This is a genomic window from Pseudomonas sp. AN-B15 (genome assembly GCF_019056475.1).
GTDB lineage: Bacteria > Pseudomonadota > Gammaproteobacteria > Pseudomonadales > Pseudomonadaceae > Aquipseudomonas > Aquipseudomonas parakoreensis.
In genome coordinates this window covers 2,235,330-2,291,572 of record NZ_CP049737.1, presented here as the reverse complement: position 1 = coordinate 2,291,572, position 56,243 = coordinate 2,235,330, and the positions used below count along the sequence as shown (strand labels likewise).

Genomic DNA, 56,243 nt, shown 5'->3' with positions numbered 1-56,243 from the left:
GCCAGCGATGCCAGCCTGCGTTTCCTGCTGGTGCGCGGGCGTGGCAGGCACTTCAGCGCCGGCGCCGATCTGGCGTGGATGCAGCAATCAGCCGAGCTCGATTACCACACCAACCTCGACGACGCCCGCGAGCTGGCGGAACTGATGTACAACCTCGCCAAGCTGAAAATCCCGACCCTGGCCGTGGTGCAAGGGGCGGCGTTCGGCGGCGCGCTGGGTCTGATCAGTTGCTGCGACATGGCGATTGGCAGCGATGACGCGCAGTTCTGTCTGTCGGAAGTGCGCATCGGCCTGGCCCCGGCGGTGATCAGTCCGTTCGTGGTGCAGGCCATCGGCGAACGGGCTGCGCGTCGCTACGCCCTGACCGCTGAACGTTTCGGCGGACAGCGTGCGCGGGAAATCGGTTTGTTGTCCGAGAGCTACCCGGCCGCCGAGCTTGATCAAGCGGTCGAACAATGGATCGACAACCTGCTGCTCAACAGTCCCGCCGCGATGCGCGCCAGCAAGGATCTGCTGCGCGAAGTCGGTAACGGTGCGCTGACCCCGGCGTTGCGCCGTTACACCGAAAACGCCATCGCACGTATCCGCGTCAGCCCTGAAGGCCAGGAAGGCTTGCGCGCCTTTCTGCAAAAACGTCCGCCAAGCTGGCAGGCTGCAACCACCCCCAAGGAGCCGCGTTGATGAGCGCACCTGTTCTCACCACCCTGTTGGTGGCCAACCGTGGCGAAATCGCTTGCCGGGTCATGCGTACCGCCAAGGCGCTGGGCCTGACCACCGTCGCCGTGCACAGCGCCACCGACCGCGAAGCGCGGCACACCCGGGAAGCAGATATCCGCGTTGATCTCGGCGGCAGCAAAGCCGCTGACAGCTATCTGCAAATCGACAAACTGATCGCAGCAGCCAAAGCCAGCGGCGCGCAGGCGATTCATCCGGGTTATGGCTTTCTGTCGGAGAACGCTGGTTTCGCCCGTGCCATTGAACAGGCCGGGCTGATCTTCCTTGGCCCGCCCGCCTCGGCCATCGACGCGATGGGCAGCAAATCGGCGGCCAAGGCGTTGATGGAAACCGCCGGTGTGCCGCTGGTGCCGGGCTATCACGGCGAGGCGCAGGATCTCGATACCTTCCGCGATGCCTGCGCACGTATTGGCTATCCGGTGCTGCTCAAGGCCACGGCCGGTGGCGGTGGCAAAGGCATGAAAGTGGTCGAGGACGTCAGCCAATTGGCCGAAGCCCTGGCCTCGGCGCAGCGTGAGGCGCAGTCGTCATTCGGCGATTCGCGGATGCTGGTGGAGAAATACCTGCTCAAACCACGCCATGTGGAAATTCAGGTGTTCGCCGATCAGCATGGTCATTGCCTGTACCTCAACGAGCGTGATTGCTCGATTCAGCGCCGGCACCAAAAAGTCGTCGAAGAAGCCCCGGCTCCGGGCCTGACCCCGGAGCTGCGCCGCGCCATGGGCGAAGCGGCGGTGCGTTCGGCGCAGGCGATTGGTTACGTCGGCGCGGGGACCGTGGAGTTCCTGCTGGATGCGCGCGGCGAATTCTTCTTCATGGAGATGAACACGCGTTTGCAGGTCGAGCACCCGGTCACCGAAGCGATCACCGGACTCGATCTGGTAGCGTGGCAGATCCGTGTGGCTCGCGGCGAAGCGTTACCGATCACGCAGGATCAAGTGCCGCTCAATGGCCATGCGCTTGAAGTGCGCCTGTATGCCGAAGACCCGTCGAATGATTTCCTGCCCGCCACCGGTCGCCTGGATTTGTATCGTGAATCGGCTGCGGGACCAGGGCGTCGGGTCGATAGCGGTGTTGAGCAAGGCGATGAAATTTCGCCGTTCTACGACCCGATGCTCGGCAAGCTGATCGCCTGGGGCGAAGATCGCGAGCAGGCGCGGTTGCGGCTGTTGAGCATGCTCGACGAGTTCGCGATCGGCGGTTTGAAGACCAACATCAACTTCCTGCGGCGGATCATCGCGCATCCGGCATTTGCTGCTGCGGAGCTGGATACCGGGTTTATTCCGCGGTATCAGGAAACGCTGCTGCCTGCTGCGGGTGAACTGAGCGATGAATTCTGGCAGACCGCAGCACGGGCTTTCGCACAGGGTTTGCCGAGCGCTGTTCGGGAAGATGATCCGGGGTCGCCGTGGGCCTTGAACCGAGGTTTGCGTGCGGGTCTGCCGGCGGAAATCACTCTGCACTTGAGCTGCGAGGGTCAGAATCGGGCACTGACGCTGAATAGCGCCAGCAACGCTACGCTGTCCGATGAAGCGCTGGTGGTCGAGCGCGACGGCGTGCGCCGCACCTTGCGTGCCATTCGCCAGGGCGATTCGCTGTACCTGCAATGGGACGGCGAGTTACGGCGTATTCAGACGTATGACCCGATCAGCGCCGTCGACGCCAGCCACAGCCATCAGGGCGGTCTGACTGCGCCCATGAACGGCAGCATCGTGCGGGTGTTGGTGGAGGCCGGGCAATCGGTCGAGGCCGGCGCGCAACTGGTGGTGCTGGAGGCGATGAAGATGGAGCACAGCATTCGCGCGCCCCATGCTGGCGTGATCAAAGCGCTGTATTGCCAGGAAGGCGAAATGGTCAGTGAAGGCAGCGCTTTGGTTGAACTGGAAGCCGTGTAGCCAGAGGATCGATCCTGCGCCGAGCGAGGATCGATCTGGCTAGAACCGCGCTGTGGCCTGAACCACCACGCCAATGATTCGACACTCATCGGTGAACAAGGCTTTGGGCCAGGTCGGATTGAGCGGTACCAGATAACGCTGGCCGCCCTCTTCGTCCAGCTTGCGAAAGATCGCTTCAGCGCAGCCTTGCCACTGGGCGATCACCAGTTTGCCTGGCAGCGCTTCCACCTCCGGATCAACCAGAATCAGCATGCCCTCGGCAATGCTCTGGCCGGTCGGTGCGGTCATGGAATCCCCCGCCACCGTCAGCCAGAACGCCGCACCACGGGCGTGATAATCCGTCAGTTCGAAGCGCTGCTTGTCCTGCGTCGGAGCATAGGTTGTGGCTGCACTCTCGCGGATTTCGCACGAGGTGGACCAGTCACTGACCGGGTAGCGGAAGTACGGGTTGTACTTCTGTGCCAATGGCATTTCGTCATCCGCCGCTTCCTGCGGTTCACGGATCACCAGCACGACTTCGAGGAAGTCCATGCCCAGCGCCTGCAACACGCGGTTCATTTGGGTGATGCCCGGTTCGCGGCGTTTGTTCAGCCAATGGCCGATGCCGCCCTGGGACATGCCGACGCGCTCTCCGAGCTCTGTTTGAGTGATTTTGAGTTCACTCATCTTGGCCTTGACCAACTCAATCCATTTATCCATGTGCGGCACCTTACTTGCCCCGCCTTCGGCCGGCAAAACACATATTGTAGTATTTAAATTCTGGTCACAACTACGCATCGTACTATCCTGAAAGCACGGACTTTCAATCGAACAAGGAGTGACCCTTCACCATGAATATCAGCAGCAAAGACTTGCCCGATCTGCAAATGGACACCACGTTCACCTCCCCTCAAGGCAACGCGGCAGCGCAGCGAGCGCTGGACTATTACTTGAAACCAGCTGTGTCAGAACCCGAGGTCGATGAGCGTTTTTTTGATGTGAAACGCCATCTCAGCGGCGAGGAGGCGCTGGTGCATGCGTCGGATCTGCTGCGTTGCGCAGCGGCCACCGCCTTCAAGGCAGCCGAGAACCTGCAGGGCGCGAGCCGTGACCTGGCCTTTTCGGTGGTGCATATGGTGGATATGGCGCGAGCGATGGTCGACCATTCGATTGATGGCGAGCAGCTCTGACGAACACGGGAAGTGAGCGGACAGGAAAGAATTTTCCAATCGCGCAGATAAAAACGTTTGACTTGCAAATGATAATGATTATTATTGCAAGCAGCTGATCGCGAGATCAGTCGATGGACCAGAGACCTTAGGTCGGTCTTCTGGACTATCTCCTCATCAGGCTAATCACGGTTTTTGACCCGGCTTTTTGCCGGGTCTTTTTTTGCCCGTTTTTCGGGCTTATGGCTTCAGGCTAATGAAGTCGTTGGGTGCTGCAAATTCGATGGCGCGGATAATATCAAAAGAATATCGCTTGGCAAGCTTGGCCCGGCCAGATTGGCGCAAACCAATGACAATTAGCACTTGAGAATCAATCGCACAGTCTCTAAGCTGCTTGCGCGTCACGGAAGACGCCCCCCTACCGCAAGCCGCAATTTCCCTCGGTCTCAGCTCAGTCTTGCGTGTAAAGTAGCCGCCATAAAAATCATATTCAGGAATCGATTATGACCGTGGCCAAATCTTCGTTCGACATCAGCGCCAACTTCGACAGCGGCAACATCCAAGTCATCGACATCTCCAATCCGCTCAACCCGGTTCTGGCCATCCGCCCGGATACCCGCAGCGCGCATTTTCAGTGGTTCCACTTCAAGGCCAGCGGCCTGCATGTTCATCAAGAGCACTGGTTTCGCCTGGTCAACGCCAGCCAATCCTCCTACAACAAGGCCTGGACCGGCTATCAGGCTGTCGCTTCCTACGACCACGTCAACTGGTTCCGCATTCCCACCAGTTTCGAGGGTGACAGCCTGCGTTTTTGCCTTGAAGCCGAACAAACCCACGCCTGGTTCGCCTACTTCGAACCCTACAGCCGCGGTCGTCATGACTGGTTGATCGAGCAGGCGCTGACCAAGGCCGGCACCGAACTGCTGGCCACCGGCAAGAGCGTCGAAGGGCGTGACATTCAGTTGCTGCGCAAGGGCAGCGGCGCCGAGAGCCAGCGCAAAATCTGGATCATCGCGCAACAGCACCCGGGCGAGCACATGGCCGAATGGTTCATGGAAGGCGTGATCGAGCGCCTGGAACCCCACGACGATCCGGTGCTGAACAGATTGCTGGCCAGCGCCGATTTGTATCTGGTGCCGAACATGAACCCGGACGGCGCCTTCCACGGTCACCTGCGCACCAACGCCATGGGCCAGGATTTAAATCGCGCCTGGCAGAGCGCCAGTCAGGACGTCAGCCCCGAGGTACTTTTCGTACAACAGCAGATGGAAAAGTATGGCGTCGATCTGTTCCTGGACGTACACGGTGACGAGGAAATCCCCCACGTGTTCACTGCCGGTTGTGAAGGCAACCCGGGTTACACACCGCGCATCGAGAAGCTCGAAGAGCATTTCCGCACGCACCTCAAGCACACCACCAAGGACTTCCAGACCCAGTACGGCTACACCCGCGACGAACCGGGCCAGGCCAACATGACGTTGGCCTGCAACGCGGTCGGTCAGAAATACGACTGCCTGTCGCTGACCCTGGAAATGCCGTTCAAGGATCACGACGATCATCCGAACAAAGAAACGGGCTGGTCGGGCAAACGCTCGAAACAATTGGGCAAAGACGTGCTGACCACCATCGCCGATATGGTCGACACCCTGCGCTGATCCCTCCCCGCTCCACCCGAAGATCGCAGCATTGTCTGCGATCTTTTTTTTGCGCGATCAAATGCCATGACCGACAAGGTTGCAAATTAAAACCAGAATGCTTACTTTGATTCTGGTTTTAATTTGAAACCCAAAAAGGAATCAGGGCATGCAACCTCAACCGCTCAAAAGCAGCGTGGTGCTGCTGTTCGCCATTGCCTGTGGTCTGGCCGTGGGCAACGTGTATTACGCGCAACCGCTACTGGACGCCATGGCCGAGGCCTTCGCCATGTCACCGGCAAGCATCGGCATCGTCATTACCCTGACGCAGATCGGTTACGGCATCGGTCTGGTATTGCTGGTGCCCCTCGGCGATCTGCTCAACCGACGCCGACTGATCGTCACCCAGACCCTGCTCTCGGCAGTCGCCCTGCTGATGATTGCGCTGGCACCCAACAGTCTGTGGTTGCTGCTCGGCATGACGTTGACCGGTTTGCTCGCCGTGGTGACGCAAGTGCTGGTGGCCTACGCCGCGACATTGGCCATCCCGGCGCAACGCGGTCGCGTGGTCGGCGTGGTCACCAGCGGCATCGTCGTCGGTATTCTGCTCGCCCGTACCGTGGCCGGTGCCATGGCTGATCTGGCCGGCTGGCGGGCGATTTATCTGTTGTCGGCGGGGCTGACGCTGCTGATGGCCATTCTACTGTTACGCGTCCTGCCCAGGCATGAGTCCGCGCGACCGTCCAGCGCTTACGGGGCGCTGATCGTCTCGGTGTTCCGCCTGTTCAAACAAGAGCCGGTGCTGCGACAACGGGCAATCCTCGCCCTGCTGACCTTCGCCAGCGCCATGGTCCTGTGGACGCCGATGGTACTGCCGCTGGCCACCCCGCCGCTGTCGTTGTCCCACAGCGAAATCGGCCTGTTCGGACTGGCCGGCGCCGCCGGGGCACTGGCTGCAGCACGCGCCGGACATCTCGCCGATCGCGGTCTGGGCCAATGGGTCAGTGGTGTGTCGCTGCTGCTGATGCTCGCCTCGTGGCTGCCAATCGCCCTCACCCAGTCCTCGTTATGGGCGCTGTTGCTGGGGGTGATCACTCTGGATCTGGGCTTGCAGGCCGTACACGTCACCAGCCAGAGCATGATCTACAGCGTGCGCCCCGAAGCGCAAAGCCGCCTCACTGCCGGCTACATGCTGTTCTACTCGATTGGCAGCGCCGTGGGTTCAATCCTTTCCACGGCGACATACGCGTGGGCCGGCTGGAGCGGCGTGTGCCTGCTCGGCGCCGCTATCAATGCGCTGGCGCTGGGTTACTGGTGGCTGACCCTGAAAAGTGGCGCGCCGCAGCGGTGCGCCACACAGGCCGGTTAATCGCGCTCGCGACCACGCAACATGCTGTCGAGCACCTCGTCGCGGCGCACCCAACCGTGGAACAGCGCCGCCGCCAGGTGTAACAGCACGGTCAGGAACAACAGGTACGCCAGATAACCATGCGCCTTGCGCAACATGGCAAACACCTGCGCATCGGCCGGCAGGATCGACGGCAATTGCAAGGTATTGCTGAGCATCACCGGCTCCCCCGACGCACTGATCATCGCCCAACCGAGCACCGGTAGCACCAGCATCAAAGCGTACAACAACACATGCGACGCCTTGGCCGCCATCACTTGCCAACCCGGCAGATCCGCGGGCAGCGGGGGCTGTCGGGTGGAAAAGCGCACCAACAGGCGCACCACTACCAGCAGCAGAATCGCAATCCCCAGCGGTTTATGCAGGTGAATCAGCCATTCATGCCGCTGTGAGACCGAAGTGACCATGCCGGCGCCAATGAACAACATGGCGATGATCATGACCGCCATCAGCCAGTGCAGGAGCCGCGCCAACAGCGCGAAATGAGTCGGTTGCGTGCTCATGGGCGAGCCTCCTGTTTGGCGGCGGGCAGTTGGCCGACTTCACTGGTACGCCGCAGGTAGGAATCGGCGTAACCGGCGGAACGCGCAGCGAGCAATGGGTCGTCGGAGCCTTCGATACCGGCGGGCAGCACCAGCGGATCATAATTGATGTCACGGCATTCACCGCTGAGCTGCGGCTGGGTCTTCTCCAGTACCAGCGTGCCGGCGTTGATCACCTTGCGGCCGTCGGGCCAGGTTTTGCTTGCATCGTTCACTGGGTCACCGGGGTTGGCCAAGGTGATGTTCAACTGCCAGCGCAACGGCCCTTCGGCCAGTCGCTGCACCAAATCCTTTTCCAGAAAATCCGCGCCCTCCGGCACTGTTGCTCCGGCGGCATCGCGCGCCAGTGGCGTGACGCTCCAGCGCACCGCCTGCTTCTGCCCACTGGCGCTGACCAGATAGAACGCATTCACGCTGTTGTAGGTTTCGGTGGCATAGCTGGCCGAGGGTTTGGCGGTCTTCACCCACGTCAGGAACGGCACGGCTTCCGGGTGCGCGGCGAAGAATGCCGGCACCTTCGACGGGTCCGGTTTGCCCGTGACCGGATCCGGCGACTGCGCCTGCTGCAATTGATAGAACGCCTCAGGCGTGCCGACCGGGAACACCGGCATGCTGTTCATCCCGGTGCGCCATTGCTGACCGTTGGCCTGACTGAAACGCAATGCCAGACTGCGGATCGGCACGCTGCTGTCCGGGGCGTAGGGATTGCCCGCCGGCAATGCGAAGCGCCCGACCACCGGAGTCCGCGCCTCGTTGAACACCTGCGCGGCAGAAAACGCCCGCGCCTCGCCGCTGCTCTCGAAATGCCCGATCACGCACACGCCTTTGGCGTGGTTGCGACGGAACCCGGGATGCACGCCGTTGTTTTTCTCTAGCACATCGACCAGCGCCTTGGGCGTCAGACGTTGTGGGTCAAGGTTACCGTGGACGTAGGCAAACGCCCCGGCGACAGCCGCGACAACTATCGCGATGCCGCCAAGACGCAGTACCAGGCTTGCGCCACTCAAGGGCGGACGCTGCGGCCCGCCCGGGGGTGAGGTGCGATCAACCATGAAAGACTCCAGGGCCATCGGCCATAGGGAAAGGTGCTATGAGACGTTCGTCTCGCAGGGTTATTCCCTTTGAACTGTAGTTTCTTTCATCTGATCGCGAGCGACGTATTCAAACCACTAGCGGTCCAGCTCAAATCGAGGCGCACGCTTCTCCAGAAATGCCCGCATGCCTTCCCGTTGCCCCGGCGTCGCGAACAAGCCATGGAAGGAACGGCGCTCGAACACAATGCCCTCGCGCAAGCCCGATTCATCAACGCGGTCTACGGCCTCCCGTGCCGCACGCACCGCCGTGCGCGGAAAACCACTGATCTGTTGCGCGACGGCCAATGCTTGCGGCAACACCTCGGCGGAATCGGTCACCCGCGATACCAGACCGGCCTGCTCAGCTTGCGCGGCGCCAAGCGAGCGTCCGGTCAGAATCATGTCCATGGCTTTGGCACGACCAATCAAGCGGGTCAAACGCTGGGTGCCGCCCATTCCAGGCATGACCCCGAGCCTGATTTCCGGCAACCCGAACTGCGCGGTGTCCGCCGCAATGATCACATCACACATCATGGCAAGCTCGCAGCCACCGCCGAATGCGTAACCGCTAACCGCTGCGACTTTCGGTGTGCGTAGCCGCGAAAAGGCCTCCCAATCGGCGAAATAGTCTTCGCGGATCATGTCAGCACAACTCTTGTCGTACATTTCACGAATATCCGCGCCCGCAGCGAAGTAGTCCTTCGTCCCAGTGATGACGAAACAGCCCACCTGCGGATCGCTGTCCAGCGACTGCAACGTCGCCAGCAACTCCTGCATCAGTGACGTGCTCAGCGCATTTCGGGCTTGGGGGCGGTTCAGTCGAATCAGGGCAACTCGCCCATGTCGTTCAATCAACAGGTTCATGACAATCTCTTCAAACAAGGGAAAATTTCAGTACGTCACAGGCGCGGTTGTCAGGAGTCCCAGAGGGCGCCGTAGGCCGCAATGCCTCGCGCCTCCATTTCCTCGACAACACGTTCAGTCAGTGTCTGATTGGAAATGCAGATCACCGCCTCGGCACCGGTTGCCTGGACGGCCGCGTAGGCCAACGCCACCAGATCCGGCTTACCCGATAGGTCGGTATCCCAGATATGCGCACCGGGTTGCGCCCGAAGAATTTCGTCCACCAGTTCATCGCCATAGGTCTTGCGCGGGCTGCGGGTTGACCAGATCAGGTGGATCGGCACTTGTTGTGCCAGCAGGTGCGGCAACACCGGACCGATGCCACTGCCGGTCGCGACATACACCACCGACTTGAACAGCGTTTCAATGTGGGCAACACCTGCGGTAGTGATGCCCTTGACCCAGACATGAGTCGATGGCTGGTCAATCAAGCGCCCCGTCCAGTCGCCCGCGCGGGAAATGATCAAGCGAAAACCAGGCTGGCCCGGCGCAGGAATATTGGCAAATGAATGCCATTCCCACAGCGGATTGAGGCTGATGGCCGTGGACGATCCGGCGAACGGCGTCAGATGCTCGAACCCTGCAATCAGCACATGCGACGACGGCTTTACCTGTGTCATCGGCACCCTGCGCAGGCGCAGCCACGGCAGGACGATGCTGAAAGTCAGTAATAGCAGCATCCAGAACGAGGTCGAGTCGCCGAGCATCTGCAGCAGGCTCGCCTTCGGGTTCTGATCACGGGCGGCGATCAGTGTCATCACCCAGAACAGCCCGAGTGCCGTCCAGCCGCCAAAACGATGGGTTCGTTCAAACGCGTTATGGAACGTCGAGCGAATGCGCGGCAGTGCCATGATCACCATCAACAACAGCACGCCGAGCAGGCTGCCACTGACAGCCAACAGCGTCATCGAGACGGTACCCGGCCCCGCGAATCGATCCTGGAGCATCACCGCCATCAACAGCGCAAACCAGACGATCGCGGCAACCGCACCACCGCTGTGCAGACCACCAAAATGATAAACCTTGGCCAGCGAGCGCCGAATTGCCAGCGGCCAACTCGTGGGGACGCGGGTTGCGAGCCAGAACAGCAGATTGATCAGGTACTGCTGGCGAACCAGAATCGCCAATGACAGATTCGCCGTGACCCAGCCAGACAGCGTCGGCAATGCGAGACTGTCGCCTGTCCACCATTGCCCAGCGGTCAGACCATGGCCCAACGCTGCGACATTGACGATCAGCACCAGCGCAAACAAACGGTTGTAGTGGGAAAACACCGGCAGCGAGCCCAACCGCCGCCAAAGTGCCCGCCGGGGGGGCAAGACCAGGCCCGCATCCAGCCGACTCATTGCCCCGTCTCCTGAGCGTTGCTCTGCTGCAGTTGATGCGCCATGGCCCATTCGAGTAACAGACGCTTGTCGACTTTGCCTCGGGAAGTGAGCGGAATGTTGTCCACCGCCAGAATGAGAGTCGGCACGCAGTAATAGGCCAAGCGCTGTTCGCAGCAATGGCGGGCAGCGACGATGTCCGTGGTGCGCGGATAGACAAACGCCACCAGGTTGCGATTGTCGAGTTTCAACGTAACCGCCCGCTCGCAGCTCGGGGATGCCTCAAGCGCAGTGGAAACCGAGTCAAGTTCCACACGGAAACCGCGAATCTTGACCTGGTCATCGACCCGTCCCAGGTGCTCCAACTCACCGTCCTGCGTCCAGCGGCCCAGGTCTCGGGTGCGGAACATCATGCGGCCTTCACCGAGAAAGGGGTCAGCGCGATAGCGTTCAGCGGTCAATTGCGGATTGCCCAGATAACCTGCCGTCACACAATCCCCGCCCGCCCACATTTCGCCCGGCTCACCGGGCGTGCATAACTGCCCTGCCTCATCCAGCACATACACGGTGTTGTTCGGCGTCGGCTTGCCAATGGTCAAGGCGCCTGGTTGCCGGTAGCGCTGCATGGTGTTGACGATGGTGGTTTCGGTCGGTCCGCAGGCGTTATAGAACTGGCAAAACGATGCCCAGCGATCTGCCAGGGGTTGCGGACAAGGCTCACCCGCCAGCGCCACCACCCTCACGCGGGTGCAACGTTCCGGCTCCAGCGTGGCAAGAATCGACGGCGTGGCGATCAGCACATCACACTGCTCGGCTGTCGCGGCGATGTTCTTGCCGCGAATCAGCAACGTTGCGCCATGGGCCAGACACCCGAAAATCTCCCAAGCCGCCATGTCGAAGGCAATGTTGAGGATTTGTCCGACCTTGCATCCCGGCTCTATACCGAGGTTGCCCGGGGCGGTCAGCAGAATATTGCAGACATTACGTTGCGTGACACGTACGCCATTGGGTACGCCGGTCGTACCCGAGGTGAACAGCACGAAGCACAGCGAATCGGCCGAAATCTGTTGACCGGCGGGGTTGTGCTCATCAGCTTGCGATGACGGCGTCTTGATAAAGGTATCGAGGGGTATGCAGTGCTGCAGTGCCGTCAGCGGGATTGCGCACGCCAGCTCCGAGAGCGTCAGTACGATGCGCGTGCGGGCGACCTTCATGATGTGCTGCAACTGGTGCGTCGGTGTGATCCCCACATGCTGAGGAATGTAGGCAGCGCCGATTTTCAGTGTTGCCAGCATCCCCACCAGCATAGGAATCGAGCGCTCGACAAACAGCGCGACATGATCGCCAGCGGCCACCCCTTGCTCAAGCAGATGCCTGGCGAGGCGATTGGCCTGCCGGTTCAATTCGCCATAGGTGATTGTCTCGCCCCGACAGTGAGCCGCGATGCCCTCGGGCATGCGCACCGCTTGCGCCTCAATGGCGTGGTGAATCAGAGCAAATGCCGGTGTGGCTTTCGGGCCACACCCAAAACGTTGCCATGAACTATCAATTCCCGCACGGGATTGCGGCTGGTTGGAAATTGCGAAAGCTTGCATAAAAAAGGTCCCCCTTTATCTCATCGGGCGACAAAGCGCATTCGGCGAGGTTGCCTGCCTGCGCATGTCGAACCCGTTGAGCCGGGACATGCAACATTATTACGCTGACTACAAAACGCGACGAACTTTCCTACTCAATTAAGAAAAAAAACTTTCACGCAGATTCATGGAATAACCTGCAGCAAGCGGCGTCTTGCTAATCAATACCGCCGTTTCTACCCCAGGCATGCCGCTTTCCATGAACACACTCGACGAACACCTGCGTGAGTTGATTCCCCGTCTGAGGCGCTTCGCCCTGTCTCTGACGCACAATGGCGCCAGCGCCGACGATCTGGTGCAGGCCAGCCTTGAACGGGCCTTGTCCGGCTGGAGCAGCAAACGCGCCGAGGGTGACGTGCGTGCATGGCTGTTCGCAATTCTCTATCGGCAGTTTCTCGACGCCCATCGGCGCTCCCGTCGTTATGCGCGGATGCTCGAATTCTTCACCGGTCGCGATGACGCCGAGCCCTCGACCGAGCGCACGGTGATCGCCCAATCGACCCTGCAAGCCTTCGATCGCCTGCCTGCTGAACAGCGAGCCCTGCTGTTGATGGTTTCGGTGGAAGGCTTGAGCTACAAGGAGGTCGCGCAAATCCTTAACGTCCCCAGCGGCACGGTGATGTCGCGTCTGTCCCGCGCTCGTCAGGCCTTGCGCCAGCTCAGCGAAGGCGAAATCAGCAGCCCTTCCTTGCGGATACTCAAATGATCAGCATGCCCCCCAGCGAACGCGACCTGCACGCGTACGTCGACCATCAACTCAGCGAGGCCGATCGGCGCATCCTCGACACCTGGCTGGCCAATCATCCGGACACCGCCGCACAGGTTCGCGCCTGGCAGCAGGATGCCCAACAATTGCGCGCTGCGCTGGGCGGTGCGTTGCAGCAACCGACGAATCCGCAGTTGGATCCGGCGCAGATTCGCCAGCGTCTCAAGCGTCAATCACGGCGTCATCTGGCCAGCGCGGCAGTGTTGCTGATCGCGGTCGGCCTCGGTGGTTTCAGTGGCTGGCAGGCGCGGGAAATGACCCTCGCGCGCGCCTCTGTGCTGCCAATGACCGATGCCTTGCAGGCCTATCGACTGATTGCACAGCAGGGAATATTGCCGGCGGACTATAAAGTCGACAGTGACGGCGACATGCAGCATTGGCTCGATCGGTATTTCACTCAGGCCAGTCGCTTGCCGGATCTGAAATCCGCCGGCTTCGAACCGGTCAGCGGCCGTCTGCTCAGCACCGACGAAGGTCCGGCGGCGATGGTGATGTATGAGGATCGCAGCGGTCACAAGGTCAGTTTCTACGTGCGGCCACCGGGGCCGAAAAACACCTTCCTGCCACGCGGCAGCCGCAGCGACGGCGATCTGCAGGCCGATTACTGGTCCGGCGGCGGGTACAACTATGCGATGGTCAGCCCGACAGACTCTCCGGCGGCGCAGCAATTGAGACAATCACTACAATTCTGAAAGCCCACAAATCCCCTGTGGGAGCGAGCTTGCTCGCGAATACGGTGTGCCATTCAACAATCATGGTGGCTGATCTACCGCTTTCGCGAGCAAGCTCGCTCCCACAGGGGGTCATCGCATGGGTCAGAAACCCACGTCCAGCACCACATTGTCCAGATACGTCCCCGCCGGCGGCGTGGTCTGGTCGGTGTAGATTTTCGCGTTGTAATTGAAGATCTGGCTCCCGGTGCCCAGACCATTTCCTGGATTGACCTCGGCGTCAGTGCTCGACCGGCGCGCACTGCCGACACTGCCCCAACGAGTAGTCCCGGCGCTTTTGAAGATGTCGTAGGCCAGATAATTGCTCCCGGAAATCATCCGCCGTCGACCGCCGACACTGACCGGGTTCTGCCCGTCGCTCAAACCGACGGTGTAGGCGCTGCCCTTGGTGCAGGCCAGATTGATCGTCTGCCCGGTCACCGGAGTAAAGGCGCTGATCACCGGCGCGCTGCCAAAGGCAATGTTTGGCGCGGTAATCGTGCAGTCGTTGGACACGGTCAGGTTCACCGTCAACGTCGCCGTACCGCTGTTGATGTCGCGCCCCAGGCAAATACTGCCGGCACCGATCCCGGAGCAGTAATTCCAGTTCCAGAAAATACTCAGGGTTTCCGTGTAGACCCCGGCGGCAACGTTGCTGCCAATGGTCGTGCTCAGGTACAGCGGCACGGTTTTCGGGGTGGTGCCGTTGAGCAGCCCCAAGGCGTCGATGATGCCGTTGCGGGCGAAGTCGAAGGCGGTGCCACGGGTCACCGGGTAGCTGGTGCTGTTATTGGCGTAGATCGTGTAGCCGATGACATCGCCGGTTGGCCCGAGCAAGCCGCTCTGGGTCGAGGTAATGGTGGCGTAAAAGTGATCATTGCTGGTCAGCAGGGTCAGCAGCGAACCCGTACAACTCAACCCGGCGTTGAGCGTGGAACTGGGCTGCGTCGTGGTGCGCACGGCAATCGAACTGATCGAACCAAACGCCGCCGCAGTGGTACTGACCACCGAACACACGGCCTGTGCCGCCCCAGGCAGCAACAGCGCCAGACACAGGCAAATCCGCGCCGCGCTCATTGACACACCAACGGGCCGATCAGCGGCACCTGGCTTTGCTGCATATCCACGTCGAATCGCGTCTTGCAGGTCTTGCCGTCTGCCAGCGTCACCAACAACGAGTTCTGTGCCTGCAGGTTTTCCAGGTAGACCAGGCCATCCCAGCCAACCACCGTGCGCGCCCCGCTTTGCTCGTGCAACACGCCCGCGCCCAATGGCAGTTCACGTTGCTGCGCGTCCACCAGCACGATACTCGCAGCGATCACCCGACTCAGTGGAAACTCCAGCAAATACCCGCTGCCCCGGCGCACGGCGATGCGCTGCTCGACGTTGGGGCTGCGCACGTTGGCGGGCAGGTTCAGCGGATCGATTTCATATTTGCCGCGGTAATAGGCGCTGCTCCAAGGCACCAGCAGATGGCCGTTCTTGTCGGTTTGCCCGACCTGCTGGTTTTCGTAGCGCACTGGAATGTCGGCAAAGCCGTCGGTACTGACCACCACAAACGCATCGTCGATACGATTGGCCGCGAACACCTGGCGATCCATCCACACCAGCGAGCCACTGGCATCGGCCCAACGGGTTTCGGCGTCTGAAGTGCCGTAGACCCCGGCCTGCAATTGCACCGATTGCAGGCGCCAGGTCAGGTCGGCCTGACGATAATCGGGGCCATCACCCTCGGCGTAGCCCAGATTGAAACCGACCCCGCCCTCGGTCGGCACCGAACGACTGTAATTGACCCGCTGCTGACTCTGCCCGGTCTTGCTGCGCTCGCTGCTGATTGCCAGGCTGCCGCGCAGATCGAACGGAATCACCAGTTGCGCCTGCACCGCCCAGTGGCTGTCGCCGATCTCGCGGTTGGCCGAAAGGTAGAAACTGCTGTTGCGCCACAACGGCTTGCTCCAGCTCAGGTTGAGCAGGCGCGTGCGCGAATCGTCCGCCGCGCGCACGTCGAAATAGCCGGCACCGAGGCTGCCCCAACGGTCGAGGTTGACACTCAGGGTCGCCTGCTCGCTGCGCCGGCTGAGGCTGATGTAAGGCGTGTCGATCACACTCAGGTCGGCGTATTGGTCGCGGCGTTGCAAGCGTTGCCAGGAAAAACTGTAGCGCTGGCTGCTGTACTGATAACCGAGGCTGAACTGGTTGCCCCCCTCACCTTCGAAACGGCTCTGACTGATGGCGCTGTTGAGCACGCCGAAATTGCCCAGGCGCAGGTTGCCGCCGATGCCGCCGAGGGTCAGCGAATCCGCCGCTTCGGCATGGCTTTCCAGGGTAAAGCTGTCACTGACGCCGTAGCGCAGGCTGCCGGAGGTGACACCGGTGCCGTAGCTGAAGTCCTTCAAACCATAATCGCGGCGCAACGTACCGGCAGCCACGGAAAAATCGCTCAGGCCTTTTTGCAGCAAACTGCTGGTGACATAGAACGGCACCGTCGTCGAGACCTGCCGCCCCAGCGCATCGGTGGTCACCACCACCGCCTCACCGGCGCCGTTGATGAACGGAATGTTGGTCAGGGTATACGGCCCCGGTTGCAGGTCGTTGCTGCTGGACTTGTAGCCGTTGATAAACAGATCTACCGAGGACGGCACCGCCGCTTCCCCAGCGAACTGCGGCAACGGATAGGTGACCAGATCCGGACGCACGGCAAAGTCCCGCGAGAACTGCACACCGCCCAGACGCACGGAGTTGCTCCAGGGCAAGGCGCCGCTGATCACGTCGCCGCCTTCGTAGGTGAGCATTCGCTCGTCATCCGAGTATCGCCAGGTGGTGTCGTAGCGCAGGTAGCCGTTGTCCAGCGTACTGAGCGAATCGCCGGACAAGGTGCGCCGGTACTGCCCGGTGTTGGACAGGGTGCCCCAGCCGTCGAACAGCCGCAGCTCGTTCCAGGCCGCCAGATAGGTGCCGGCGTCATCGGTGTCATTGAGGTACAGGTCATAATTGAACAGCGCACCGAAGCTGCTCAGCGCCGGAGTGCGCGGATAGTTCTCGCGATTGCCAATGAACTGGTCCGGCAGCCACTGCGGCGGAACATCCAGCAGCAGGCGCTGACCGACACTGTCGTACTCGCTGTGCAGTCCCGGCAAGCCGTCAAGATCGACTTCGTCAGCACTACCGTCAGGCAGTTTCATCCCGGCTTCGCGTAATGCGCTGGCCGGCAGAAACAGATGCCCGTCACGCTGCTGTACCGCCACCACCCGCCCGGTGTTCATCTGATTGACCACCAACTCCAGAAACAACTGTGCATCACTGACGGCCTCCATGCCGCTGGGAGGCGGCGGCAATTCGCCGGCCCCGGAGGGTTGCACGACCATCAGGCACCACGCGCCAGTCATCAGCCACAACGGACGCTGAATACGACGAGCCCATCCTGAGCTCATACACGCTTTACGTCCGTCAATGGACTGAGTCCTCCTGATGCCACTATTGCCAAAGCCAGTTATCTTTCTCTGGAATTTTGGCGACACGATGTAATCATTGTGGCGAGGGAGCTTGCTCCCGCTCGGCGGCGCAGCCGTCGTCAGAACTGTTTGAGCGGACTACCTGACACGGCTTGGGGGCTGCTTCGCAACCCAGCGGGAGCAAGCTCCCTCGCCACAAAAGTCCACTCGGCATGGCTCCTTTTTCAGCGCTCCGGCGCAATGCTCTGCACCTGCGCCCCGCCATTGACCCGCACCTGCAGCGCCGACTCGCTCGCCAAGGGGCCCGGTGCCGGCCAGCGCATCACCGCCCCCGGCAGCACGTAACCCAACAGGCCCTCGGCCAACGGCTTGTTTTGCCCGCCCTGTTTGATCGCCACGTCAGTCAGCCGCGCATGCACCGCGCCCTGATTGCGCACTTCGACATACGGCCGGCCGTCCACCGCCACCGTGCGCCAGCTCAATTGCGGCAGCCCCACGCCTTTGGGATCGCGCGGCCGCGTGCTGTCCTCCTTGCTCCACAGCCCCGCGCCGTAGGCAAACAACGGCACCGAATAACGCATCTGGAAGCGAATCGCCGCCGCCGTTTTGCCGCCCTCGGCAGCCGGTGGCTGAGCGCCAGGTATTTCGTCGATGATGATCCGGTAAGCCAGTTCCTGTCCCGGCGGCACATCCTTGGTTCGGGTCAGGCGCACCAGTTGTTTCTGGCCCGGTTCGATCTTCGCCACCGGCGGGCTGCCGATCACGTCGCGCTGGTTCTGGTATTGCTCTTCAAAGCCGCTCTGGCTCCAGCCGAACACTCGGATCTGCAGGTTGGCGGTTTCCGTGCCGCGGTTCTCCAGCCACAACGCACTGGCCTGTTGATCGGCCTCCAGCACCGGATCGATCGGCCAGATCAGCACCGAACTGGCGGCCTGCGCATTGCCAGCCCCAAGCATCACCAGCGCCAGCATCACGCGCTGCGCAACCGAATGCCGTGAAGTCACTGCCCCCATGAACCTGCTCCTTGTCGGCCATTCAAACGTCGCCTCACCACGACAGTTGCACCTGCAACACGTCGCTGTACGTCCCCCCAGGCTGATTGCCCGGCAACTGCACCTGCCCGTAAATCGGCAGGCTGATGTTGTTCGCATCGCTGTAAGCCACCGCCACGCTCTGACTGATGCCCAGGCTCTGGCTGTAAGCCGCATCGCGAAACAGCGCGTACGCCACCCGCGCACTGCCGCTGTTGAGCTGCATATGCCGACCACTGCTGTTGTACTGGCCGCCATCGACGCTCATGTTCAGCGTCACGCCCGGTGTGCATTGCAACTGCACGCCACCGGTCAGCGCCACTTGCACCGTGCCGGTGCCCAGAGCCGAACTGGTACCGAAATTCAGCCCACCGTAATTCGAGACACCGCCCACCACCAGGCACCCCGGGGTGATGGTGGCGCTGACCTGAAAGCTCTGACTGGTGGCGGCCCCCAGCGGCAGCGGCACACTGCCCGCACAGAGCAGGAGCAGCGCAGCACAGCCCTGACGGCGCATGGCATCAGAACGTCAGTTCGACAGCGACGGTGTCGGTGTACGTCCCCGCCGGCAACCCGGCCTTGCCCACCGCCTGACCATAAATATTCACCGTCTGCGCCACGCCGGTGCTGGTCGCCAGGTTGATCGTGCCGTCAATCGGCAGCAGCTGCGAATGCCCGGCATCGGTATAGAAATCGTACGGCACGTAGTTGGCGACACCGTCGTACAACGCACGTGCACCGCCCGGCGATTGACCATCGTGGGCACCGGCGCGCACCTTGACCACCGGCGTGGTGCCGCTGGAGCAAAGAATCGACAGCGCCCCGCCGCCACCGCCCAACACCTGCCCGCTGGCAGTGGTAAACAGGCTGTTGGCAGTACCGAAGTTCAGTGCACCGAAGTTCAGCCCGGTGGAGCCACCGGCGCCATTGACCTGACAACTGCTGATCAGGGTCAGGCTGGCGGTGATCTGGCCGGTGACCGTGGTGGCGGCGTGGGCACTGGAAACCAGCGTCAGGCCGAGCAACGACAAACCTATCCTTGATGCAAACGTGCGCATGGTGTCCGTCCTCTACGGGTTACCAGTCGAGCGTCACCGTCAGCGTGTCGGTATAGACACCTGCCGGTACCGCGCGGGTATTCGCCACCACCGTGCCAAAGACCGGAATCGGTATCTGCGCACCGCTGGTGACAGCGAAATTGTGTTGTTGGCCGATGCTGTAGCGTTGGCTGCCGGAGGCATCCAGGAACAGTTGATAAGGCAGGGTCTGGCGTCCGTTGCTCAGGCGGCGGGTGGTGCCGTCGCCGTGGGTACCGCCATCGATGGTGACCGTGAAACCGGTGACCGAGGGATTGCAGGCCACATTCAGCTTGCCGCTGCTGTCGCCGTCGAGACTGGCCTTGATGGGCGAAGTCCAGGTCGGCCCCTGCTGACCGAAATCAAGGGTGCCCAGATTGCTCACCGGGATCGCCGGCGTGGCGCTGTTGGTGACTTCGCACCCGGCGATCAGGATCAGTCGCGCGTTGATCTGCCCACTGATCGCCGCCTGTGCGTCGTCAGCAAGCAACAGCAGCGTACCCGTGGCGATGACCATCCAGTGCTTGCCTGTCATTGCGTCCGTCCCTACTCCTTCAGGATGCTTGCGTCTCCCGCGTTCAGCATTGAACGCCCCTTCCCTGCGCAGCCCGCCTCCAGCGGATTGCCTGAAATCCTGCACTCACCAGGTCACGGTGACCTTCACCAGATCCGAATAACGCCCGACCTGTGGCACCTGGGCCAGACGCTCGATCCGCGCATACAGCGGCAGCTCCACGGTGCCGCTGTCCGGCACCCGACCGCTGACCGGTACGTCCACCACCAACGGCACACGGCGCGCCGCGTCCTGATACAGGTGGTACGGAATAGGCTTGCTCCCGGCCGCTCCCGCCATGTAGCGAACCTCACCGACGCCGCCGTGCAGGCCACCGTCGACACGCAGCTGATAGGGTGTGTCGGGGTTGCACTCCAGGCGTGGCAACCGGTGGTTGGTCAGCGCCGCACCCAAGGGCCCGGCCGGATCATCAAGGCGCGCGGTGCTGCCGAAATCCAGCACGCCCAGTTGTTCCATACCCGCCTCGCGCTGCTGCCCGATCAATTGGCAACCACGCATCACGTCAACGCGGACTTCAACCTGCAGATCCGCCGCATATACCGCGCTCCCAAGCACCCCGAGCAGGCCCACCACCACACGTGCAATCACGGTCCCATTCCTTGGCAGGGAACATTCGGATGACGTTACTGTGTTTCAGGTTAGCAACAGTCGACGAATCCGCCAGTCGATTGGATCCATGGATCTTCCGGGATATGTTTCGAAAGGTTGGCAATACGACGAATTACATCGCTGCAAATAGCTGTACGTTCCACACAATGTTGTTCAGTAATCGCCCATTGTCGACAAGCCGCCATGGAGCCTGACGCCGCCTCTGGTTACACTACGGCGCCGCGCTCCCGGGCGCCGGCCTGATGACTACGGAGTGACTGCACTGTGCCCTCTCGAGCGCCCAAACGATCGCCAATGACCCAACGCTGGTCGGCGCTGCGCCGCTGGTTCGCCAAGGGCCGGCCAGCCAGTGCCGGGCATGACGCCACTGCCCGCTCGATCCACGAATACTTCCGGCTCAAGGCTCACAGCCAGGGTTACACCCTCAGCCACAGCCAGCAGCGGGTGATCGATTGCATGGCACAACAGGCCAGCCTGTTGTTCGGTGCCAGGCCGCAAACGCCGCCGAGTCTGTACCTGCATGGTGCGGTCGGACGCGGCAAGAGCTGGCTGCTCGAAGGCTTTTTTCAGGCCCTGCCCACCGCGCAGAAACAGCGCGTGCATTTCCATGAATTCTTCGCCCGATTGCATCAGGGCATGTTCGAGCATCGCGAACAGGACGATGCCCTCGGCGTCACCCTCGATGAACTGTTACACGACTGCCGGGTGCTGTGTTTCGACGAATTTCATGTGCATGACATCGGCGATGCCATGCTCATCACCCGGCTGTTCAAGGCCTTGTTTCAGCGCGGCATTGTGTTGCTGGTGACCTCCAATTATCCGCCGGAGGGCTTGCTGCCTAACCCGCTCTATCACGCGCGTTTCAAACCAGTGATCGACTTGATCAACGCACGCATGCACGTGATGGAGGTCGGCGGCCCCCACGATTACCGCAGTCAGGCGAGCAATCATGCGCACCAGATCTTCACTCAAGGCCATTATGTGTGGCCGGCCACAGCGACCCAGCGCCTGGCGCTGAATCTGCCGCCCGAAGATGCGCCAGCCATGGCTCTGCCGGTGGGCAGCCGCCACATTCAGGCGCGCCTGTGCGAGGCTCGCCGGGTGGCTTTCAGTTTCAACGATTTGTGCGAGCAACCGACGGCGGTGATGGATTACCTGGAACTGTGTCGGCGTTTCGACCAGTGGATCATCGACGACCTGCCGGAACTGGACGAACGCTCGATCGCCGCGCAACAGCGCTTCATCAACCTGATCGACGTGCTCTACGACCAGGACAAACACCTGACCCTGCTCAGCCGCCTGCCGCTGCGCGAGACCCTGAGCGGCGACGCCATCGATCTGGCCCGCACCCGCAGCCGTCTGGGGCAGTTGCAGGAAATCCACTGATCCCATTAATCACCACCGATTACCACTGTGGGAGCGAGCTTGCTCGCGAAAGCGGAGTGTCAGTGACGAATCACTGACTGACAGGACGCCTTCGCGAGCAAGCTCGCTCCCACAGTGGATCAGAGTGTTCTTCAGTGCAAATCCCGGCTTTGCCGTTATCATGTCGCCCATTCCGAGCGCCCGGCGCTTCTTCATTTGATAGTGAACCTCCCCATGCACACCCTTGCTCAATTGCGCGCCGGCGAGTTGTCGGGCATTACCCGGCTGGACCTGTCCTGCGGCCTGACCGAGTTCCCCCGGGAAATTTTCGAGCTGGCCGATACGCTGGAGGTGCTCAACCTCAGCGGCAATGCCTTGAGCAGCCTGCCGGACGACCTGCATCGGCTGACCCGCATGCGCATTCTGTTCTGCTCGGACAACCACTTTACCGAGGTGCCGGAGTGCGTCGGCCAGTGTGCAGCGCTGACGATGATCGGCTTCAAGGCCAATCGCATCCGCCACGTGTCGGGCGCTGCATTGCCGCCGCTGCTGCGCTGGTTGATCCTGACCGACAACTGCATCGACACCCTGCCCAGCGAACTGGGCGAGCGCCCGTACCTGCAAAAATTGCTGCTGGCCGGCAATCGCCTGCAAGCGCTGCCGACGTCGATGAGCCAGTGCCACCGTCTGGAGCTGATCCGCATCGCGGCCAACCAGTTGCGTGAACTGCCGCAGTGGCTGCTGACCCTGCCGAGCCTGACCTGGCTGGCGTATGCCGGCAATCCGCTGGAAACCGAAGCCGACGCCGCCGCGCTGGAGGCCACGCCGCTGATCGACTGGTCGACGCTGCGTCTGCAACAGCGTTTGGGCGAAGGCGCTTCCGGGGTTATTTCCCGGGCACAGTGGCAACGTAGCGCAGACTCGTCGGTGCCGGTCGCGGTGAAGCTATACAAAGGCGAGATGACCAGCGACGGTTCGCCGCTGCACGAGATGAACGCCTGCATCACCGCCGGCCTGCACCCGAACCTGATCCGCGTGGAAGGCCGTATTCACGGTCATCCTGACGGGCAACACGGGTTGGTGATGCAACTGATCGACCCGAGCTTTTGCAATCTGGCGGCATTGCCGAGCCTGGTGAGCTGCTCGCGGGATGTGTATGCCGACGATTGCCGCTTCAGTGCCGAAGTGGCGCTGAACATTGCCAAGGGCATCGCTTCGGCAGCCGAACACTTGCATCAACAGGGCATCACCCACGGCGACCTCTACGGCCACAACATTCTGTTGAACGATCAGGGCGATTGCTTGCTGGGGGATTTTGGCGCGGCATCGTTCCATGCCACCACGGACAATCTGGAAACCCGGGCGCTGCAACGCATCGAAGTGCGGGCGTTCGGGGTTTTGCTGGGGGAATTGCTGGCGCGCATCGACTCAGGGCTGAGTGCCGAGCGGCGCGAGGTGTTGCAAGCGCTGGAACAGCGTTGCTGTCAGCCGGATGTGCTGACGCGGCCGGGGTTTGGCGAAGTGATCGAGGTGCTGGAAAAGCTGTGACTGACACAAATCCTGTGGCGAGGGAGCTTGCTCCCGCTGGACGGCAAAGCCGTCCCAAAAACAACGACTGCTGCGCAGCCGAGCGGGAGCAAGCTCCCTCGCCACAGCTTATCTTTGTAACAAATCAGCCCGCCAGACCGACAAACATGTCCTGCACGTCATCGTGGTTGTCGAGACCTTCCAGGAACGCTTCAACTTCGGCCATCTGCTCGGCGCTCAGGCCGCTGACCGGGTTCTTCGGCTGGTAGCCGAGTTTCGCCGACAACACCGTGAAACCTTGCTCAGGCAGGGCTTTCTGGACGGCATCGAGGTCAGTCGGATCGGTCAGGAACAGGGTCGCGCCCTCTTCACCCGGCTCGAAGTCCTGGGCACCGGCCTCGATCGCGGCCATTTCCGGGTCGGCGTCCGGGGTGTCCGGCGAAGCTTCGATCATGCCGACGTGGTTGAAGTCCCAGGCCACCGAACCGGATGCGCCCAGTTGGCCCTTGCGGAACGCCACGCGGATTTCCGCGACGGTGCGGTTGATGTTGTCGGTCACGCACTCGACGATCAACGGAACCTGATGCGGTGCGAAACCTTCGTACGTCACACGGTGGTATTGCACGGTTTCGCCCAGCAAGCCAGCGCCTTTCTTGATGGCACGGTCCAGGGTTTCCTTGGGCATCGAGGCTTTCTTGGCCTGTTCGACCACCAGACGCAGGTGTGCGTTGGTGGCGGTATCGGCACCGTTGCGGGCAGCGATGGTGATTTCTTTCACCAGTTTGCCGAAGATCTTGCCCTTGGCGTTGGCTGCCGCTTCTTTGTGTTTAACCTTCCACTGTGCGCCCATTACTCACTCTCTTGATCTGTGGCGCCGAGACATCTATTGGCCGACGCGTGGCGCCAAGTTTATACGGCCTAAAGTCGGCAATCGACCAAAAAAATTCTTTGTTGAATCGACATCTTCACCGCGACTTGTAGGGCGATTCTGAAAAGCCCACCAGCCACGACCATTGATGCTCGGGTTTTCGTACCCTCTGCCGTCCGTATTGCCCCACAGAGCCCGTATGAATGCTCAATGACCAGCAAAGCCCGTTCACCCTGACCCTGACCGATGGCCCACTGTGCCTGCCGGTCCTGCGTTTCAGTGGCAAGGAAGCACTCAATCAGCCGTTTCGTTTCGAGATTGAAGTGATCGCCCTGGCCCCGGCCTTGGCGCCGGGCAGCCTGCTGCGGCAACCGGCGTTCCTGCGTCTGGGCGACGCTCACGGCATTCACGGCCTGATCCACAGTGTCAGTTGTGAGCATCGCGCCAGCCACCGCATTGGCTACCGATTGACGCTGGTGCCGCACCTGCAACGTCTGGCACAGTCGCCGCAGCGTCGGGTCTTCGTGCAAGCGAGCGTGCCGGCGATCCTTGCGCAACTGCTCGAAGAGCATGAACTGCCAGCCGACAGTTACCGGATCGAAATGAGCGTCGGCCACTACCCACCACGGGAATTTTGCCTGCAATACGAGGAGAGCGACCTGGCCTTCCTTCACCGTCTGTGTGAGCAGGAAGGCATTCACTATCACTTCGAACATCGCCCGGACGGGCATGTGGTGGTATTTGCCGATGACAACCTGAGCCTGCCGCAAGAACCGCTGGCAGTGCCGTTTGCCGTGACCGACGACACGCCATCACCGCGCATCAGCACGCTGTTACAGCGCCATGACGCAACACCGGTCATGGCCGCGCCCGGCATTCGAAACCGGGGCCAGGCAGTCATCAGCGCCGACGCGGCCAACCACCCCGTACCTGCGCTCACACCGCTGAACCTGTCGAGCGAGCAGCGTCACACCGAACAACGCAGCCGGCGCCATCTGCAGCGTCAGCGCTGCCAGTCGCGCACGATTCGCGGGCGCAGCGATTGCAGCGCACTGCGCAGCGGACATCTGCTGCAGATCAGCGAGCATCCGATCAACGCGTTCAACGAGCAATGGCTGATCACCGAATTGCAGCATCAAGGCCAGCACCCCTCGATCCTCGATCCGACAACGGACGCGCATCGCTATCAAAACGATTTCACCGCCCTGCCCTGGTCGACCGATTTTCGCCCGCCCTTGGCGCAGCCGCGCCTGAACATCGGCGGCTATCACCTGGCACGAGTGCTGGGTTCGCCTGGCCAGCCAGCGCCACTGGATGATCGCGGGCGCATCGGCGTCAGCCTGTGGCCGACGCAGACAGCCGAGTCTGCATGCCTGTGGCTGCCGATCGCGCTGACCGGCGCCGGCCGCCTCGCCCCCCACCAACTGCCCCGCGCCGACAGTGAGGTGTGGGTGAGCTTCCTCGACAGCGACCCTGATCGACCGATCCTCTGCCTCGCCCATCCACGCCCGGCGCCACCGAACGAAACGCCACCCCCGCGCGACGACAGCCTGTTGCTCGACTGGCTGCTCCACGGGGCCGATCCGTAAGCACCGCAGACATTGGAATTGAGTACAGCTGCCGGAAAGTGGTTGGCCGGGAGGTTGCTATCACGAGCAGGCTAACTCCTGCAGTTGGATTGGGTGTGAGCAGTGGGAGGTTGGTCGGCTGTCAGGCCGCCATCGCTGGCAAGCCAGCTCCCACAGGTGGATTGGGTGTGTTCAGTTGGAGATTTGGTCGCTGTCAGGCCGTCTTCGCGAGCAGGCTCGCTCCCACAGTGGGAATGGGTGTTGGCAGCTGGAGACTGGTCGGCTGTCAGGCCGCCATCGCTGGCAAGCCAGCTCCCACAGGTGGATTGGGTGTGTTCAGTTGGAGATTTGGTCGGCTGTCAGGCCGTCTTCGCTGGCAAGCCAGCTCCCACAGGTGGATTGGGTGCGGTCTGTTGGAAACTGGTCGGCCCATAGGCCGCCTTCGCTGGCAGGCTCGTTTCCACAGAAAAGCAAAGCAGTCCAGGCAGACCGCATGCTTTTCACCACTCAACAGGATGAGCGTTAGCTCGGCTGTAGCTCTTGATCTTGCCGTGCCGGCCCCATCGGCAGGCTGAGTGGAGGGGTTTATCCGGGGGTGGGAGCGCAGCGACCGTTTGGCGTAGCCAAACGCATCGAGAGGAGGTGCAGCGAAGCAAACCGTAGGCGATGCCCCCGGATGAACCCCGTAACGAAGGAACCCGAGCCTAAGCGAGGGCCGTACGCCGGGGCCAAGCCTTTTGCTTACTTTTCGGCGTCTGGAAAAGTGAGTCGCTGTAAGAGCGAAACCATAAGAAGCCGTTACCGCAGAAACGGATATGTACTCGGTAACCCAAAAGAACGCAGCGCTCGCCAGCCCCCAATCACCCCTTGTCAGCCTTCCCCGCCGCCGCCGCAAACTTCGCCAACCGCACATCCAGATGCCGCGGCCGCCGCCCATGGTCCTCAGCCCGCTCCTTGCGCCGAATCGCATTACGCACCATCAACGACCCCAGATACCGAATCGGCTCCGGCGGAAAATACCCCAACGGCCCGTTCACCAAGGGCGAACGGGTCCACGGGTTATCGAGCCCCTGCACCAACGAGGCAAGAATCTGCCCGCCCATGTGACACGGCCCGACGCCACTGCCGGAATAACCAAAGCCATAGAACACATTGCCACTAGCGCTCATCTGCCCAAAAAACGGCAACCCGGTCACCGAACGATCCGACGGCCCGTTCCAGGTCGCTTCCACCTTGACCTCGGCAAACGTCGGAAAAAACGCCCCAAGGCTGCGCCTGAGCAAATCCGCATAGGGCGATGGCTGATCGAACACCGGCAGCATCCGCCCGCCAAACGCAAACGTGTTGCCACCCTTGCCAAGCATGATCCGGCCATCCGGGGTGTTGTGGTAGTAGTGCACGAAAATCCGCGAGTCGAGCACAGTGACGCCGCTGGTCAAACCGATTTCCTGCAACAGATCCGGGCGCGGTTCGGTGATCAGCATGTCGCTGGAAACGATCGCCACGCTGCGTTCGAATTGTGGGAACGCGCGGGCCATCCACGCGTTCATCGCCAGCACCACGCGGTCGGCAATCACGCGCCCATGGGCGGTGTGGATTCGCGCCGGGCGGCCCTCTTCCAGACCGGTCATCGCGGTGTTTTCGTGGATCTTCACGCCCAGCTGCAACGCCACCCGGCGCAAGCCGCGCACCAGTTTGCCCGGTTGCACACTGGCGGCTGCTGGCGAGAACCAGCCTTCCAGATGTTGGCTGGAACCGGCCATGCGCTGTACGTCGGCCACGGGACGCTGGGTGAACGAGTTGATGCCGTTACGCTCCAGCGCCGCGATCACGGCGTCGGTCGAACCGACCTGCGCCTTGTTGGTGGCGGTGTACAACGTGCCGTCGAGGCGGTAATCGGCATCGACGCCGTACTGTTCGCAGAATTCGCCGATGGCGTGGATGCTGCGCTCGGATTCCTTGACCAGGCGCACCGCCTCCTCGACACCGAACAGGCGCTCGAGGGTGAAATACTTGGCCGACCACGACAACGCGCAACCACCGTTGCGCCCACTGGCACCGGCGCCGCAGATGTCGGCTTCGATCATCAACACGTCGAGCTCAGGGTTCTGCTGCTTGAGCATGATCGCCGTCCACAACCCGGTGTAGCCACCGCCGACGATGCACACGTCGGTGCGCACTTCGCCTTGCAGCGGCGGGCACGTCGGGGATGGGTCGGCCTGCAAGGCTTGTTCGAGCCAAAAAGGTCGCATGGGATTCTCCAGTCAGATGGCCACGACACAGCCTGCCGCGAGTACCGCAGCAGGCCGCGAGGCGAGGGTTTTCAGTTACGCAGGGGTTTGATGGTCAGCGGGCAATTGGGCACAGACGCGCGCGGTTCCATCACTCCGACCGGGCGGCTATTCCAGTGCGGAATCAGCACCAGCGCCGAAAACAGGGCGCAGCCGGCGAAGACAATGAACACCGTCACCGAATCGAAGTAACCCGGCAGCAATCCGCCGAGCACCGCGCCAACCGAGCCACAACCGTTGACGAAACCGGCCGCGGTGGCACCGGCCTTGGCCTTGCCGAAGTCAATCGCCGCCGCGCCGCTGATCATCGAATCCGGTCCGTACAGGGTAAGTCCCATGACAAACAGCAGCGCCACCACCAGCATCACGCTGCCGGTGTGCAACGCGCCCATGAACAACGCCAGGGTCACGGTCAGCGCCAGCAGGCTGAGGACACAGGCCGGCATGCGCCGGGCGCCGAACAGCTTGTCCGAGGCCAGGCCGATCATGATCGGCCCGAGCAGACCGGCCAGTTCAAACGAGGTGGGAATGATCGCCGCGCCGACCTTGCCGACACTCGGCATCTGCTCGAAGACAATCACTGGCCCCCACAACAGAATCGCGTAACGCGCCGGTTTCAACATGAAGTACGCCAGACCCAGCACCAGCACCGTGCGGTTGCGCAGGATTTCCTTCAACGGCTCCCAGACGCTGAGCTTGCTGTTGGCCTCGGTTTCTTCAGCGCTCAGTTCCGGCTCCGGCTCCACGGCCGGCAGGCCGACGTCTTCCGGTTTGTTGCGCTGAAAAATGAAGAACAGCAGCGCCACCGCCGCGACTACCGCGGCGCTGGATATGAACGCCGCGTGCCAGGTGCCGATCAGCGTATACGCCCACCAGCCGGCAAACGGCGAGGCCACCAGACCGCCAAACGCATAGCAGGAGCTCCACAATCCGAGCACCCGCCCGCGCTGCTGCGCCGGGAAGAAACTGCCGAGGTTCTTGCACAATCCCGACCAGCCGGTGGACTGCGCCAGGCCCTGAATCAGCATGCAAGTGGCGAAGATCGGTAGCGTGGCAAAACTGCCCATCACTAACGCCGCCGCAGCGGAAATCAACAGCCCGCCGAGCACCACGACCCTTGGGCCGAAGCGGTCGGCGAGCATGCCCCAGGTGAATTGGCCGATGGCGTAGGCCGCCAGATAGATCGCATCAAGGTTGGCCATGGCCATCTTGTCGAGCATGAAGGTCGGGTCTTCCGCGATGCCCAGTTTGGCCACGGAAAACGCTTTGCGGGTGAAGTAGAAAGCGGCGTACGCGAGCCAGGTGATAGCGAAAATCTGCATGCGCCAACGCGCAAGGGTGCCGATGTGCTTGTTCATTGTGGTTCTGACCTCAGGGTGTGAGTGTGCCGGCAGAATCGTTAAGTAAACGCCTGTGTTTTTTATTGTTGAGCACTGCGCCAGCGCCCCGTCCCTATGGCGATAGCGGTCAGATGAGTCCTGTTATTGCACGCACAGGCTCATCGCCAGCGTTGCTGCCCGAGCGGGCAGTCAGCGCTGGCGTGAGCGGATCAAAGCAATTACTGTTTAATAAATAAAATCGATTTATCGTATTTCACACATAAGCTCAGCTTTTTTATGGAGGCTATATGTCGGTGTCCCACGCCCAGCTCAAAGCCTTTCACGCCGTGGCTGTACACGGAAGCTTTACTAAAGCGGCCGAACGGCTTTTTCTCACGCAACCGGCGATTTCCGACCAAGTGCGCAAACTGGAGGAGCGCTTCGGTGTGTTGCTGTTTCATCGCAACAAGCGTTCGGTGCGCCTGACCGATCTGGGCGAGCGCCTGCTGGCGATCACCCAGCGGCTGTTTGTGATTGAGGCTGAAGCCCAGGAGCTGCTGCAGGAATCCCAGGCGTTGCAGACCGGCAGCCTGATTCTCGCAGTGGATGCCCCGATACATGTGCTGCCGCTGATTGCGCGGTTCTGCGAGCGCTACCCGGGGATCAGCGTGAAGATCGAGACCGGCAACACCGATGAATCGCTGTTTCGCCTGTTCAACTATCAGGCCGATCTGGCGCTGCTTGGGCGTGATGTCAGCGATGAACGTCTGCTGTGCGTGCCGCTGCGCAATGATCCAATGGTGGCGTTCGTTTCGCGCCATCATCCATGGGCCGAGCGTGAGTCGATCTGCCTGGCGGATCTGGATGACACGCCGCTGGTGCTGCGCGAGCACGGCTCGGTGACCCGCCAGACCCTGGAAGAAGAAATGGCCGGCGCCGGGTTTCGCATCCGTCCGGCGATTCAGGTCGAAGGCCGGGAAGCGGCGCGCGAGGCGGTGGTGGTGGGAATTGGTGTGGGGGTTGTTTCGGCGGCGGAGTTCGGCGCGGATTCGCGGGTGTGTGCGTTGCCGATTACCGACTGCACCCGGCGATTGACCGAGACCCTGGTGTGCTTGCGCGAGCAGAGTTCGCGGCGGGTGGTGGCAACGTTTCTCGATATGGTGCGCGAGAGCCTGACCTGACCCACCTCCTGTAGGAGCTGCCGCAGGCTGCGATCTTTTGATTTTGCTTTTAAAAACAAGATCAAAAGATCGCAGCCTGCGGCAGCTCCTACAGGGAGTTATGGGCATGGCGCAATACCTGCTCGCGAAGGGCCATAACGCGGTGTATCAGGCCGGCGCCAGAGCGAAGAACGCCTGAATCAGGCGCAACTCCCGCCGCCGCTCCATGCAGCCGATCATGTGCCGGTTCACCAGCCCGTCCCCGACAATCGGAATCGCCACCACCCGCGGGTCATGACTGACCTCTACCGACGACACCACGCCCACCCCCAGTTCTGCCGCCACCGCTTCAGTTACCGCCTCACGGCTGTCGAGTTCCAGCAGCACCCTTGGATTGACCGCCGCCTGCGCACACGCCTGATCGAAGGTGCGCCGGGTGATCGAACTCGGCTCGCGCAACACCATGATCACCTGATCCAGCTCCTTGAGCCGCACCTCGCCGCTACGCTGCGCCCACGCATGCCCGGCGGGCACCAGCGCGCAGATCCGCGATTCGCTCAAGGCTTGCAGATGCAGGCCCTTGCGCGGTTCGACCTCGGTCAGCACCGCCACGTCCGCGTGTTCCGATAACAGCGCGGCGAGGGTTTCCTGGGCATTGCCCAGACGCAGATTCACCGTGATCCCCGGATACCGCGCGCGCAGGCTGGCAAGCATCGGCATGACCATGTGCGGACCGTCCGCCGCCACTTCCAGACGCCCGGTGAGCAACTGACGGTTGGCCTCGAGCAGGGTCTGCGCTTCTTCGGCCAGGCCGAACATGGCGCGGGTAATCGCCGCCAGTTTGGTGCCCTCCTCGGTCAGCTCGACCCGGCGCGCGGTACGGCGCAACAAGGTGATCTGGTAATGCTCCTCCAGCGCCTTGATGTGCCCGGTCACCGCTGGCTGGCTGATGAACAGGCGCACGGCGGCGCGGGTGAAGCTGCCTTCCCGGGCCACAGCGTCGAAAGCGCGCAGCTGGAACAGATTCATGGATAACCCTCACTGATGGCTGGCATAACAACAAACAATTTGATTGATGACTCGGCGAATTGCAACGTATGCCCCGTAGCTTCATCCCACAGCGCTATCGCGAGGACACACGAATGAGTACTGCCGCACCCATCCTGCTCACTCCCGGCCCGTTGACCACCTCGGCCCGCACCCGCCAGGCAATGCTGGTCGACTGGGGGTCATGGGATGACCGCTTCAATCAACTGACCGCCAGCCTCTGCGAGCAATTGCTGGCGATCCTCAACGGCGCCGCCACTCACCATTGCGTGCCATTGCAGGGCAGCGGCACCTTTGCCGTCGAAGCCGCCATCGGCACCCTGGTGCCACGTGACGGCAAGGTACTGGTGCTGATCAACGGCGCCTACGGCAAGCGTCTGGCGAAAATCTGCGAAGTGCTCGGCCGCTCGTTCAGCACCTTCGAATCCGCCGAAGACGAACCGACCACCGCAGCCGACGTCGACCGCCTGCTGCGCGCCGATGGCGACATCACCCATGTCGCGCTGATCCACTGCGAAACCAGCACCGGCATCCTCAACCCGCTGCCGGAAATCGCTGACGTCGTGCAGCAGCACGGCAAGCGCCTGATCATCGATGCCATGAGCTCGTTCGGTGCGCTGCCGGTGGACGCGCAAAACGTCCCGTTCGATGCGTTGATCGCCGCTTCTGGCAAGTGCCTGGAAGGCGTGCCGGGGATGGGTTTTGTGTTCGCTCGCAAGGAATCGCTGGCCGCAGCCGCTGGCAACTCGCACTCGCTGGCGATGGACCTGTATGACCAGCACACCTATATGCAGAAGACCGGTCAATGGCGCTTCACCCCGCCGACCCACGTGGTCGCGGCGCTGCACGAAGCGTTGCTGCAATACAACGAAGAAGGTGGCCTGCCCGCTCGCCATGCGCGCTACGCCGCCAACTGTCAGGCACTGATGGACGAGATGGGCAAACTCGGCCTGCGCAGCTTCCTGCCGGCGGCGATCCAGGCGCCGATCATCGCCACCTTCCATGCCCCGCGAGACCCGCGCTACCAGTTCAAGGACTTCTACGAACGGGTCAAGGCCAAGGGTTACATTCTCTACCCCGGCAAACTGACCCAAGTGGAAACCTTCCGCGTCGGCTGCATCGGCCACGTCAGCCCGGATGAAATGCGCCAGGCCGTGGCGGCGGTGGGTGAAGTGCTGCGCGAAATGGAAGTGCTGGAGATCTGAATCACCACGATACCTGTGGGAGCGGGCTTGCCCGCGATAGCGGTCTGACCATCAGCATAGATGTCGACTGAAAGGGCCCCATCGCGGGCAAGCCCGCTCCCACAGGATCGCCGAACCTTTTGAATTGCATTGCCAACACAGGATTCTTATTGCCATGAACTACGTAAACCCAAGCAAGCTGCAAGCCGCGATCCTCGACTGGGCCGGCACCGTGGTCGATTTCGGCTCGTTCGCGCCAACGCAGATCTTCGTCGAAGCCTTCGCCGAGTTCGACGTTCAGGTGTCCATCGACGAAGCCCGTGGCCCGATGGGCATGGGCAAATGGGACCACATTCGCACCCTGTGCGATCAACCGCAGGTCGCCGAGCGCTATCGCAAAGCATTCGGCCGCACCCCGACCGACGATGACGTGACCGCCATCTACAACCGCTTCATGCCGCTGCAGATCGAAAAGATCGCCGAACACTCGGCGCTGATTCCCGGCGCACTGGAAACTATCGCCCACCTGCGTCAGCAAGGGATCAAGATCGGTTCCTGCTCCGGTTACCCGAAACAGGTGATGGACAAGGTCGTGGCGCTGGCCGCCACCAACGGCTACGTTGCCGACCACGTGGTCGCCACCGACGAAGTGCCAAATGGCCGTCCATGGCCGGCTCAGGCGCTGGCCAACGTGATTGCGCTGGGTATCGATGACGTCGCGGCCTGCGTGAAGATCGACGACACCGTGCCGGGCATTCTCGAAGGTCGTCGCGCCGGGATGTGGACTGTCGCGCTGATCTGTTCGGGCAACGCGCTGGGCCTGGACTACGCCGGCTACCGTGCGCTGGGCAGCGACGAACTGGCCAGCGAACGCAAACGCATCCACGCATTGTTCGCCGGTTCCCGTCCGCACTACATGATCGACACCATCAGCGACCTGCCGGAAGTGATTGCCGACATCAACAAGCGCCTGGCCAACGGCGAGATGCCGCAATCGAGCTGATTACGTCTTTTGTCAAAACAACAAAAAACGCCAGGGTCTTCGCGACACTGGCGTTTTTTTTATGGCTGCGGCCTTGAGTCAGCGCTTTGAAACTCCGATCAGCCTCAGGCAAATCCGCCAAAGCGGATTACAGTTAAAGCATGCCGTCGCACAAGAACGGCACGTGGCGACTCTGATCTGTGAGGAAACACCGTATGCCGTGGACAAGTTCCGAATCGCGCTACAGCACCGTGTCCGTGCTGCTGCACTGGCTGATGCTGATCCTGTTGATCCTGGTCTATGCCAGCATGGAATTGCGCGGGATCTTTCCCAAAGGCAGTGGCGGCCGCGCGCTGATTCGCGAAGTGCATTACATGCTCGGCCTGACCGTGTTCGTGCTGGTGTGGTTTCGCCTAGTCGCCCGCAGCATCGGCCCGGCACCAAAAATCTTCCCGGCCTCGCCGCAGTGGCAAACCCTGCTGGCGCGGGTGATGCACTGGCTGTTGTACCTGTTCATGATCAGCATGCCGATCCTCGGCTGGCTGATCACCAGCGCCGAGGGGCACCAGGTGATGTTCTACGGCTTCGATCTGCCGCTGCTGGTCCACGAAGACAAGGCACTGGCCAAACAGGTGGAGCACTGGCACGTACTGATCGGCAACATCGGCTATTGGCTGATCGGCCTGCACGCGCTGGCGGGGCTGTATCACCATTATGTGGTGGGTGATAACACCTTGTTGCGGATGATGCCCAAGCGCGCGCCACGCTGAGGCCCGGTTTTGACCATTGTAGTGAGGGGATTCATCCCCGATGGGCTGCGAAGCGGCCCCAAAACCTGTGCACGCGGTGGATCAGACTCAATGCGTGCTCAATGAGGGGCCGCTGCGCAGCCCATCGGGGATAAATCCCCTCACCACAGGGTTACTCATTCATCCTGTGGTAAATCCTCGCCGCCCTTGCAACCCACCCGTGTGCACGAAGATCAACCGTGTACCTGACGCGAATCCGCCCGCCTCGATCCGCTCCTTGAGCGCCAGCAACGCCTTGCCGGTGTACAGCGGCTCCAGCGCAACGCCGCTACAGCGTTCAATGCTCTCGATGAATGCAAGTAGCTGCGCGTCAACCTTGGCGAAGCCGCCGCGACTGGCGTCGAGCAGCTCGTAGTCGGCAGCAGCGACACCTGCCTCCTGCATAATCGCCGCCACCTGCGGCGCCACGCCATGATCCTCGGGCACCGCCAGTGCGCCATACACGGGATGCGCACCGGCCTCGGCGAGCACCAGCCCTGCCAGCGTCGTCCCGGTGCCGCAGGCCAGCCACCAGCCGTGATAATTGCTCCAGCCCAGGTTGCCCAGTTGCGCGATCACCTGCTCCTTCAACACCTTGCAGCCCAATGCGCCCGCCAATCCGCCACCGCCCTCCGGCACCGCATGAAAATCTGGATACTGCGCCCGCCACGGCTCCCAGAACCCCGGCTCATGCCGCGCCCGATAGCCGCCGAAACCAAGCCAGTGCAGTTGCATGCCGAACGCTTGCAGATCGCTGACCGTCGGCGTTTGCTGTGGATGGCCGCGCAACAGGCCAACCGTTTCGAAGCCAAGACGCTTGCCCGCCGCCGCGAGCGCATGCAGATGATTGGAATGCGCGCCACCGAGGCTGATGACGCCCTGCGCGCCAGCGCGGTCGGCGGCCTTGAGATGCTCGACGAGTTTGAACCATTTGTTGCCGCTGATCAGCGGGTCGATCTGGTCCAGACGCAGGATCGCGACCTCGATTCCGGCGCGGGTGAGCCAGTCGAGTTCAAGCAATTCGAGGGAGGCTTGGGGCAGCCAGTGGGCGGGAGGAAGAAGCATGGGCGACTGATCGTTCTGGGCTGAGGCCCGCATTCTAGTCGCTCATAAGCAGCCATCGCGAGCAGGCTCACGCCTGCATGGGTTCGATGGTGCTCACCGAATCAGTGAACAACACAAACACTGTGGGAGCGAGCTTGCTCGCGAAAGCGGAGTGTCAGCCAATATATATGTCGACTGACACCACGCCTTCGCGAGCAAGCTCGCTCCCACAGGTTAAGCGGCGTAGCTTAGAGCTCAGCGGCCAGACGCGCCCCCTGATTGATCGCGCGCTTGGCATCCAGCTCCGCCGCCACGTCGGCGCCGCCGATCAGGTGCACATTCTGCCCCGCCGCGACCAGACCTTCCTGCAGATCGCGCAGTGGATCCTGGCCGGCGCAGATCACGATGTTGTCCACCGCCAGCACTTGCGGCTCGCCGGTTTCGCCGATGCGGATGTGCAGGCCTTCGTCGTCGATCTTCAGGTATTCGACGCTGTTGAGCATCTGCACCTGCTTGTTCTTCAGACCGGTGCGGTGGATCCAGCCGGTGGTTTTACCCAGACCATCACCAACCTTGGATTTCTTGCGCTGCAACAGGAACACTTCACGAGCCGGAGCGTGCGGCGCCGCCTTGATCCCGGCCACGCCACCGCGCGCTTCCAGGTTCGTGTCGATGCCCCACTCTTTCCAGAACGCGGTGCGATCCAGACTGGTGGCCACGCCTTGGTGCACAAGGAATTCCGAGACATCGAAACCGATGCCGCCCGCGCCGATCACCGCCACGCGCTTGCCCACCGGTTTGCGCTCAAGAATCACGTCCAGGTAACTCAGCACCTTGGCGTTGTCGACGCCAGGAATTGCCGGCACTCGCGGCGCGATGCCGGTGGCGAGGATGATTTCGTCGTAACCGCCTTCAACCAGTTTCGCCACGTCGACGCGGGTGTTCAGGCACACCTCGACATTCGTCGTCTGCAACTTGCGCTTGAAGTAACGCAGGGTTTCGAAGAACTCTTCCTTGCCCGGCACCCGTTTGGCGATGTTGAACTGGCCGCCAATTTCGCTGGCCGAATCGAACAACGTCACCTGATGTCCGCGCTCGGCGGCCACGGTTGCAGCGGACAGACCGGCAGGGCCGGCACCGACCACAGCGATCTTCTTGATCTGCTGTACCGGCAGATAGTTGAGCTCGGTTTCATGGCAGGCACGCGGGTTGACCAGGCAACTGGTGAGCTTGCCGCCAAAGGTGTGGTCGAGGCACGCCTGGTTGCAACCGATGCAGGTGTTGATTTCGTCGGCGCGGCCTTCTGCAGCCTTGTTGACGAAGTCAGGATCGGCGAGGAACGGCCGCGCCATCGAGACCATGTCGGCATCGCCTTCAGCGAGGATCTGCTCGGCGATTTCCGGGGTGTTGATACGGTTGGTGGTGATCAGCGGAATGTTCACCGACCCGCGCAGTTTGGCGGTGACCTTGCTGAACGCCGCGCGCGGCACCTTGGTGGCGATGGTCGGGATCCGCGCTTCGTGCCAGCCGATGCCGGTGTTGATGAGGGTTGCGCCAGCCTGCTCGATGGCTTTGGCCAGGGTCACGATCTCATCCCAGGTGCTGCCGCCCTCGACCAGATCGAGCATCGACAAACGGAAGATGATGATGAAGTTCGGGCCGACCGCTTCACGCACCCGACGGACGATTTCCACCGGCAGGCGCATACGGTTTTCGTAGCTGCCGCCCCAGCGGTCGGTGCGGTGGTTGGTGTGGGCGGCGAGGAACTGGTTAATGAAGTAACCTTCCGAGCCCATGATTTCCACGCCGTCGTACTCGGCGGTTTGCGCCAGTACCGAGCAGGTGACGAAATCGCTGATCTGTTTCTCGATGCCGTCCTCGTCCAGCTCTTTGGGCTTGAACGGGTTGATCGGCGCCTGAATCGCGCTTGGTGCAACCTGTTTCGGACTGTAGGCATAGCGCCCGGCGTGGAGGATCTGCATGCAGATCTTGCCGCCAGCCTCGTGCACCGCGCGGGTGACGATGCGGTGCTTGAGCGCTTCTTCCTCGGTGGTCAGCTTGGCTGCGCCGGAGTACACGCCACCCTCGTCGTTCGGGCCGATACCGCCGGTGACCATCAGGCCGACGCCGCCACGAGCACGTTCGGCGAAGTACGCCGCCATGCGTTCGAAGCCACCCGGTTTCTCTTCAAGGCCAGTGTGCATCGAGCCCATCAGGGTGCGGTTGCGCAGTGTGGTGAATCCCAGGTCCAGCGGGGCCAACAGGTGCGGGTAATGAGCGGCGGTCATCGGTAACTCCACAACGAGCGATCACGGAAATTGCGGGAGCTCTGCGTCCCCCGTCAGTCATGTTCGACAGACTAAGAGTCGCACTGCTGTCACTCAATGACCGAAACTGACAACTTATTGATCCAAATGCGCAGCGCCCCTTGGCAAGCGCAGGCATGCGCCCTACCCTAGTCGCCACACCCTGTATCCGGTTGTTGTTGGTTTTCATGCGCAAACTTCTGTACCTGTTTTTCTCCATGGCCATCGTTGCCGCCCTGACCACCTACGCCATGTGGGCGGCGGACCGGCCGGCGGGACATTACCTGTCGGACCTGCGCATCAAACTGGCGGTCGATCAGGGCACGCCCGGCGACCGTGGCAACTTGCTGGGTATCCAGCCGGAACTGTTCCCCACCGACTACCAAAGCCCGGAGCGCCTGCACCGCAAACTCGCGGCCTATCTGCAGCAAGCGCAGGATCAGGGCCTGCTGAATGAAAAAACCGTGGTGGTGCTGCCTGAGCATGTCGGTACCTGGCTGATGATCAGCGGCGAGAAAGACGAGCTGTACCAGGCGCCGACCCTGGTCGAAGCGATGAACTGGCTGGCGGCGAGCAATCCGTTGCTGTTCGCCCGCGCCTGGCTTACTGCCAAGGGCGACAATCGCCTCGACGACGCGCACTTGCGGATGAAGTCCAAAGCCATGGCCAAGGATTACCAGGCACTGTTTGGTGGGCTGGCCAAGGAATTCCACGTGACGCTGGTGGCCGGCTCCATCGTCCTGCCCGAACCCAGCATTCGTGATGGCCAGCTCAAGCCCGGTAGCGGCGCGCTGTTCAACAGCAGCGTGGTGTTTGGCCGGGATGGTGTACCGCTGGGCCAGCCCCAGCGGCAAATGCACCCGATCTTCGAACAGCGCGATGTGATCGAGGGCGAAGATGCCCACGCGATCAACGTGGTCGACACGCCGGCCGGACGCCTGGGCGTGCTGATCGGCAGCGACAGCTGGTACCCGGACAACTATCGCCAACTCGACGAGCAAGGCGCGCAACTGGTAGCGGTGCCGGCCTTCGTCGTGGGTCACGGTGCGTGGAATCAGCCGTGGGCCGGTTATAAGGGCTCAAGTACACCGGGTTCGGTCAGCCTCAAGCCCGGGGAAATCAGTGAAGGTCAGGCCTGGCATCGCCTGACGCTCACCGCACAGCCGCCGAGCAGCCGTGCGATCGCCGGCATGAGCGTGTTCCTGCGTGGGCAGTTCTGGGACAAGCCCGGCTCGGGGCAAAGTTTCCTCAGCAGCAACGGCCAGCAATTCGCCGATGGCGAAGCCCGCGGCGCACATCTGCTGAACATCTGGTTGTAAGCCATGAAACCGCTGCCGATGCGCCTTGGGGATCTGTCGGTAGGTTTCGTGCACAGCCTGGCCGATGCCGTGCGCAGCCATGGCGTCGATCCGCAACCGCTGCTCGAACAATACGGCCTGGACGCGGCGCGACTGGCCGAAGCCGGTGCGCGGCTGTCGATCCCGCGCTACATGCGGCTGGGGCACAGCGCGATTCAGTTGACTGGCGATTCGGCGTTGGGTCTGCGCATGGGCCAGCTCAGCCGCTTGAGTCAGGCCGGGCTCGCCGGGGTCACCGCCGCACAGGCACCGACCGTGCGCGAAGCGGCCCGTTGCCTGATCCGCTTCGAGCCGCTGTACGGTTCCAACTATCGCGGACAGTCGAGCTTTCACGAGGATGCCCATGGCGCGTGGCTGCGCTTCTACTCGATCAGCCCGTACAACGCCTATAACCGCTTTGTGGTGGATTCGATCATCGCCGGCTGGCTGCATCAGCTGTCCAGCGTCAGCCGCGAGCCGTTGCGCGCCGAGCGCATCGACATCGAATTTGACGAGCCGGACTATCGCGACGCCTATAGCGTGCTGGGCGATTGCCCGATCCAGTTTGGCGCCGAACGCAATCGACTGCGCTTGAGCCTCGCCAGCCTCGCTCTGCGCAACCCGGAACACTGCCCAAGCACCTGGAAACACTTGCTTGCGTTGTGTGAACGGGAACTGGAGCAATTGACCCGCACCCGCAGCCTGCGCGAACGCATCACTCAGCTGTTGGGGCCATTGCTCAATGGTGGCCGGGAACCCGACCTGGAAGAAGTGGCGGCGCGTCTGAAGCTGCCGACCTGGACCTTGCGGCGCAAACTGGCCGAGGAAGGCACACAGTTTCGCGCCATACTCAACGACACCCGCCGCGACCTGGCAATGACCTACATCCGCGATACCGAACTGGCGTTCGGCGAGATCGCCTATCTGCTGGGCTTTGCTTCAGCCGAGGCGTTTCAACGTGCCTTCAAGCGCTGGAGCGGCCAGACCCCGGGCGAGTTTCGCCGCAGTCACCGCAAAACCGCCTGACGCCTTACAACTCGGTGGCGTCTTCGGCCGGTTCTGGCTGATCGAGTTCATACGCCTGATATTCGAGCAGTTCTTCTTGATAATCGTCCATCGTCTCATCCCCCTACTGCCCGCTAAAAAACAGCCCGGTCAAATGACCAGTGCCTCGAGCGTATCGTGCCCGTATGAAGGGAAAGTGACATCCCGCCTTCATGAATAAAACGTAGCAGGTGGTCAGGAATTTATCGCTGGAATTTTGTCCGGAGAATGTAACGGGATTTGAGTGCGCCACAAAACAAATGTGGGAGCGAGCACCCCCGCTCCCACAGCAGAGCCCCGCGCGGCTCACTGCATCGCCGGAATCGGCTCCGATGGCGGCGGGATATTGGTCGGATTGGCCGGCGGTGTGATCGTTTCGGCAGCCGGTGCAGGATCTGCACTCGGTGCCGGGGTGATCGGCGCGGATTCCGCAGGCGGCACCACGGGTTCGGAACCCGCTGGCGTCGGTGCAACCGTGGCCGGCGCAGGCGTCACTGCAGGAGTGGCCGGCGTCATGGTCTGGGCTGGCTCGACAATGCCGGGTGGCGGTGGCGCTGGCGCTGTCTCGACTGCCGGGGCAGGTGTTGTCGGCGCTACAGCCGCAGGCTTCGGCTCCGGAACACCCAGATCAGTCTTGGGTTTTTCTTCGATGTGTGCGGCTTTCTTCGCATCGGCTGGCAGGAACAGCTCAACCAGGGTGAAGAAACGCTCGTAGAACTTCTGCGACGTCACAGTCTCACTGGCCACCTTGACCATCGAATCATCGGACGAGCCGATCGGCATCGACACCGAACCCAACACGCCGACCCCGAGGCTGGCGGAGTTGTTGGTCTTCTTCAACGCGTAGCGATCCTGCAAGGCATTGGCGAACACCGTGGCATGGTGTTTGGAACTGCCGTCTTCGGTACACACCACGTTGAAGCTGATCTCCATGTGGGTTTCACCGGTTTGCTGGAAGCTTTTGTGGCCACTGATCAGTTTCGGGTCACTGCTGGTGATGATATAGCCCTGGCTGAGCAACGCACGACGGGCCGCCTCGCAGCTCGCGGTGTCAGCCACCGGATAATTGCGCGAGAACGTGCCGGAATCATCGAAGTTCTCATGCTCATAGATCGGCTTGTCCTTCGAACAGCCAGCAACAGCGGTCAACAACAGCGCCAACCCAACGACACGCATGGGAGTTGAAATCAACATTGAACATCCTGAGGGAAAACAGTCCGGGGCGTATTGTGCAACAGAACTTGGCCCTGCGGCGCATGGATTGTGTCTTAAAGCCGTTACAACCTTATTGACCATGGTTTGCCGGAAAAAGTCGCAGCCACTCGCCGCAAGGGCAAAACGGCCAGCCGCCACACCCGAAGCAACGGAACCAGCCAAATCCCAAGCATAAAAAAGCCCCGACCATCAGATCGGGGCTTTCCTGTTACCACTCAGTCAAACATCAATAGCGCTTGATATCCGCCTGACTTTCCAACTGCTTGCGGAACGCCGCGAAATCCTGCTGACCTTCACGCGAAGCAAGGAAGCGACGATACTGCGCCTTCTCTTCATCAGTCGGCGCCACTGCTTCATTCACACCGTCCAGGCGCACGATCATCAGGCTACCGTCCTGCAAGGTCACGCTGCTGAATGTCGGCTTGCCCTTGGCCGCCGGTTTCGGCATACGGAACAACGCCTGCAGCACAGTCGGATCAACCCCTTCCTGAGCGCGAGTGGCCGCCGTGACAACCTTCCAGTTCTGACCCTCGACAGCCTTGTCCAGCGGAGTCTTGCCATCGCGCAGACTGGCGATCAGCTGGTCGGCCTTGGTCTTGGCCGCAGCACTGGCATGCTCTTTGGTCAACTGCGCGCGGATCGCCGTGTTGACGGCTTCCAGAGGCAACTGCTCAGGCTTCAGGTGTTCCTTGGCACGCAGCACGACCACGGTTTCCGGGTCCAGCTCGATGCCGGTGCTGTTGGCGTTTTCTTCCAGCACTTCCTGGCTGAATGCAGCGCTCACCACAGCACGGTTGGCCGCAATGCCTTCGCCACCTTCACGGCCGAACGGCTTGGAAGTGTGCACAGTCAGTTTCAGATCTGCCGCTGGCTGGGCCAGGTCAGACGCTTCGAACGCCGAGTCTTCCAGTTGCTTGGTCGCCTCGACAAAACGCTGCTCGACCTGTTGAGTCTTCAGCTCGCGGGTCAGCTTGTCTTTCAGGCTGGCCAGGGTCGGAACTTCTGGCGCTTCAACACCCAGCAGCTTGATCAGGTGGTAACCGAAGTCGGTACGCACCGGCTCGGACACCTGGTCCTTGTTCAACGCGTACAGGGCTTTTTCGAAGGCTGGGTCATAGACGCCAGGACCGGCGAAACCGAGATCACCGCCATTGTTGGCCGAGCCCGGATCCTGCGAGAACTCCTTGGCCAGCGCTTCGAATTTCTCGCCCTTGGCCAGACGCGCCTGGACTTCTTCGATCTTGGCCTTGGCCTGAGCGTCGGTGGTCTTGTCGTTGACTTCGATCAGGATATGCGCGGCGCGGCGCTGTTCCGACAGGTTGGCGATCTCTTTCTGATACGCCGCCTGCAGGTCTTCGTCCTTGACCGCAACCTGGTCGAAGAACGAAGACTTCTTCAGCTCGACGTAATCGACAACCACCTGCTCTGGGGTCATGAACTCCTTGGCGTGCTCGTCGTAATAAGCCTTGACCTCATCGTCGGTCAGCTTGACCGCGGCCGGGTCGGCCTTGACGTTCAGCGAAGCGAAATCGCGGGTCTGTTTTTCCAGACGGGCGAATGCCAGCACTTCAGCGTCGGTGACGAAACCGCTGCCGGCAACACCGGCACGCAACTGACCGATCAGCATTTCCTGAGCCAGCATCTGGCGGAATTGCATGCGGGTGTAGCCCAGTTGACGGATCACCTGATCAAAGCGCTCGGAGCTGAACTTGCCGTCCACCTGGAATTCAGGGGTCTGCAGGATCACCTGATCCAGTGCACCTTCGGAGAAAGCGAATTTCGATTGTTCTGCGCCTTGCAACAGCAGCTTGCGATCGATCAGGCCCTTGAGGGCCGATTCGCGGAGCATTTTTTCGTCAAGCAAGGATGCATCGAAATCCTTGCCCAGCTGTTGCATCAGCTGACGGCGTTGCATGTCAACGGCCTGGCTCAGCTCGTTCTGGCTGATTTCTTCACCATTGACCTTGGCCGCATCGTTGGTGTGCGTCGTGGCCTTGAAAATAGCGTCGAAACCGGTCAGAGCCATCAGTGCAACGATGACCCCGATAATGGTCTTGGCAATCCAGCCTTGTGAATTGTCCCTGATATTCTGCAGCATGCGTCCCCCAGAAACGGTTGAACTTCAAAAATTTGGCAACCGTGGAGCGTGGGTAGAATCCGGATAGAAGAAAGGCGCATCCGAGGATGCGCCTTCTCGTAACTGGCGGAGCGGACAGGGCTCGAACCCTCGATCCCGGCGTTACAGGCAGCTGTTCCAGCGACCTGCTCTACCGCTCCGCTGCCAAGTCAGGCATGACCCCGACCCGGATGGGTAAAAACCTGAAACAAACTAACTTAGTTAACAGCTTCTTTCAGTGCTTTACCGGCTTTGAAACCTGGCTTTTTAGCAGCCGCGATTTGCAGCGTCTTGCCGGTCTGTGGGTTACGACCAACGCGAGCTGGACGATCAGTCACGGAGAAAGTGCCGAAACCAACCAGAACAACGGAGTCGCCGGCCTTCAGAGCGCCAGTGACGGATTCGATAACAGCGTCCAGCGCACGGCCAGCAGCAGCTTTCGGGATATCAGCGGATGCAGCGATAGCATCAATCAGTTCCGACTTGTTCACTCTAAGTCCCCTTATATCTATTTTGAGATGATTCTAAGTTTTTTGGTGAAAGCAAAAACGAGTGCTGAATGGCCTACAGACACTTAAGAGCCGCTTTATAACAAGGGCTCTAAAAAGCTGTCAAGGAAGCCCCCCAGGCAAAAACGTATTAATGCGTGCTAATTCTTTCCTTTGAATCAGACTCACGTTTTTCGTCCTTGGAAACTATCTCCGGAGCCACATCCGGCAAGGGCTCCGGCGCGTATTGCAGCGCAATTTGCAGGACCTCGTCAATCCATTTAACCGGTTTAATCTGCAGATCCTGCTTGATATTGTCAGGAATCTCCTTCAGATCGCGCACGTTCTCTTCCGGAATAATCACGATCTTGATTCCACCGCGGTGAGCGGCAAGCAGTTTTTCCTTCAGACCACCGATTGCCAGCACTTGACCACGCAGGGTGATTTCGCCAGTCATGGCGACATCGGCGCGCACCGGAATCCCGGTCAATGCCGATACCAATGCCGTGCACATGCCGACACCTGCGCTTGGACCGTCTTTCGGCGTCGCGCCTTCCGGCATGTGAATGTGGGTATCGCGCTTCTCATGGAAGTCCAGCGGAATGCCCAGGCTCTTCGCACGGCTGCGCACAACGGTCAGGGCTGCAGTGATCGATTCGACCATTACATCACCCAACGAACCGGTCTTGATCAGTTGACCTTTGCCCGGAACCACAGCCGCTTCGATGGTCAGCAATTCGCCGCCCACCTGCGTCCACGCCAGGCCAGTTACCTGTCCGATCTGATCCTGCTGCTCGGCCAGACCGTAGCGGAATTTACGCACACCCAGGAAATGCTCCAGCAGATCAGCTGTCACTTTTACCGAGAAGCGTTTTTCCAGCGCATGCTCTTTCACAGCCTTGCGGCAGACCTTGGCAATCTGACGCTCGAGGCCACGCACACCGGCTTCCCGGGTGTAGTAACGGATGATGTCGCGGATCGCTTCCTCGTCGAACTCCAGCTCACCCTTCTTCAGACCGTTGGCGGCGATCTGCTTCGGTGACAGGTACTTGACGGCGATGTTGATCTTTTCGTCTTCGGTGTAACCCGGCAGACGAATGACTTCCATTCGATCCAGCAGTGCTGGCGGGATGTTCATCGAGTTCGAGGTGCACAGGAACATCACATCCGACAGGTCGTAATCGACTTCCAGGTAGTGATCGTTGAAGTTGTGGTTCTGCTCCGGATCGAGCACTTCCAGCAATGCCGACGCCGGGTCGCCGCGCATGTCGCTGCCCATCTTGTCGATTTCATCGAGCAGGAACAGCGGGTTGCGCACGCCCACTTTTGTCATCTTTTGAATCAATCTTCCTGGCATCGAACCGATGTAGGTTCGACGGTGACCACGAATTTCCGCCTCGTCACGCACGCCACCCAAGGCCATGCGCACGAATTTGCGGTTGGTGGCGTGAGCAATCGACTCCGCCAGCGAGGTTTTACCCACGCCAGGCGGACCGACCAGGCACAACACCGGGCCACGGATCTTCTTCACACGTTTTTGCACGGCGAGGTATTCAAGGATGCGTTCCTTGACCTCTTCAAGGCCGTAATGATCGGCATCGAGAATGTCTTCCGCACGCGCGAGGTCGAGGCGTACCTTGCTCTGCGCCTTCCACGGCACCTGCACCAGCCAGTCGATGTAGGAGCGCACCACGGTGGCTTCAGCGGACATCGGCGACATCTGCTTGAGCTTGTTCAGCTCGGCAGTGGCTTTGGCCAGGGCATCCTTCGGCAGGCCGGCCGCATCGATGCGCTTTTTCAGCTCTTCGATTTCGTTGTGACCTTCGTCACCGTCACCCAGCTCTTTCTGAATGGCCTTCATCTGCTCATTCAGGTAGTACTCGCGCTGGCTGCGTTCCATTTGCTTTTTGACGCGGCCGCGAATGCGTTTTTCGACTTGCAGCAGATCGATCTCGGCATCCAGCAAGGCGAGCACGTGCTCGACACGGGCCGACAAATCGATGATTTCGAGGATTTCCTGCTTCTGCTCGATTTTCAGCGCCATGTGCGCAGCCATGGTGTCAACCAGGCGGCCAGGCTCATCAATGCTGTTGAGCGACGACAGGACTTCAGCCGGGACTTTCTTGCCCAACTGCACATATTGTTCGAACTGCGACAGCAGGCTGCGCACGAACACTTCGGATTCGCGCTCGGCGGCGTCGACTTCGTCGATCAGCGAAACTTCGGCGCGGCAATGCCCGTCGACTTCGCTGAAGCGCTCTACAGCGCCGCGCTGCTCACCTTCGACCAGAACCTTGACGGTGCCGTCTGGCAGCTTCAGCAGCTGCAGCACCGTCGCAATCGTACCTACGCGATAGAGAGCGTCTTCACCGGGATCATCATCAGCCGGGTTTCTCTGGGCCAGCAGCAGGATCTGCTTGTCGCCCGTCATCGCGGCCTCGAGGGCTTCGATGGATTTCTCGCGCCCCACGAACAGCGGGATAACCATGTGCGGATAAACCACGACATCACGCAATGGCAGGAGAGGCAATTCGATGGTTGTCTTCATGATTTCGCCTCTACGGCGGCCATATGGCCGTAATCAGATGGAATTAAGCTTGAAACCAAGATGGGGGCTGCCTTGAAAAAAAACAAGCGCAAAGCGGATGTAAAAAACGCCATAAAAAAAAAGAGGCCCGAAGGCCCCTTCTTTGTTCCGGCAGTGTGGACGCTTACGCGTCCGGCGCTGCCTTGGCCGTCGGCTCACTGTTTTCGTAGATATACAGTGGCTTGGACTTGCCTTCAATCACGCTTTCATCGATGACGACTTTGCTCACTTCGGACTGCGAAGGGATTTCGTACATCGTGTCGAGCAGCACACCCTCAAGAATCGACCGCAGGCCACGGGCACCGGTTTTACGCTCCAGAGCTCGCTTGGCAACCGATTTCAGTGCGTCGGTCCGGAACTCCAGATCCACGCCTTCCATCTCGAACAGCTTGGCATACTGCTTGGTCAGAGCATTTTTCGGCTCGGTGAGGATCTGCATCAGCGCAGCCTCGTCGAGCTCGTCCAGCGTCGCAAGAACCGGCAGACGACCGACGAATTCCGGGATCAGACCGAACTTGACCAGATCGTCAGGCTCGACTTCACGCAGGGATTCACCGACTTTCTTGCCTTCTTCCTTGCTGCGCACTTCTGCGTTGAACCCGATGCCGCCCTTGGTGGAACGGTTTTGAATAACCTTCTCCAGACCGGAGAACGCACCACCGCAGATGAACAGGATGTTACGGGTGTCGACTTGCAGGAATTCCTGCTGCGGATGCTTGCGGCCACCTTGCGGCGGGACGGAAGCGACCGTGCCTTCGATCAACTTGAGCAAGGCCTGTTGCACGCCTTCACCGGAAACATCGCGGGTGATCGACGGATTGTCGGACTTGCGGGAAATCTTGTCGATTTCGTCGATGTAGACAATGCCCATCTGGGCCTTTTCCACGTCGTAATCGCACTTTTGCAGCAGTTTCTGAATGATGTTCTCGACATCTTCACCTACGTAGCCAGCCTCGGTGAGGGTGGTGGCGTCGGCGATGGTGAATGGAACGTTCAGCAAGCGGGCCAGTGTTTCGGCCAGCAGGGTTTTACCGGAGCCTGTCGGGCCGATCAGCAGGATGTTGCTCTTGCCGAGTTCGACGTCGTCAGCCTTCTTGTCACGCTGGTTCAGACGCTTGTAGTGGTTGTACACCGCTACGGCCAGAACCTTTTTCGCACGCTCCTGACCGATTACATACTGGTCAAGGATGCCGCTGATTTCTTTAGGCGAAGGCAATTTATGCGCGCTGCTTTCGGCCTGTGCTTCCTCCACCTCCTCGCGGATGATGTCATTGCACAAGTCGACGCACTCGTCGCAGATAAAGACCGAGGGGCCGGCAATCAATTTGCGTACTTCATGCTGGCTTTTGCCACAGAAGGAGCAATAGAGCAGCTTGCCGTTGTCCTCGCCGTTGCGGGTGTCAGTCATTCGTTCGATCCAAATCCGATAGGCTTGCAACACAAGATGAAGGCTATTGCGGGCTTTTTCAAGCCCGCTGGTGGTCGGACCTGCCGACCCACCTTATTTTGAGCTGCTTATTTTACGCAGGACGCTGGTTGATGACTTCGTCGATCAGACCGTATTCCTTCGCAGCTTCTGCACTCATGAAGTTGTCGCGGTTGGTATCGCGCTCGATTTCTTCAAGCGTACGACCGCTGTGCTTGGCCATCAGCGTGTTCAGACGCTCGCGGATGAAGAGGATTTCCTTGGCATGGATTTCGATATCCGAGGCCTGACCCTGGAAACCGCCCAGCGGCTGGTGAATCATCACACGCGAGTTCGGCAGGCAGAAACGCTTGCCTGGAGCACCGGCCGTCAGCAGGAATGCACCCATGCTGCACGCCTGACCAATGCACGTCGTCGATACGTTTGGCTTGATGAACTGCATGGTGTCGTAGATCGACATGCCCGCTGTCACCGAACCGCCCGGGGAGTTGATATAGAGATGGATGTCCTTGTCCGGGTTTTCCGCTTCAAGGAACAGCAATTGCGCACAGATCAGGTTGGCCATGTAGTCCTCTACAGGACCCACCAGAAAGATTACGCGCTCCTTCAGAAGGCGCGAGTAGATGTCATAGGCGCGCTCGCCACGAGCAGATTGCTCGACAACCATCGGGACCAGGCCGCCGGCGGCCTGGATATCAGAGTTCTGCTGAATATACGAATTACGGAACATGCTCTGCAGTCACTCCCAAATAGTTATGTCTTGAATACGCATAAGCCAGCTCGAAGGCTGGCTTATGTGTGTACTTCCTAACGCAAAAACAATCAGTCGGCTTTTGGAGCTTCTACCGGCTTGACCGCTTCTTCGTAAGAGACCGATTTGTCGGTCACGCTAGCTTTCTGCAGAACAGTATCCACAACTTGTTCTTCCAGCACAACCGAACGGACTTCGTTCAGTTGCTGCTCGTTCTTGTAGTACCAGGACACGACCTGCTCAGGTTCCTGGTAAGCCGAAGCCATTTCCTGAATCATTTCACGAACGCGGGCTTCGTCAGGCTTCAGGTCGAACTGCTTGACCACTTCAGCCACGATCAGACCCAGCACTACACGGCGCTTGGCTTGCTCTTCAAACAGCTCGGCCGGCAGTTGATCAGGCTTGATGTTGCCGCCGAACTGCTGAACAGCCTGCACGCGCAGACGGTCAACTTCGTTGGACAGCAGAGCCTTTGGCACTTCGATCGGGTTGGTGGCCAGCAGACCGTCCATGACCTGATTTTTTACCTTGGACTTGATGGCCTGACGCAGCTCACGCTCCATGTTCTTGCGAACTTCGGTGCGGAAGCCTTCCAGACCGGTTTCCTTGATGCCGAATTGAGCGAAGAATTCTTCGTTCAGCTCTGGCAGCTTAGGTTCGGAAACGGTGTTTACAGTCACGGTGAACTCGGCGGTTTTGCCAGCCAGGTCCAGGTTCTGATAGTCCTCAGGGAAGGTCAGGTTCAGAACGCGCTCTTCGCCTGCCTTGGCGCCAACCAGGCCTTCTTCGAAGCCCGGAATCATGCGACCGGAACCCAGCACCAGCTGAGTACCTTTGGCGGAGCCGCCGGCGAATGCTTCGCCGTCAACCTTGCCAACGAAATCGATGTTCAGCTGGTCTTCGTTCTGGGCAGCGCGGTCGGCCACTTCAAAACGGGTGTTCTGCTTGCGCAGGATGTCCAGCATCTTGTCCAGATCGGCGTCAGCCACGTCAGCGCTCAGGCGCTCGACAGTGATGCCGTCGAAACCGGCAACGGTGAACTCAGGGAACACTTCGAATACGGCAACGTATTCCAGGTCCTTGCCAGCTTCCAGCGACTTCGGCTCGATCGAAGGCGAACCGGCAGGGTTCAGCTTCTGCTCAACCACGGCTTCATAGAAGGAGGACTGGATGACATCACCAACAGCTTCCTGACGAGCGTCAGCACCGAAACGGCGCTTGATTTCGCTCATTGGCACTTTGCCTGGACGGAAGCCAGCAATCTTGGCCTTTTGGGCAGTCTGCTGCAGACGCTTGTTGACCTGGCTCTCAATGCGCTCAGCCGGCACGGTGACGCTCATGCGGCGCTCAAGAGCAGTAGTATTTTCAACAGAAACTTGCATGGATATTCCTCGTTGCACAGACGTTAGCCGGCCGTTTCCGACCCCAGAATCAAGGGCATGCATTCTAGTGGGTCAAACTCAAGAAGTCACCCTACTGAAAACGGGTAAAAAAACAGCAGGCCATTTATAGGTGTGAATGCAGCAATGCATTCCACCCCGAAGACGAATAAAGACCATCACGCCAGGGCTCTGCTTCAACCGCTTCTATATATAGAAGAGACTGCGAGCCATCTCCCTGACGGCCGATCCGGCGAACATGGCCGGTGGTCGACACGCAGGCTGCAAGCCCGTAAACACGACGAAACGCCCTGCCCGTCGACCCGAAACCCGGCGCAATAAACCACAAACCGTAAAACAAAAAAGGCGCCAGACTGTTAAATCTGGCGCCTTTTCGAAATATGGGGTGGACGATGGGGATCGAACCCACGACAACGGGAGTCACAATCCCGTGCTCTACCAACTGAGCTACGCCCACCATATTGCGTCACAAAAAAGCCATTCAACTTCTTTGCTGAACTTCATCAGGCCTGCGGCAAGAATGAAGCTTTAATTGGTGCGGATGAAGAGACTCGAACTCTTACGCCTCGCGGCGCTGGAACCTAAATCCAGTGTGTCTACCAATTCCACCACATCCGCAGATGAAGCTTTTAAAGCAAAGGCGCCAGACTGTTACATCTGGCGCCTTTCGAAATATGGGGTGGACGATGGGGATCGAACCCACGACAACGGGAGTCACAATCCCGTGCTCTACCAACTGAGCTACGCCCACCATATCGCGCTACTTGTGCCAAAGCTGCCTAATGGCGCACCCGGCAGGACTCGAACCTGCGACCATCCGCTTAGAAGGCGGATGCTCTATCCAGCTGAGCTACGGGCGCCTTATTAATCTGTAACCTTGGAGGACTACAAACTAAATGCTTTCCAGCTTCGCAGAACGCTAATTCCGCTCAACCTTCTTAACCAGTGCTAGGCTGTGCCCGACAAGTGCGACGAATAGTATAGAGCGCTCCCAAGGTCGTCAAATCCTTTTTGAAAAAAATTCATTTAATTAAAGGAGTTAGGGGAATTTGCTGACCAAGCGCCTTTGCCCTCACCGTCTGACATGCGAGAATGCGTTCTCTTTTTTTCCCCTCTCGATGGTTAATCACGCGCAATGACTGCACAACTAATCGACGGCAAATCGATCGCCGCCAGCCTGCGCCAGCAGATCGCCCAACGAGTTGCCGAGCGTCGCCAGCAAGGTCTGCGCACTCCCGGCCTCGCGGTGATCCTGGTCGGCAGCGATCCTGCCTCTCAGGTTTATGTCTCGCACAAGCGTAAAGACTGTGAAGAGGTAGGCTTCCTCTCTCAAGCCTACGACCTGCCCTCCGACACCACTCAAGAAGCGCTGACCGATCTGATCGATCGCCTCAACGACGACCCGGCCATCGACGGCGTGCTGCTGCAACTGCCCCTGCCCGAGCACCTGGACGCCTCCAAACTGCTGGAGCGCATCCGCCCGGACAAAGACGTCGATGGCTTTCATCCTTATAACGTCGGTCGCCTGGCACAGCGCATCCCGCTGCTGCGTCCGTGCACGCCAAAAGGCATCATGACCTTGCTGGAAAGTACTGGCGTGGACCTTTATGGCCTCGACGCGGTAGTGGTGGGCGCCTCCAACATCGTCGGTCGCCCGATGGCAATGGAACTGCTGCTGGCCGGTTGCACCGTGACCGTCACCCACCGCTTTACCAAGGATCTGGCCGGCCACGTCGGTCGCGCCGATCTGGTGGTGGTCGCCGCCGGCAAGCCGGGCCTGGTCAAGGGCGAGTGGATCAAGGAAGGCGCGATCGTGATCGACGTCGGCATCAACCGCCAGGACGATGGCAAGCTGGTCGGTGACGTGGTGTACGAAACCGCTCTGCCCCGCGCCGGCTGGATCACTCCGGTGCCGGGCGGTGTTGGCCCGATGACCCGCGCCTGCCTGCTGGAAAACACCCTCTACGCGGCAGAAACCCTGCACGCCTGAGAGGTTTTTCCGCAATAAAAGAACCCCGCTTTGTGCGGGGTTTTTTGTATCTGAGAAAAAACACTAACCGTTCGCCGGAAACCCCTCTTTTTACAGGCCTTTTCACGAGATTTTCAGGTCATTCAAACAACCATCGACAGATCTTCAGCCATACTCCTAGAATGCGACGCTTTGAAGAAATAACCCGTTACAAACTAACGGAATATCCAACCTTTATGAGTTCGCCCGCGTGAAAATTCGTCTTTCGATCCTGAGCCTGGTTTTTGCTTTTTCAGGCACATTCGTCACGCCAACCGTCAACGCCGCTGAAACCACTGCTGCGCCACGCGATGCTTCGCAACTGAAGATCGCCTCCGGCAGCGCCCTGCTCATGGATTTGCAGACCAATAAAGTCATCTATTCGAGCAACCCGGATGTGATCGTACCCATCGCGTCGGTCAGCAAGCTGATGACCGGGCTGGTGGTCGTTGAAGCGCACCAGAACATGGACGAATGGATCGACGTCGACATCAGCCACACGCCAGAAATGAAAGGCGTGTTCTCCCGAGTCAAACTGAAGAGCGAACTGCCGCGCCGGGAAATGTTGCTGATTGCCCTGATGTCCTCGGAAAACCGTGCAGCCGCCAGCCTTGCGCATCACTACCCGGGCGGTTATGCAGCATTCATCGCGGCGATGAATGCCAAGGCCAAGGCACTGGGCATGACCAACACCCACTATGTCGAACCGACCGGCTTGTCGGAACGTAACGTTTCCACCGCCCGCGATCTGAGCAAACTGTTGGTGGCCGCGAGCAAGCACCCGATCCTCACTGAACTGACGACCACCAAGGAAAAAACGGTGTCATTCCGCAAACCCAACTACACCTTGGGCTTCCGCAACACCGATCACTTGGTGAACAAGGCCGACTGGGACATCAAAATCACTAAAACCGGCTTCACCAACCCGGCGGGTCATTGTCTGGTGCTGGTGACACGGATGAGCAACCGCCCGGTTGCCCTGGTGATTCTCGATGCATTCGGCAAGTACACACACTTCGCCGATGCCAGCCGTATCCGCAGCTGGATGGAAACCGGACGCAGCACCAACGTTCCGGCAGTGGCCCAACAATACAAGGCCGAAAAGAACCTCAAGGCGCGCCAGAGCGGCGTGGTCGAAGCCTCCAAGTAACCGGAAAGACCAACTGTGGCGAGGGCGCTTGCTCCCGCTGGGGCGCGTAGCGGACCTTCTTTTTTAATAAGAAAAGGCCTGCTGCGCAGTCCAGCGGGAGCAAGCTCCCTCGCCACAGAGTTATTCAGCCAGTGGTTAAATACCCGTTATTCAATCATTGGGTAACGGCATTTTGTCGTCGTCCGGAATGCCATCGCCAGCGCTCGGATCTGGCGTCAGCACATTAGGCCGGGCCAACGGATCACGCAGCGGACTGTCCGGATCCAGCACGGGATCCACGTCATCCTCAGGCGTGGTCGGCACGCTGTCCGGTTTTTTATCATCAAAGCTGGAATCGGTACTCATACGCACCTCACTTAGGGTTTCAGGTCAGCCAACGGATCGTAAGGCTTGGCCGGACGCTTGCTGTCTTCGCCGGTTTCCACGTCCTTTGGCGCCTTGGCAGGGCCGACCGGATCAACCTGCGGGTCGTCGAGATCCGGGGAATCCGGATCGAAACCCAGATCATGACCGGACGAATGCTCGCTTGAGTGTGGGCCTTTCGGGGATGGGGAATCTGCCATGCTCGCCTCCTGATTCACCCGCACATTCGGGCTCTATCGTTAAGAGGCGTGCCGGGCGTGAGGGTGCCCGGCAAATGACGAACGGAGGCTTAATGTGCAGCCAGTGCCTTTTTGGCTTGCTCCGCTTCACGTTCCTGCCCGGCCTGCGCCAACTCATCGGCGGCCTTCAGCCAGCGCTGACGATCAACCTCGGCAGGAATCTGCGACGGCTTCTGGATCAGCACGGCCCAACCGCCCGACTTTTCGAACGCCGACTCGAAGGAACTGAAACTCATGAGTTCGCGGCGATTCATTCCGGCGCGCAACAGTACTTTCTGTTTCAAGCGGTCGTAACCGGAAAGAATGGCGTAACGCGGTTCAGCCCAGAACGCCGAGCCTTCACTGAAACGCACCATTACCGGATAACCGGCCGCCACCTGGGTCAACAAGGCTGGCAGGTTCTTGTCCAGCGGATAGACCACCATGCCGTAATCCCGGGCCAGGTTCTGCAGATTCTGCTGCAACTGATCCTGTGCCCCCGGCAGATGCAACGGTTTTTCCAGCAGCCCCGGCGTGATCATGATGCCCTGTTGCGACAACAGGCTGGCCAGCACCTGCGGACCACTCTGATTGGCTTCACCGCGATAGAATGTACCGCTGAGTTCGACCCGCTCCGGCAGGCGCTTGACCTGCGGCGCGACAGTGCCCGCACACCCCGCCAATACAGCCGCGCAACCGGCCACCAGCAACGCCCCTCGCAATCGAGTCAATACCTGCACCATTGTCACTCTCTGATCAGACGCCGGTCATCGTGTTCCGGCAACGCCTGCGATCATAGGGCGACGCACGGCTGCGGTATAGCCTTAACCCGCAGACCGATCGATTGCATAGAGCGAACTGATTGGTCATCACCGACCTTTGGTCAATAGTCTGAAACACCCCATTGTCTAGACTGTCACTGAAACAGAGCGAATTGAAAAAGTGTGTGCCCGATGCAGGGCAAAGAGGAGGCACTGATGAGCCTGACCATGACCATCGTAATGTTGATAGCCGGCTGGCTGGCCGTTGCCAGCGCCATGTTGTGGGGCGTGCTGCGCATTGCGCGGCGGCATCACCACCCGGTCGAATCCGCCTCGGCTCACAAGCCTGAAAAGCACCGTACCCGCCACGCGACCGCGCACTGACCGGTCAGTTGATGTAAGACCTCTGTAGGAGCTGCCGAAGGCTGCGATCTTTTGACTTTGAAGATCAAAAGATCGCAGCCTTCGGCAGCTCCTACATAAGGCACAAGCCGTACGGCATGAAGCATAAGCAAAAAGGCCGGCTGAACTCGACGAGTCCAGCCGGCCTTTTGGTTTACTGCAGGTTAAGCCTGCTGAGCCAGCTTCTTCTGCTTCGCCCGGCGCGACATCATGTTCAGCACTTCAATCGCTGCCGAGAAGGCCATGGCCGCGTACACATAACCTTTCGGTACATGGGCACCGAAGCCTTCGGCGATCAGCGTCATGCCGATCATGATCAGGAAGCCCAGGGCCAGCATCACCACTGTCGGATTGTCGTTGATGAACTTGGCCAGCGGCTCCGCTGCGAACAGCATCACCATCACCGACACCACCACCGCGATCACCATGATCGGCAAGTGTTCCGTCATGCCCACCGCAGTAATGATGCTGTCGATGGAGAACACCATGTCCAGCATCAGGATCTGACCGATTGCGGCAGCGAAGCCCAGGGTCACGGTCGAAGTCACCGTTTTCGGGTCTTCCGGGGCCGGGTCCATGCTGTGATGGATCTCGGTCGTGGCTTTCCACACCAGGAACAGACCACCGGCAATCAGGATCATGTCCTTCCAGGAGAACGCCTGGCCCATGATTTCGATTACGGGTTCGGTCAACTGCACGATGAAAGCGATGGTGCTCAACAGGGCCAGACGCAGAATCAGCGCCATGCCGATACCGATGCGGCGCGCCTTCTGCCGATGCTGCACAGGCAACTTGTTGGTCAGGATCGAAATAAAGATCAGGTTATCGATGCCGAGCACGATTTCCATCACCACCAGTGTGGCCAAAGCAACCCAGGCGGCGGGGCTGGCGGCGAGTTCTAACAGATATTCCATGGGTCAGTCCTGACTCTTGTATGACGGTTTTAGATGGTCTTGGAGGAAGATTCGGATTGTTCCGCATCTTTTTCCGGCGCTTCTTTTTTCTCGATCAAG

Annotated in this window: 51 protein-coding genes and 4 tRNA genes (2 of these 55 cut by a window edge); 19 read left to right on the top strand and 36 right to left on the bottom strand. The window is 60.4% G+C overall.

All coding sequences use genetic code 11. The features are described 5' to 3' along the window. Positions 1 to 681, top strand: the 3' portion of a protein-coding gene (locus GTQ41_RS10345; RefSeq protein ID WP_047291657.1) for a gamma-carboxygeranoyl-CoA hydratase. It extends 135 nt beyond the left edge of the window; 681 of the gene's 816 nt are visible here — the last part of the coding sequence; the start codon falls outside the window, past its left edge; its stop codon occupies positions 679 to 681. After that, a complete protein-coding gene (locus GTQ41_RS10340; protein ID WP_047291655.1) occupies positions 681 to 2,630 on the top strand; it encodes an acetyl/propionyl/methylcrotonyl-CoA carboxylase subunit alpha in 1,950 nt (649 codons plus the stop codon). The genes GTQ41_RS10345 and GTQ41_RS10340 overlap by 1 nt, the downstream gene beginning before the upstream one ends. Positions 2,631 to 2,669: 39 nt before the next feature. Here GTQ41_RS10340 and GTQ41_RS10335 read toward each other — a convergent pair whose 3' ends face one another. After that, the gene (locus GTQ41_RS10335; protein WP_047291652.1) at positions 2,670 to 3,329 is read right to left on the bottom strand and encodes a LexA family transcriptional regulator; all 660 of its coding nucleotides are present in this window, start codon (positions 3,327 to 3,329) and stop codon (positions 2,670 to 2,672) included. Between the two features lie 131 nt (positions 3,330 to 3,460). On the opposite strand from GTQ41_RS10335, the gene GTQ41_RS10330 reads away from it, so the two are divergent. Beyond that, positions 3,461 to 3,799 carry a DUF3077 domain-containing protein gene (locus GTQ41_RS10330; RefSeq protein ID WP_003223691.1) on the top strand — a complete coding sequence of 113 codons (339 nt, stop codon included), beginning with the start codon at positions 3,461 to 3,463 and terminating at the stop codon, positions 3,797 to 3,799. Positions 3,800 to 4,018: 219 nt separating this feature from the next. Here GTQ41_RS10330 and GTQ41_RS10325 read toward each other — a convergent pair whose 3' ends face one another. Further along, a complete protein-coding gene (locus tag GTQ41_RS10325) occupies positions 4,019 to 4,183 on the bottom strand; it encodes a hypothetical protein (protein WP_155416795.1) in 165 nt (54 codons plus the stop codon). Positions 4,184 to 4,281: 98 nt separating this feature from the next. Here GTQ41_RS10325 and GTQ41_RS10320 point away from each other — a divergent pair, with 98 nt between their 5' ends. Next, positions 4,282 to 5,433: a M14-type cytosolic carboxypeptidase gene (locus tag GTQ41_RS10320; RefSeq protein ID WP_217325493.1), complete on the top strand. Its 1,152-nt coding sequence runs from the start codon at positions 4,282 to 4,284 to the stop codon at positions 5,431 to 5,433. 148 nt (positions 5,434 to 5,581) lie between these two features. Then, positions 5,582 to 6,781 (top strand): MFS transporter, encoded by a 1,200-nt coding sequence (locus GTQ41_RS10315; RefSeq protein ID WP_047291648.1) that lies wholly within the window; start codon positions 5,582 to 5,584, stop codon positions 6,779 to 6,781. Here GTQ41_RS10315 and GTQ41_RS10310 read toward each other — a convergent pair. From GTQ41_RS10310 to GTQ41_RS10290, 5 genes are all read right to left on the bottom strand, one after another. Then, complete coding sequence (locus GTQ41_RS10310; RefSeq protein WP_047291646.1) at positions 6,778 to 7,323, bottom strand: cytochrome b; 546 nt, start codon at positions 7,321 to 7,323, stop codon at positions 6,778 to 6,780. The genes GTQ41_RS10315 and GTQ41_RS10310 overlap by 4 nt on opposite strands. After that, positions 7,320 to 8,414 (bottom strand): catalase family peroxidase, encoded by a 1,095-nt coding sequence (locus GTQ41_RS10305; RefSeq protein ID WP_047291644.1) that lies wholly within the window; start codon positions 8,412 to 8,414, stop codon positions 7,320 to 7,322. Before GTQ41_RS10305 ends, GTQ41_RS10310 begins: the two co-directional genes overlap by 4 nt. Positions 8,415 to 8,531: 117 nt before the next feature. Then, positions 8,532 to 9,299 carry an enoyl-CoA hydratase-related protein gene (locus GTQ41_RS10300; protein ID WP_047291642.1) on the bottom strand — a complete coding sequence of 256 codons (768 nt, stop codon included), beginning with the start codon at positions 9,297 to 9,299 and terminating at the stop codon, positions 8,532 to 8,534. Between the two features lie 50 nt (positions 9,300 to 9,349). Further along, entirely contained in the window at positions 9,350 to 10,684 is a 1,335-nt protein-coding gene (locus GTQ41_RS10295) for a membrane protein (RefSeq protein ID WP_047291640.1), read from the bottom strand. Beyond that, positions 10,681 to 12,258, bottom strand: a complete 1,578-nt coding sequence (locus GTQ41_RS10290; protein ID WP_047291637.1) for an amino acid adenylation domain-containing protein — start codon at positions 12,256 to 12,258, stop codon at positions 10,681 to 10,683. The genes GTQ41_RS10295 and GTQ41_RS10290 overlap by 4 nt, the downstream gene beginning before the upstream one ends. A gap of 238 nt (positions 12,259 to 12,496) precedes the next feature. Between GTQ41_RS10290 and GTQ41_RS10285 the strand changes: the two genes are divergently transcribed. Then, entirely contained in the window at positions 12,497 to 13,003 is a 507-nt protein-coding gene (locus GTQ41_RS10285) for an RNA polymerase sigma factor (protein WP_047291635.1), read from the top strand. Continuing rightward, on the top strand, positions 13,000 to 13,755 hold the full coding sequence (locus GTQ41_RS10280; protein WP_047291633.1) for an anti-sigma factor: 756 nt from the start codon (positions 13,000 to 13,002) through the stop codon (positions 13,753 to 13,755). The genes GTQ41_RS10285 and GTQ41_RS10280 overlap by 4 nt, the downstream gene beginning before the upstream one ends. A gap of 123 nt (positions 13,756 to 13,878) precedes the next feature. On the opposite strand, the gene GTQ41_RS10275 is transcribed toward GTQ41_RS10280, so the two are convergent. The 7 genes from GTQ41_RS10275 to GTQ41_RS10245 all read right to left on the bottom strand — a co-directional run bounded on the left by GTQ41_RS10275 (position 13,879) and on the right by GTQ41_RS10245 (position 20,494). Beyond that, positions 13,879 to 14,850, bottom strand: coding sequence for a spore coat U domain-containing protein (locus tag GTQ41_RS10275; RefSeq protein WP_047291632.1), 972 nt, complete (start codon positions 14,848 to 14,850; stop codon positions 13,879 to 13,881). Continuing rightward, the gene (locus tag GTQ41_RS10270; protein WP_047291630.1) at positions 14,847 to 17,204 is read right to left on the bottom strand and encodes a fimbria/pilus outer membrane usher protein; all 2,358 of its coding nucleotides are present in this window, start codon (positions 17,202 to 17,204) and stop codon (positions 14,847 to 14,849) included. Before GTQ41_RS10270 ends, GTQ41_RS10275 begins: the two co-directional genes overlap by 4 nt. A 245-nt stretch (positions 17,205 to 17,449) precedes the next feature. Next, positions 17,450 to 18,238: a molecular chaperone gene (locus tag GTQ41_RS10265; RefSeq protein ID WP_047291628.1), complete on the bottom strand. Its 789-nt coding sequence runs from the start codon at positions 18,236 to 18,238 to the stop codon at positions 17,450 to 17,452. Positions 18,239 to 18,272: 34 nt separating this feature from the next. Then, positions 18,273 to 18,773 carry a spore coat U domain-containing protein gene (locus GTQ41_RS10260; protein ID WP_041068749.1) on the bottom strand — a complete coding sequence of 167 codons (501 nt, stop codon included), beginning with the start codon at positions 18,771 to 18,773 and terminating at the stop codon, positions 18,273 to 18,275. 4 nt (positions 18,774 to 18,777) lie between these two features. Continuing rightward, positions 18,778 to 19,314, bottom strand: coding sequence for a spore coat U domain-containing protein (locus GTQ41_RS10255; RefSeq protein WP_007961145.1), 537 nt, complete (start codon positions 19,312 to 19,314; stop codon positions 18,778 to 18,780). A 19-nt stretch (positions 19,315 to 19,333) separates the two neighbouring features. Continuing rightward, positions 19,334 to 19,867, bottom strand: a complete 534-nt coding sequence (locus GTQ41_RS10250) for a spore coat U domain-containing protein (protein WP_041068745.1) — start codon at positions 19,865 to 19,867, stop codon at positions 19,334 to 19,336. A gap of 105 nt (positions 19,868 to 19,972) precedes the next feature. Next, positions 19,973 to 20,494, bottom strand: coding sequence for a spore coat U domain-containing protein (locus GTQ41_RS10245; protein WP_047291622.1), 522 nt, complete (start codon positions 20,492 to 20,494; stop codon positions 19,973 to 19,975). A 285-nt stretch (positions 20,495 to 20,779) separates the two neighbouring features. Here GTQ41_RS10245 and zapE point away from each other — a divergent pair, with 285 nt between their 5' ends. Further along, positions 20,780 to 21,901 carry a cell division protein ZapE gene (gene zapE, locus GTQ41_RS10240; protein WP_047291620.1) on the top strand — a complete coding sequence of 374 codons (1,122 nt, stop codon included), beginning with the start codon at positions 20,780 to 20,782 and terminating at the stop codon, positions 21,899 to 21,901. 213 nt (positions 21,902 to 22,114) lie between these two features. Then, on the top strand, positions 22,115 to 23,428 hold the full coding sequence (locus tag GTQ41_RS10235) for a leucine-rich repeat-containing protein kinase family protein (RefSeq protein ID WP_047291618.1): 1,314 nt from the start codon (positions 22,115 to 22,117) through the stop codon (positions 23,426 to 23,428). A 124-nt stretch (positions 23,429 to 23,552) separates the two neighbouring features. On the opposite strand, the gene GTQ41_RS10230 is transcribed toward GTQ41_RS10235, so the two are convergent. Next, on the bottom strand, positions 23,553 to 24,257 hold the full coding sequence (locus tag GTQ41_RS10230; RefSeq protein ID WP_027614601.1) for a YebC/PmpR family DNA-binding transcriptional regulator: 705 nt from the start codon (positions 24,255 to 24,257) through the stop codon (positions 23,553 to 23,555). A gap of 221 nt (positions 24,258 to 24,478) precedes the next feature. Here GTQ41_RS10230 and GTQ41_RS10225 point away from each other — a divergent pair, with 221 nt between their 5' ends. Continuing rightward, complete coding sequence (locus tag GTQ41_RS10225) at positions 24,479 to 25,864, top strand: type VI secretion system Vgr family protein (RefSeq protein ID WP_047291615.1); 1,386 nt, start codon at positions 24,479 to 24,481, stop codon at positions 25,862 to 25,864. An 839-nt stretch (positions 25,865 to 26,703) separates the two neighbouring features. Here GTQ41_RS10225 and GTQ41_RS10220 read toward each other — a convergent pair. Together GTQ41_RS10220 and GTQ41_RS10215 are read right to left on the bottom strand one after the other, a co-directional pair. After that, positions 26,704 to 28,095, bottom strand: a complete 1,392-nt coding sequence (locus GTQ41_RS10220) for an FAD-dependent oxidoreductase (protein ID WP_047291613.1) — start codon at positions 28,093 to 28,095, stop codon at positions 26,704 to 26,706. A 71-nt stretch (positions 28,096 to 28,166) separates the two neighbouring features. Beyond that, a complete protein-coding gene (locus tag GTQ41_RS10215) occupies positions 28,167 to 29,492 on the bottom strand; it encodes an MFS transporter (protein WP_047291611.1) in 1,326 nt (441 codons plus the stop codon). 269 nt (positions 29,493 to 29,761) lie between these two features. Between GTQ41_RS10215 and GTQ41_RS10210 the strand changes: the two genes are divergently transcribed. Then, a complete protein-coding gene (locus GTQ41_RS10210) occupies positions 29,762 to 30,634 on the top strand; it encodes a LysR family transcriptional regulator (RefSeq protein ID WP_047291609.1) in 873 nt (290 codons plus the stop codon). Positions 30,635 to 30,781: 147 nt separating this feature from the next. Here GTQ41_RS10210 and GTQ41_RS10205 read toward each other — a convergent pair whose 3' ends face one another. Continuing rightward, positions 30,782 to 31,642: a LysR substrate-binding domain-containing protein gene (locus tag GTQ41_RS10205; RefSeq protein WP_047291607.1), complete on the bottom strand. Its 861-nt coding sequence runs from the start codon at positions 31,640 to 31,642 to the stop codon at positions 30,782 to 30,784. A 113-nt stretch (positions 31,643 to 31,755) separates the two neighbouring features. Between GTQ41_RS10205 and GTQ41_RS10200 the strand changes: the two genes are divergently transcribed. The 3 genes from GTQ41_RS10200 (at position 31,756) to GTQ41_RS10190 (ending at position 34,596) form a co-directional block, all read left to right on the top strand. Continuing rightward, positions 31,756 to 32,865 carry a 2-aminoethylphosphonate--pyruvate transaminase gene (locus tag GTQ41_RS10200; RefSeq protein WP_047291604.1) on the top strand — a complete coding sequence of 370 codons (1,110 nt, stop codon included), beginning with the start codon at positions 31,756 to 31,758 and terminating at the stop codon, positions 32,863 to 32,865. A 154-nt stretch (positions 32,866 to 33,019) separates the two neighbouring features. Further along, entirely contained in the window at positions 33,020 to 33,847 is an 828-nt protein-coding gene (gene phnX / locus GTQ41_RS10195) for a phosphonoacetaldehyde hydrolase (RefSeq protein WP_047291602.1), read from the top strand. Positions 33,848 to 34,041: 194 nt separating this feature from the next. Continuing rightward, entirely contained in the window at positions 34,042 to 34,596 is a 555-nt protein-coding gene (locus tag GTQ41_RS10190; RefSeq protein WP_047291600.1) for a cytochrome b, read from the top strand. Positions 34,597 to 34,755: 159 nt separating this feature from the next. Here the strand turns inward: GTQ41_RS10190 and GTQ41_RS10185 are convergent, their stop codons facing one another. Next, entirely contained in the window at positions 34,756 to 35,679 is a 924-nt protein-coding gene (locus tag GTQ41_RS10185) for a 1-aminocyclopropane-1-carboxylate deaminase/D-cysteine desulfhydrase (RefSeq protein ID WP_047291597.1), read from the bottom strand. 227 nt (positions 35,680 to 35,906) lie between these two features. After that, entirely contained in the window at positions 35,907 to 37,946 is a 2,040-nt protein-coding gene (locus GTQ41_RS10180) for an FAD-dependent oxidoreductase (protein ID WP_047291594.1), read from the bottom strand. Between the two features lie 206 nt (positions 37,947 to 38,152). Here GTQ41_RS10180 and GTQ41_RS10175 point away from each other — a divergent pair, with 206 nt between their 5' ends. Beyond that, a complete protein-coding gene (locus GTQ41_RS10175; RefSeq protein ID WP_047292035.1) occupies positions 38,153 to 39,283 on the top strand; it encodes a nitrilase-related carbon-nitrogen hydrolase in 1,131 nt (376 codons plus the stop codon). 3 nt (positions 39,284 to 39,286) lie between these two features. Beyond that, positions 39,287 to 40,327 carry an AraC family transcriptional regulator gene (locus GTQ41_RS10170; protein ID WP_047291592.1) on the top strand — a complete coding sequence of 347 codons (1,041 nt, stop codon included), beginning with the start codon at positions 39,287 to 39,289 and terminating at the stop codon, positions 40,325 to 40,327. Positions 40,328 to 40,651: 324 nt separating this feature from the next. Here GTQ41_RS10170 and GTQ41_RS10165 read toward each other — a convergent pair whose 3' ends face one another. From GTQ41_RS10165 to GTQ41_RS10115, 11 genes are all read right to left on the bottom strand, one after another. Continuing rightward, positions 40,652 to 41,539 (bottom strand): DUF2242 domain-containing protein, encoded by an 888-nt coding sequence (locus GTQ41_RS10165; protein WP_047291590.1) that lies wholly within the window; start codon positions 41,537 to 41,539, stop codon positions 40,652 to 40,654. A 247-nt stretch (positions 41,540 to 41,786) separates the two neighbouring features. Next, positions 41,787 to 43,658 (bottom strand): SurA N-terminal domain-containing protein, encoded by a 1,872-nt coding sequence (locus tag GTQ41_RS10160; protein ID WP_047291588.1) that lies wholly within the window; start codon positions 43,656 to 43,658, stop codon positions 41,787 to 41,789. 236 nt (positions 43,659 to 43,894) lie between these two features. Beyond that, a complete protein-coding gene (locus tag GTQ41_RS10155; protein WP_008077714.1) occupies positions 43,895 to 44,167 on the bottom strand; it encodes an HU family DNA-binding protein in 273 nt (90 codons plus the stop codon). A gap of 148 nt (positions 44,168 to 44,315) precedes the next feature. Next, positions 44,316 to 46,712, bottom strand: coding sequence for an endopeptidase La (gene lon / locus GTQ41_RS10150; protein ID WP_003223634.1), 2,397 nt, complete (start codon positions 46,710 to 46,712; stop codon positions 44,316 to 44,318). 163 nt (positions 46,713 to 46,875) lie between these two features. Beyond that, entirely contained in the window at positions 46,876 to 48,159 is a 1,284-nt protein-coding gene (gene clpX / locus GTQ41_RS10145; RefSeq protein WP_047291584.1) for an ATP-dependent Clp protease ATP-binding subunit ClpX, read from the bottom strand. Positions 48,160 to 48,271: 112 nt separating this feature from the next. Continuing rightward, on the bottom strand, positions 48,272 to 48,907 hold the full coding sequence (gene clpP, locus GTQ41_RS10140; RefSeq protein ID WP_007951559.1) for an ATP-dependent Clp endopeptidase proteolytic subunit ClpP: 636 nt from the start codon (positions 48,905 to 48,907) through the stop codon (positions 48,272 to 48,274). 92 nt (positions 48,908 to 48,999) lie between these two features. Beyond that, positions 49,000 to 50,310, bottom strand: a complete 1,311-nt coding sequence (gene tig / locus GTQ41_RS10135) for a trigger factor (RefSeq protein WP_041073914.1) — start codon at positions 50,308 to 50,310, stop codon at positions 49,000 to 49,002. 399 nt (positions 50,311 to 50,709) lie between these two features. Next, positions 50,710 to 50,785, bottom strand: a tRNA-His gene (locus tag GTQ41_RS10130). Between the two features lie 76 nt (positions 50,786 to 50,861). After that, positions 50,862 to 50,946: transfer RNA gene (locus GTQ41_RS10125), tRNA-Leu, on the bottom strand. A gap of 57 nt (positions 50,947 to 51,003) precedes the next feature. Continuing rightward, a tRNA-His gene (locus tag GTQ41_RS10120) sits at positions 51,004 to 51,079 on the bottom strand. 32 nt (positions 51,080 to 51,111) lie between these two features. Then, positions 51,112 to 51,188, bottom strand: a tRNA-Arg gene (locus tag GTQ41_RS10115). Between the two features lie 275 nt (positions 51,189 to 51,463). Between GTQ41_RS10115 and folD the strand changes: the two genes are divergently transcribed. After that, positions 51,464 to 52,318, top strand: coding sequence for a bifunctional methylenetetrahydrofolate dehydrogenase/methenyltetrahydrofolate cyclohydrolase FolD (gene folD / locus GTQ41_RS10110; RefSeq protein WP_041074114.1), 855 nt, complete (start codon positions 51,464 to 51,466; stop codon positions 52,316 to 52,318). 229 nt (positions 52,319 to 52,547) lie between these two features. Continuing rightward, positions 52,548 to 53,486 carry a D-alanyl-D-alanine endopeptidase gene (pbpG, locus tag GTQ41_RS10105; RefSeq protein ID WP_041074112.1) on the top strand — a complete coding sequence of 313 codons (939 nt, stop codon included), beginning with the start codon at positions 52,548 to 52,550 and terminating at the stop codon, positions 53,484 to 53,486. Between the two features lie 150 nt (positions 53,487 to 53,636). Here the strand turns inward: pbpG and GTQ41_RS10100 are convergent, their stop codons facing one another. From GTQ41_RS10100 to GTQ41_RS10090, 3 genes are all read right to left on the bottom strand, one after another. Continuing rightward, complete coding sequence (locus tag GTQ41_RS10100; protein WP_047291581.1) at positions 53,637 to 53,831, bottom strand: hypothetical protein; 195 nt, start codon at positions 53,829 to 53,831, stop codon at positions 53,637 to 53,639. A gap of 11 nt (positions 53,832 to 53,842) precedes the next feature. Further along, the gene (locus GTQ41_RS10095) at positions 53,843 to 54,049 is read right to left on the bottom strand and encodes a DUF6021 family protein (protein WP_041074110.1); all 207 of its coding nucleotides are present in this window, start codon (positions 54,047 to 54,049) and stop codon (positions 53,843 to 53,845) included. A gap of 89 nt (positions 54,050 to 54,138) precedes the next feature. Next, positions 54,139 to 54,810 carry a lipoprotein gene (locus tag GTQ41_RS10090; protein WP_047291579.1) on the bottom strand — a complete coding sequence of 224 codons (672 nt, stop codon included), beginning with the start codon at positions 54,808 to 54,810 and terminating at the stop codon, positions 54,139 to 54,141. A 234-nt stretch (positions 54,811 to 55,044) separates the two neighbouring features. Between GTQ41_RS10090 and GTQ41_RS10085 the strand changes: the two genes are divergently transcribed. Beyond that, on the top strand, positions 55,045 to 55,212 hold the full coding sequence (locus GTQ41_RS10085) for a hypothetical protein (RefSeq protein ID WP_177440021.1): 168 nt from the start codon (positions 55,045 to 55,047) through the stop codon (positions 55,210 to 55,212). Between the two features lie 182 nt (positions 55,213 to 55,394). Here the strand turns inward: GTQ41_RS10085 and GTQ41_RS10080 are convergent, their stop codons facing one another. After that, positions 55,395 to 56,144: a TerC family protein gene (locus GTQ41_RS10080; RefSeq protein ID WP_047291574.1), complete on the bottom strand. Its 750-nt coding sequence runs from the start codon at positions 56,142 to 56,144 to the stop codon at positions 55,395 to 55,397. A gap of 29 nt (positions 56,145 to 56,173) precedes the next feature. Continuing rightward, a protein-coding gene (locus tag GTQ41_RS10075; RefSeq protein WP_047291572.1) for a hypothetical protein crosses the window boundary here: on the bottom strand, positions 56,174 to 56,243 show its end. The gene runs 173 nt beyond the window's last position; the window shows 70 of its 243 coding nt (coding positions 174-243); its start codon lies beyond the right edge, outside the window — the gene reads right to left on this strand; its stop codon occupies positions 56,174 to 56,176.

What these genes read in the sequence shown, in the direction of transcription:
- GTQ41_RS10205 (WP_047291607.1), bottom strand. Translation starts at nt 31,642, where the DNA reads ATGAATCTGTTCCAGCTGCGCGCTTTCGACGCTGTGGCCCGGGAAGGC.
- GTQ41_RS10190 (WP_047291600.1), top strand. Translation starts at nt 34,042, where the DNA reads ATGCCGTGGACAAGTTCCGAATCGCGCTACAGCACCGTGTCCGTGCTG.
- GTQ41_RS10290 (WP_047291637.1), bottom strand. Translation starts at nt 12,258, where the DNA reads ATGCAAGCTTTCGCAATTTCCAACCAGCCGCAATCCCGTGCGGGAATT.
- GTQ41_RS10220 (WP_047291613.1), bottom strand. Translation starts at nt 28,095, where the DNA reads ATGCGACCTTTTTGGCTCGAACAAGCCTTGCAGGCCGACCCATCCCCG.
- GTQ41_RS10310 (WP_047291646.1), bottom strand. Translation starts at nt 7,323, where the DNA reads ATGAGCACGCAACCGACTCATTTCGCGCTGTTGGCGCGGCTCCTGCAC.
- GTQ41_RS10170 (WP_047291592.1), top strand. Translation starts at nt 39,287, where the DNA reads ATGAAACCGCTGCCGATGCGCCTTGGGGATCTGTCGGTAGGTTTCGTG.
- GTQ41_RS10200 (WP_047291604.1), top strand. Translation starts at nt 31,756, where the DNA reads ATGAGTACTGCCGCACCCATCCTGCTCACTCCCGGCCCGTTGACCACC.
- GTQ41_RS10275 (WP_047291632.1), bottom strand. Translation starts at nt 14,850, where the DNA reads ATGAGCGCGGCGCGGATTTGCCTGTGTCTGGCGCTGTTGCTGCCTGGG.
- GTQ41_RS10295 (WP_047291640.1), bottom strand. Translation starts at nt 10,684, where the DNA reads ATGAGTCGGCTGGATGCGGGCCTGGTCTTGCCCCCCCGGCGGGCACTT.
- GTQ41_RS10235 (WP_047291618.1), top strand. Translation starts at nt 22,115, where the DNA reads ATGCACACCCTTGCTCAATTGCGCGCCGGCGAGTTGTCGGGCATTACC.
- GTQ41_RS10315 (WP_047291648.1), top strand. Translation starts at nt 5,582, where the DNA reads ATGCAACCTCAACCGCTCAAAAGCAGCGTGGTGCTGCTGTTCGCCATT.
- GTQ41_RS10300 (WP_047291642.1), bottom strand. Translation starts at nt 9,299, where the DNA reads ATGAACCTGTTGATTGAACGACATGGGCGAGTTGCCCTGATTCGACTG.
- GTQ41_RS10085 (WP_177440021.1), top strand. Translation starts at nt 55,045, where the DNA reads ATGAGCCTGACCATGACCATCGTAATGTTGATAGCCGGCTGGCTGGCC.
- GTQ41_RS10305 (WP_047291644.1), bottom strand. Translation starts at nt 8,414, where the DNA reads ATGGTTGATCGCACCTCACCCCCGGGCGGGCCGCAGCGTCCGCCCTTG.
- tig (WP_041073914.1), bottom strand. Translation starts at nt 50,310, where the DNA reads ATGCAAGTTTCTGTTGAAAATACTACTGCTCTTGAGCGCCGCATGAGC.
- GTQ41_RS10165 (WP_047291590.1), bottom strand. Translation starts at nt 41,539, where the DNA reads ATGTTGATTTCAACTCCCATGCGTGTCGTTGGGTTGGCGCTGTTGTTG.
- GTQ41_RS10255 (WP_007961145.1), bottom strand. Translation starts at nt 19,314, where the DNA reads ATGCGCACGTTTGCATCAAGGATAGGTTTGTCGTTGCTCGGCCTGACG.
- GTQ41_RS10185 (WP_047291597.1), bottom strand. Translation starts at nt 35,679, where the DNA reads ATGCTTCTTCCTCCCGCCCACTGGCTGCCCCAAGCCTCCCTCGAATTG.
- GTQ41_RS10250 (WP_041068745.1), bottom strand. Translation starts at nt 19,867, where the DNA reads ATGACAGGCAAGCACTGGATGGTCATCGCCACGGGTACGCTGCTGTTG.
- GTQ41_RS10260 (WP_041068749.1), bottom strand. Translation starts at nt 18,773, where the DNA reads ATGCGCCGTCAGGGCTGTGCTGCGCTGCTCCTGCTCTGTGCGGGCAGT.
- clpX (WP_047291584.1), bottom strand. Translation starts at nt 48,159, where the DNA reads ATGACTGACACCCGCAACGGCGAGGACAACGGCAAGCTGCTCTATTGC.
- GTQ41_RS10210 (WP_047291609.1), top strand. Translation starts at nt 29,762, where the DNA reads ATGTCGGTGTCCCACGCCCAGCTCAAAGCCTTTCACGCCGTGGCTGTA.
- folD (WP_041074114.1), top strand. Translation starts at nt 51,464, where the DNA reads ATGACTGCACAACTAATCGACGGCAAATCGATCGCCGCCAGCCTGCGC.
- GTQ41_RS10225 (WP_047291615.1), top strand. Translation starts at nt 24,479, where the DNA reads ATGCTCAATGACCAGCAAAGCCCGTTCACCCTGACCCTGACCGATGGC.
- GTQ41_RS10335 (WP_047291652.1), bottom strand. Translation starts at nt 3,329, where the DNA reads ATGGATAAATGGATTGAGTTGGTCAAGGCCAAGATGAGTGAACTCAAA.
- phnX (WP_047291602.1), top strand. Translation starts at nt 33,020, where the DNA reads ATGAACTACGTAAACCCAAGCAAGCTGCAAGCCGCGATCCTCGACTGG.
- GTQ41_RS10330 (WP_003223691.1), top strand. Translation starts at nt 3,461, where the DNA reads ATGAATATCAGCAGCAAAGACTTGCCCGATCTGCAAATGGACACCACG.
- GTQ41_RS10270 (WP_047291630.1), bottom strand. Translation starts at nt 17,204, where the DNA reads ATGAGCTCAGGATGGGCTCGTCGTATTCAGCGTCCGTTGTGGCTGATG.
- GTQ41_RS10320 (WP_217325493.1), top strand. Translation starts at nt 4,282, where the DNA reads ATGACCGTGGCCAAATCTTCGTTCGACATCAGCGCCAACTTCGACAGC.
- GTQ41_RS10340 (WP_047291655.1), top strand. Translation starts at nt 681, where the DNA reads ATGAGCGCACCTGTTCTCACCACCCTGTTGGTGGCCAACCGTGGCGAA.
- GTQ41_RS10175 (WP_047292035.1), top strand. Translation starts at nt 38,153, where the DNA reads ATGCGCAAACTTCTGTACCTGTTTTTCTCCATGGCCATCGTTGCCGCC.
- GTQ41_RS10080 (WP_047291574.1), bottom strand. Translation starts at nt 56,144, where the DNA reads ATGGAATATCTGTTAGAACTCGCCGCCAGCCCCGCCGCCTGGGTTGCT.
- GTQ41_RS10215 (WP_047291611.1), bottom strand. Translation starts at nt 29,492, where the DNA reads ATGAACAAGCACATCGGCACCCTTGCGCGTTGGCGCATGCAGATTTTC.
- GTQ41_RS10090 (WP_047291579.1), bottom strand. Translation starts at nt 54,810, where the DNA reads ATGGTGCAGGTATTGACTCGATTGCGAGGGGCGTTGCTGGTGGCCGGT.
- GTQ41_RS10100 (WP_047291581.1), bottom strand. Translation starts at nt 53,831, where the DNA reads ATGAGTACCGATTCCAGCTTTGATGATAAAAAACCGGACAGCGTGCCG.
- GTQ41_RS10160 (WP_047291588.1), bottom strand. Translation starts at nt 43,658, where the DNA reads ATGCTGCAGAATATCAGGGACAATTCACAAGGCTGGATTGCCAAGACC.
- GTQ41_RS10265 (WP_047291628.1), bottom strand. Translation starts at nt 18,238, where the DNA reads ATGGGGGCAGTGACTTCACGGCATTCGGTTGCGCAGCGCGTGATGCTG.
- GTQ41_RS10180 (WP_047291594.1), bottom strand. Translation starts at nt 37,946, where the DNA reads ATGACCGCCGCTCATTACCCGCACCTGTTGGCCCCGCTGGACCTGGGA.
- GTQ41_RS10230 (WP_027614601.1), bottom strand. Translation starts at nt 24,257, where the DNA reads ATGGGCGCACAGTGGAAGGTTAAACACAAAGAAGCGGCAGCCAACGCC.
- clpP (WP_007951559.1), bottom strand. Translation starts at nt 48,907, where the DNA reads ATGTTCCGTAATTCGTATATTCAGCAGAACTCTGATATCCAGGCCGCC.
- GTQ41_RS10285 (WP_047291635.1), top strand. Translation starts at nt 12,497, where the DNA reads ATGAACACACTCGACGAACACCTGCGTGAGTTGATTCCCCGTCTGAGG.
- lon (WP_003223634.1), bottom strand. Translation starts at nt 46,712, where the DNA reads ATGAAGACAACCATCGAATTGCCTCTCCTGCCATTGCGTGATGTCGTG.
- GTQ41_RS10095 (WP_041074110.1), bottom strand. Translation starts at nt 54,049, where the DNA reads ATGGCAGATTCCCCATCCCCGAAAGGCCCACACTCAAGCGAGCATTCG.
- GTQ41_RS10280 (WP_047291633.1), top strand. Translation starts at nt 13,000, where the DNA reads ATGATCAGCATGCCCCCCAGCGAACGCGACCTGCACGCGTACGTCGAC.